Raw genomic sequence first — 57091 nt, forward strand, 5'->3', positions numbered from 1 at the left:
TTCGTCGAACACATAACTTGCAAACGACATAAAACCTGTGGGAGCAAGGCTTGCCCGCGATGCTCTATCAGGCCACCGGGATTTTTGGCAGGTCGAGGGTCACGCCACCGCTAAATCGTGCGAAGGAACCGCTAATCGATTCATGGGGCACGCCCTTGGCCACGCTGCTGACGCCATCGCGGGCAAGCCTTGCTCCCACAGGAATTTCGTCGAACACATAACTTGCAAACGACATAAAACCTGTGGGAGCAAGGCTTGCCCGCGATGCTCTATCAGGCCACCGGGATTTTCGGCAGGTCGAGGGTCACGCCACCGCTAAATCGTGCGAAGGAACCGCTAATTGACTCATGGGGGACGCCTTTGGCTACGCTGCTGACGCCGTTGAGGCGCGCCAATTGCTCGTCATTCAACTGTACATTCAACGCCCCCAGGGTGGCGTCCAGCTGCTCACGGGTGCGCGAGCCGAGAATCGGAATCAGTGCAGTGGTCGAACGTTTGGCTTGCTCGCGCAGCCAGGCAATGGCCACATGGGTTGCACTGGCCGCCACTTCCTCGGCGACAGCCAGCAGGGTGTCGAGCAGGGCGGTTTCTCGGGCGCTTTTCTCGGCGTGAACCAGCACGCCGAGTTTATTGGCGCGGTTGTCGCCCTCGGTGTGGCGGTACTTGCCCGTGAGGAAACCGCCACCCAGCGGCGACCAAAGGGTTGCCGCCAGACCCAGCGCTTCGGCCATCGGCAGTTGCTCACGCTCGGCCGTGCGCTCGGCCAGACTGTACTCGACCTGAATCGCTGCAATGGGCGCAAAACCGCGCACCTCGGCCAACAGGTCGGCACGGGCGATGCGCCACGCCGGAAAATTCGACAGTCCGGCGTAATGGATCTTGCCGGCCCGTACCAGATCGTCGAAGCCACGCAGGATTTCTTCCATCGGCGTCACGCCATCACTCATGTGCGCCCAGAACAGATCGATGTGGTCGGTTTTCAACCGTTTCAAACTCTCTTCGACGGCACGAACCATGTTCTTGCGGTTGTTGCCGGTGTGGGAGACACCGGCTGCCGGCGTCGTCCCCAAGGTGTATTTGGTGGCGATGACCAGTTGATCCCGTTCAGCGGCGATGAATTCGCTGAGCATGCTTTCCGATTGGCCGCCCTGATAGCCGTTGGCGGTGTCGATAAAGTTGCCGCCAGCCTCAAGATAACCGTCGAAAATGCCCTTGGCTTCGTCACGCTCGGCACCATGGCCCCAACCGGTGCCAAAGTTGCCGGCGCCCAACGCCAGTTCGGAAACCCGCAGGCCGGTTTTGCGGCCAAAGACTTTGTAGTGCATGGGGATGACTCCTGAAGGAAGCGGTTGGGTGGATATAAATTACCAACAACATTTATTAAATATGATGGAGATAATCTAATTCGTCAACGTCCTTTTAAGCCGCCGCCCTGTAGGAGCTGGCTTGTCAGCGAAAGCGTTCTTTCCCGCAATGAATTTGCCGATTGACCCACCGCGTTCGTTGGCAAGCCAGCTCCTGCAAAGGGAGCGGTGTAGTCATCATCGACTAGTGGCATACTGCCGCGCATGAATGTCGACTCCCCCCTCAGTGCCTGGCAACACGCCATCGAACAAAAGGGTTTCGTCCAGGACGAAGCCCAGGAGCATGCCGTCTGGGCCTTGCAAAAGTGCCATGAAGCCTTGCATGAAGGGCGTGTGCCAATTGCCGGGGTTTACCTTTGGGGCCCGGTGGGGCGGGGGAAGACCTGGTTGATGGACCAGTTCTACCAACATCTGCGGGTTCCGGCCCGGCGCCAGCACTTTCATCATTTCATGGGCTGGGTGCATCAGCGTTCGTTTCAGCTCACCGGCACCGCCGACCCGCTGAAGGCCCTGGCGCGTGAATTGAGCGAAGAAGTGCGGGTGTTGTGCTTCGACGAATTGTTCGTCAATGACATCGGTGACGCGATCATTCTCGGGCGCTTGTTCCAGGTGATGTTCGAGCAGGGTGTGGTGGTGGTCTGCACCTCCAATCTTCCTCCGGACAAGCTGTACGCCGATGGCTTCAACCGTGACCGCTTTGTGCCCGCCATCATCGCGATCAAGCAGCATATGCAGGTCATTGCGGTGGACGGCGGCGAAGATCATCGCCTGCATCCGGGGCAGGGCCTGCAGCGTTACTGGGTAGTCGAGCCCGGACGCACCAGCGCACTGGATGAAGTATTCAAGCGGTTGACCGTCGACCAAGGGGCATCCAGCGAAGCGATCAAGGTCGGCTATCGCTCGCTGGATGTGGTGCGGGTGAGCAACACCGTGCTCTGGTGTCGTTACGCCGATCTGTGCGAACAACCGTTTGCCGCGATGGATTTCATGGCTTTGTGCGACACCTTCGGCGTTATCCTGTTGAGTGACGTACCCAATTTGAGCGCGCAAAAACGTCCGGGGCGTATCGCCCGAGGCACTGAGGACGGGGCTTCGCGGGTCGAGGCCGGGGATCGGGAATTGCCGCAGTTGTCGGTGCATGACGACGGTGTGCGGCGTTTCATTGCCCTGGTGGACGAGTGCTACGACCGCAAAGTGCCGCTGTACCTCGAAGCGCAGGTGCCGATGGATTCGCTCTACACCGAGGGTTACCTGGAATTCCCGTTCCGCCGCACCCTCAGTCGCTTGCAGGAAATGCAGCTGGAACGTTTCGCGCAGGTTTGAACATCAGGAGCCATCAGCTTCTGAGGGTTTGTATTCAGGAGACATCAGCATGAATCAGCCCCTGTCACACCATTTGTTGACCATGGCTTACCAGAACGCCTGGGCCAATCACCGGCTGGCCAAGGCCTGGTGCCAGTTGAGTCCGCAGGAGCTGGCCGCTCCTCGGGTCAGCTTCTTTCCCAGTATTCGCGCGACCCTCAATCACATCCTGACCTGCGACTGGTTTTACGTGGATGCCCTGGAGCGGGAGTTGCGCGGTGACGATCCCCATCCCGATTGCTACGTGTTTTTCCGCGACGACGAGCCGTTCGTCCATGCCCCGGACCTCAAGCGCGTGCAGGCTCAGGTCGACCGGCGACTGATCGCCTACTGCGAGCAAATGCGCGATGCGGATCTGCACAAGGTCGTCACCATCGCCCGGGACACGCCGCAACATGAAAGCCGTTTGCGCATGTTGTCGCACCTGTTCGAGCACCAGATCCATCATCGCGGCCAGACCCATGCCATGCTCAGCGGCACGTCGGTGAAACCGCCGCAATTGGACGAGTTTTTCTGTTCCGGCGAGTCGCATCTGCGGGCCGAGGACTTTGCCGAGCTGGGGTGGACCGAAGCGCTGATCTGGGGACATTGAAATCTTTTGATTTTCAATGGTTGTCGCCACCGACACGCTCGCGATATCGTCGCCAGGCCTTCCAGGGCGAACTGCGCACTGGGGCTATTCAATGTGATCGAGGATGGAAATGGATTCCGCGGAAATACTTGTGTTGCAAGCCAGCTACAGCAACCCGGTGCACGCCGAGGCGATCGGCCTGGTGCTCAACAGCTACGCCGAGGACCCGATGGGGGGCGGTCATTCCTTGCCTGCCGCGGTGCTGGAGCAGCTACCGGGTGAGTTGGCCAAGCGTGCCCATGCGTTCAGCGTCCTGGCCTTTGTCGGTGGCGAGCCGGCCGGGCTGGTCAATTGCTTTGAAGGGTTTTCGACCTTTGCCTGCCGGCCATTGGTCAACGTGCACGATGTGGCGGTGGTACCAAAGTTTCGCGGGTTGGGCTTGAGCCAGCGAATGCTGCAAAAGGTCGAAGACATTGCCCGTCAGCGCGGCTGCTGCAAAATCACCCTGGAAGTACTGGAAGGCAATGCGGTGGCACAGGCGTCTTATGACAAGTTCGGCTTTGCCCCTGGCGAATTCGACCCGGCGCACGGGCGCATGATGTTCTGGATCAAGCCACTTTGATCCGGGCATAAAAAAGGGCGTCCATCAGGACGCCCAATAGTCTTCTCTGACTGAAGAGCAGCAGTCAGAGGCGTAACAATCATTTCGGTCTGTAAGACTCGGTCATTTGTGCGGTTTGATCGTCCGGTACTCGCAGTTCATGGGTCTGGCTTTGCGTGATGTTGCCCAATGCCACTTGCTGGTTGTAGCGCAAGGTTTCGTAGTAGTACCTCATGCGTTCGGCTCCGCCTTCGGCAAAGGCGCCAGCGGAGCCCAGCGTCGTGAGGACCGCGAGAATCAGCGTAGTACGTTTCATGGTGTGCCTCCCACTTACAGATGTCGGATGCCTTTCGTCCATGAGTCAATCAATCAAAATCGAACCCTCATTATCCGCCGATTCTGTTAAATGGGAATTAACTGCGCCTGGAGATTTCTGCCCGGTCCAGGCACAAGTTTCCTGCAACCACAGAAGCTGTGGGAGCAAGCGCGCTCACAGGTTTGAAGGGTGTATCAGCAGGAAAGTGTGAAAAAAATTCGAGAATGGCCAGGTTGGGTGGCGGGCCTGGGTGATGCGCAAGCAGGCTGTGCTGCTTGCGATTCAAGCGAGGGGGTCAGGCGTGGGGAGCACGTTGGATCACGGGTAAGGGCTGTTGATTCTGGATTAGCGCGCGCAGTTGCGCCAACTCCTGCCTCAACTGTTCACGCTCGTCTTTCAACTGGCGCAATTCCTCGCGGCGGATCGTGACGTAAAGGGTTTGTGCCGGCAGTGCATTGTGTACTGTGCCCATTGCTCACCTCGCAAATGGCGTGTCTCAACTGTAAATCCGCCCCGACATCGGAGCCAGAATTACTATCGGCGCCAATTTTGATTTCTTTTGCCCATGAAGGGAACTTTTTTATTTTTCAGTGTCGTTGTGTCTTCGGCACGATTCCCGACGTTATCTGTCTGGATCGGGCACAATGCCCGGAAACTTCATGCCAGCGCTCTGGACTAACCTCAATAGTCGCGTTGGGCTATAACCAATGACACACTTTTATTTGTAGTAGGGAGCATCAGCACATGCAACTCGGGATTATTGGACTGGGCCGCATGGGCGGTAATATTGCGCGGCGCCTGATGCTCAACGGGCATACCACCGTTGTGTACGACCGCAATACCGCCTTCGTCGACACCTTGACCGAAGAAGGCGCCACCGGCGTTGCCGATTTGCCAGCCCTGGTCGCTGGCCTGGCCAAACCGCGAGCGGTGTGGGTCATGCTGCCTGCAGGCGCACCGACCGAAGACACCATCGAAACCCTGAGCACCTTGCTCGAAGCCGGCGATACCATCATTGACGGCGGCAACACCCACTATAAGGACGACATCCGCCGGGCCAAGACCCTCTCGGAAAAAGGCCTGCACTATATCGACGTGGGCACTTCCGGCGGTGTCTGGGGCCTGGAGCGCGGTTACTGCATGATGATCGGCGGCGATGCCGAGACCGTCACACGCCTTGATCCGCTGTTCGCCAGCCTGGCCCCGGGCATGGGCGACATCCCGCGTACCAAAGACCGCAAGTCTGACGACGATCGTGCCGAGCACGGTTACATCCATGCCGGCCCGGCGGGCGCCGGGCATTTTGTGAAGATGATCCACAACGGCATCGAATACGGAATGATGCAGGCCTTTGCCGAAGGCTTCGACATCCTCAAGACCAAGTCCAGCTCCCGCCTGCCGGAAGACCAGCGCTTCGACTTGAACGTGGCTGACATCGCCGAAGTCTGGCGCCGTGGCAGCGTGGTCTCGTCGTGGTTGCTCGACCTGACGGCCGATGCATTGGCCAGTGATAAGGATCTCGACGGTTTTTCCGGTTCCGTAGCGGACAGCGGTGAAGGTCAATGGACCATCGAAGCCGCCATGGAACAAGCGGTACCGGTGCCTGTGCTGTCGAACTCCCTGTTCTCCCGCTATCGTTCCCGTGGTCAGGGTACCTTTGGCGACAAGATTCTCTCGGCACAGCGCTTCGGCTTTGGCGGCCACGTGGAGACACCTAAAAAATGACGCATGCGATCCGCAGAAAATCCAAGGCCGAAACCGCGCCACCGACCACGCTGTTTCTGTTCGGCGCCCATGGTGATCTGGTCAAGCGCCTGCTGATGCCGGCGCTGTATAACCTCAAGCGCGACGGTTTACTCGGGGATGGACTGCGGATCATCGGCGTTGACCACAACGCCATCAGCGATGAAGGCTTCGCGAAAAAACTCGAAGACTTCATTCGCAGCGAAGTGGCCGGCAAAGTCGGCAAGGGCGATCAATCCCTTGATCCGGATTTGTGGGCCCAGCTCGCCAAAGGCATCAGCTACGTCCAGGGTGATTTCCTGGACGACAGCACTTATCAAGCGCTGGCGGCGAAAATCGCCGACAGCGGCACCGGCAACGCGGTGTTCTACCTGGCCACCGCGCCACGTTTTTTCAGTGAAGTTGTACGCCGCCTCGGCGCTTGCGGGCTGCTCGAAGAGAGCCCCGAGGCGTTCAGAAGGGTGGTGATCGAAAAACCCTTCGGTTCCGATCTGCCCACCGCTGAGGCATTGAATGCCTGCTTGCTCAAGGTCATGTCAGAGAAGCAGATCTACCGGATCGATCATTACCTGGGCAAGGAGACCGTGCAGAACATTCTGATCAGCCGCTTCTCCAACAGCCTGTTCGAAGCGTTCTGGAACAATCATTACATCGATCATGTGCAGATCACCGCCGCCGAAACCGTCGGCGTGGAAACCCGTGGCAGTTTCTACGAAAACACCGGGGCGCTGCGGGACATGGTGCCCAATCACCTGTTCCAGTTGCTGGCGATGGTGGCCATGGAGCCGCCGGCCGCCTTCGGTGCCGATGCGGTGCGGGGCGAGAAGGCCAAGGTTGTCGGCGCGATTCGTCCGTGGTCGATTGAAGAGGCACGGGCCAACTCGGTGCGCGGCCAGTACACCGCGGGTGAAGTCGATGGCAAAACCTTGCCGGGTTATCGCCAGGAAGAGCGGGTCGCGCCTGACAGCAACACCGAAACCTATGTGGCCCTCAAGGTGATGATCGATAACTGGCGTTGGGTCGGCGTGCCGTTCTACCTGCGCACCGGCAAGCGCATGAGTGTGCGTGACACCGAAATTGTCATCTGCTTCAAACCGGCACCGTATGCGCAGTTCCGCGATACCGAGGTCGATGAACTCGCGCCAACCTACCTGCGTATCCAGATCCAGCCCAACGAAGGCATGTGGTTCGATCTGCTGGCCAAGCGGCCGGGCCAGGCCCTGAAGATGGACAACATCGAATTGGGTTTTGCCTACAAGGATTTCTTCAAAATGCAGCCGTCAACCGGCTACGAAACCCTGATCTACGATTGCCTGACCGGTGATCAGACGCTGTTCCAGCGTGCCGACAACATCGAAAACGGCTGGCGTGCGGTTCAGCCGTTCCTCGACGCCTGGCAACAGGATGCAACGGTGCAGGGCTATGCCGCGGGTGAAGACGGACCACAGGCCGCCGAAGCCTTGCTGACGCGCGACGGTCGCGTCTGGCATGGCCTCGGATGATCGATGCCCTGTAGGAGCGAGCTTGCTCGCGATGAACACGAGAACGACGCGGGCATTCAGGATGCCAGCGTCATCGTTGACGACCATCGCGAGCAAGCTCGCTCCTGCAGGTTTTACAACCAGTAGCTCACCGCATACCACCCCAGAATCCCCATCACCACCGTATACGGCAACGCCATCCACACCATGCGCCCGTAAGACAGCCGAATCAGCGGTGCAATCGCCGACGTCAACAGGAACAGGAACGCGGCCTGTCCATTGGGCGTGGCAACGCTTGGCAAATTGGTGCCCGTATTGATCGCGATGGCCAGCGTCTCGAAATGCTCACGGCTCATGTGCCCTGAGACGAATGCCTGTTTCACTTCAGTGATGTAGATCGTTGCCACGAACACGTTGTCGCTGATGGCCGAGAGCAAGCCATTGGCAATGAACAGCATGCCCGGTTGTTGATCGGCCGGCAGGGCCAGAACCCACTGAATCAAGGGTGTGAACAGTTGCTGATCGTGAATCACCGCCACCACGGCAAAAAACACCACCAGCAGGGCGGTGAACGGCATTGCGTCCTTGAACGCCGTACCGAGACGGTGCTCGTCGGTAATCCCGGTGAACGCCGTGATCAACACAATCACCATCAAACCGATCAAACCCACTTGCGCCACATGAAACGCCAGCCCGGCAATCAGGATCAGTGCGGCCACGGCCTGCACGATCAGCGCTGCGCGCTGGCGTGCGGTACGTTCGATATCGTCCTGGGCTGCGTAATTGGCCAACACCGCCCGTACGTTGTCCGGCAGCAACGTGCCGTAACCGAACCAGCGCAGTTTCTCCAGCAGGACGCAGGTCACCAGGCCGGCGCCCAATACCGGCAGCGAAACCGGCGCGATCTTCAGAAAGAATTCGGCGAAGTGCCAACCCATCTCATGGCCGATCAACAGGTTCTGCGGTTCGCCCACCAGCGTACAGACGCCACCCAGCGCCGTACCCACGGCACCGTGCATCAGCAGGCTGCGCAGGAAGGCGCGAAATTGATCGAGGTCGTCATGGTGGAGCGTGGGCAGGTATTGGTCATCGCCGAACTCACTGTCCTGTCGCGGATCTGTGCCTGAAGCCACGCGGTGGTACACCGAATAAAAGCCGACGGCCGCACTGATGATGACGGCGGTCACGGTCAAGGCATCAAGGAACGCCGACAGAAACGCCGACAAAAAACAGAACATCAACGCAAGCATGGCCTTGGAGTGCACGCCAAGCAGCAAGCGCGAGAACAGAAACAACAGCAGGTCTTTCATGAAGTAGATGCCGGCCACCATAAACATCAGCAGCAGGATCACCGGAAAGTTGTGCACCAGTTCGTCATAAAGCGCCTGGGGCGTGGTCATTTTCAGCAACAGTGCTTCGACCAGCAACAAGCCACCGGGCATTAACGGATAGCATTTGAGTGCCATGGCCAGGGTGAAGATAAACTCCAGTACCAACAGCCAACCCGCAACGACCGGACCGGCGCTCCAAAACACCAGTGCGTTGATAATTAGAAAACCAACAATACAGATTTTGTACCAGCGGGGTGAGTTGCCGAGAAAGTTATGCGCGAACGCCTGGGTCATGGAACCGGACATCGGCTACTCCTTGTAAAAAGAAGCGCGCAAGTTGCCGTAAGCGAAAGAGAAGATCAAGTGCAGTAAAGTGTCGGTGGATCAGCCCAAATAGCGTGCGACGACCGCACGGTAGTTACCGTCCAGTGAATATCCGCCTACCACGATATTTCCATCGGCCTGGACTGCCAGTGAAGTTGCCGTATCCAGACTGCGACCGAGTCGGGTACGAACCCATCCGTCTCCATTGCCAAAGCCAGGGTCGAGAAGGCCGTCGCTGTAGCGGCCCAGAATAAAATCGGCCTCGACACCACCAATGGTTGCACCGGCCGTGACTACACTGCCATCCGGTTGTGCCTGTGCAGCGGACCACTGACAACCACTGCGTCCGAGTTCAAGTAAATGTGCCTGGCCGTCGTTGCAATGCTTGTCCGGGCGGCCATTGATGTGCAGTTTCAGGGAAAGGCAGCGCATCGGATCGCGGCTGCTGCCAAAACACTGCAGGTCGCCGTTAACCAGTTGGACAATCTGGCTGACTTGGGCACTTTGCCCCTGAGCCTTGAAATTCATGAATCCGTCTACGGCAAAACGCTCGTCCAAGCTGCCGTCGGCGTGATAGCGGGCCAGCAAACCTTCCTCGGGGAAGTTGATCGATCCACCCACCAGGATTCGACCATCGCGTTGCACCCTCACGCTGTTGAGCCAGGTGTTCATCAACAAATGCCTGACGATCACAAATCCGCGGCCATTGAAGGTGCTATCCAACTGACCATCAGGGTCGAGTCGTATGAGCAGGCCGGCATGATCGGCCAGTTCGAAATGATGGTTGGCCACCAGCACGATTCGGCCGTCCTCTTGTATCCCGGCATCACAGGCTTCGGCTCCCGGCACACCGGGAGGCAGCCAGGCATCGCGAATCCCGTGGGACAGATTGCCCGGCAGTCGCACGACACGTCGGCCGTTGTCGCCAAACCCCTGGACCGGGCAGCCTTGCGGGTCGAATAGCGCCACGGCAGGAAGAGTGCGATGGGCATTTTCATAGTGCAGGCCGGTCAGCAGAATGTGCCCGTTGGGTAGCACTTGAACCTTGCCGGCCGTGGCTTCGAAGCCCGGTTCGAATTGTCCGATGACGCTGCCTTTGTAGCCGAATGTCAGATCCGCCGAACCATCGTCCAGCAAGCGAGCCAGGCCAAAGCGGCTGCCTCCCGCCGTTCCGATCTTTGCCGCGACCAGCAAACGCCCCTGGGAATCCAGGGCGACGCTGTTCGCCATGCTCGAAAGACTGCCGGCAAAGTACACCTGGGTTTTGCCGTGAGTGGCGAAGCTGCTATCGAGTTTCCCGGCGTTAGTGAACGCGGTCGGGAAAGCTAGAACGGACTGGATTGACATGCGCGCATCTCCTTGCGAGTCGTCCTGGTCCAAGGGTTGGGAGTGGCGACTTAATAAGAAGAACATTCAATCCCTGAATGCCTGGATGCACAACTGACAGAACTAACAGGCGGAGGGTCGTTGTGCGCCACAACAGTGTCTTTTCGAACCATTGGCAAGCTTGCAAAGTATTAAACGTGCGCTAGTTCAAATAACGAAGTATTGCAAGTGCGTTGGGTCAGTAAAAAAGCTGGAACTAACGACAGGGGAAGGAGGGCGCGGATTACCTCGCAGTAATCCGCAAAACTATTAATTTGGCATCGACCACGACTGCAGTTTGTAACCTTCCAGGCTCAACTCTTCACGGGCCTGTTCAAGCAGGCGTTGAAGCTGCTCGGGATCGGTGTAGGCGCTGCTCGGAATCTGCTTGCGACCTATACTGTTGTTGGTGCGGTCGATGACGGTGAGGCTGAGTTCGCCGTTACCGTCCTGTGGGGCCCAGGCCACGCACTGGAAAGGTTTAAATGCGCGGTCGGCAATCAAAAGAGCTTCGTTGATACGGAGCGGGGCGTTCATGGGATCTTCTCTCTGTATGCCCAATCAAGTGATGTGCCGACGGTTGGGCTTACCGTTCGGCTGGTTACTTGTACTGATGCCCGCTACCGGGGTTCGGGTCACACACAATGAAAAGAAATTTCAACTTTTTGTCAGATGCCCATTGCAAACACTTGTTTTGAAAGCTGAATGAAAGGAAAGACTCGTTAGGTAACTATCGATGCAGTTTCTTATAACTCTTTACACAACAACCCTATAGTCAAACGGTACAAGGCCACGTCAAATTCTTGCTAATGTTACAGCCAGGTCCGCCAAATGACTGTTTTTAATAAAATTTCCCCGGATTTGGCGCCAAGGAACCGTCATGAGCGAAGCGCCAGCCTTACGACGTCTATTAGTGGTTGATCCCGACGACGACTGCCATCGTGTGTTGCCGGGATTACGCTCCGTGGGTTGGGATGTTGACAGCTGTTCGCTGGAAAACGCCTCCGACCGAACCTGTGATGTGGGTTTGTTACGCCTGCAGCCTTTTCATCTCGAACACCCGGACGCCGTCAAGGAACTGATCAGCCGCAGCGGAACCGAATGGATCGCCGTCCTGAATCAGGAAGTCCTGCGCCTGCAAAATGTCGGGGACTTTGTCTGTGAATGGTTTTTTGACTTCCATACCTTGCCGTTCGACGTCTCCAGGGTCCAGGTCACACTGGGCAGGGCGTTTGGCATGGCGCGCCTGCGCGGGCAGGGCACGGTTCATATCGATCAGCCCGAGCACGAACTGCTGGGCGACAGCAAGCCCATACGTGAGTTGCGCAAGCTGCTCAGCAAGCTGGCACCCACTGAGTCGCCGGTGTTGATTCGCGGCGAAAGCGGGACGGGCAAGGAACTGGTTGCCCGCACGTTGCATCGGCTATCGCTGCGTCACAGTAAACCCTTTGTCGCGATCAATTGTGGCGCGATTCCCGAGCACCTGATCCAGTCCGAACTGTTCGGTCACGAGAAGGGTGCCTTTACGGGTGCCCATCAACGCAAGATCGGGCGGCTCGAAGCGGCTAACGGCGGCACGCTGTTTCTCGACGAGATCGGTGATCTGCCCCTGGAGCTGCAGGCGAACCTGCTGCGTTTCCTCCAGGAAAAGCACATCGAACGGGTGGGTGGCAGTCAACCGATTCCGGTGGATGTACGGGTGTTGGCCGCGACCCACGTCGATCTCGAGGCCGCGATCGAGAAGAAACGCTTTCGTGAAGATCTTTACTATCGCCTGAACGTGTTGCAGGTCGCAACCGCCCCCCTGCGTGAACGCAATGGCGATCTGTCGATGCTGGCCAACCACTTTTCCCATTTCTACAGCCACGAAACCGGCCGCCGTCCGCGCAGCTTCAGCGAAGACGCCTTGATTGCCATGGGCAAGCATGACTGGCCGGGTAATGTTCGTGAGCTGGCCAACCGGGTGCGTCGCGGGTTGGTACTGGCCGAAGGCCGGCAGATCGAAGCGCGAGACCTGGGGCTGATCAGCCATCAGGGCGTTGCCCCGCCTATGGGCACGCTGGAAGAGTACAAGTACCGGGCAGAGCGCCAGGCCTTGTGCGATGTGCTTAACCGCCACAGCGATAATTTGAGCATCGCCGCCAAGGTACTGGGGATATCCAGGCCGACCTTTTACCGTCTGTTGCACAAGCATCAGATCCGTTAAACACACCTGTAGGAGCGAGCTTGCTCGCGAAAAACGTCAGGACAACGCGATCATTCAAGAGGCCCGCGTTTTCGTTCACGTCCATCGCGAGCAAGCTCGCTCCTACAAGCCCCGCTGCGACCTGAATCGCAGTGGGGCTTTTTTGTGGGTGCGGGATCAGAAGTAGTACGGGAATTTCAGGCTGAAGGAAAAGTCCGGCGAGTCTTCGGTCAGGCCGATGGCCAGGTTAGGAACGATCGTCAGGTTATCGGAGGCTGCCAGGGTCATGCCGATGTTGAAGTTGGCCGAGTTGTAGTCGCTGTTGGTAATCGATTGCCAATCGCCACCGTCCGGTTTGATCTTGCTCTTGCGAGCGAACTGATCGGTGAACGAGAACGACATACTCATCTTCTCGTTCAAGGCGAATGCAATGCCGGCGCCGACCTGCCAGGAATCACCCAGTTTCACGTCGCCTTTTACTTTGGAATTGATCTGGGGGCTGATGTCGCTGAAAGAGTCCTCCATGTTGTAGGTGTAGGAAAGGCTGCCGAACAGTACCGCCGGGTCGAAGGTCTTGACCAGCGAGATACCCGGGGTGATGGCCCAGACACCATTGCCGGTAGGCAAGTCCTCGGGGACCGAGAGGTTGTCGTTGCTCGGATCGTTGACCAGCTTGATGCCGTAAGGGTCCTTGCCGGTCGGCGCCTTGATGCGCAGCGTAGCGACCGCGTCGGGCAGGTTGACCGACTCATCCAGAAATTTGTAGGCAACCCCGACGTTCACATCGCCGATGGTCGGGTCGCGGGTAACGGTTGCGTCCGATGTCACCGGTCCTGCGCCGCCGGCGCCACCGGAGGAATATGTTGATTCGCGATACACTACGGGGACGTTGATGTCGAACTGCCACCGTTGTGCTACGTTGTAACGAGCGGTCAGGTCCAGTGTCCAGTTGTCGGCCTTGATGCGGTCGAGGTTGATGTCGCCGAGAAAAATCGAGTCCAGTGCCAGGAAGCCGTTGAGCGTCAGTGCGCGGGTATCGTAGTGGGTATAGGTCAGGCCGGTTTCGACACTGAATTTGCCACCGCCGAAGAACCCGCTGGCTTCGTCGTACAGGTTCGAAACGCTTTGTGCCGGTTCCGAGTCATCCTTGAGCGACTGCCCGTAGGAACTGCCTGTCGTCCCGGGCGCACCGGTGGCCACCGTCTGGCCACCCTTGGGCGTTTCGGCAGGGGATTTGGTCAGGCGTTTGGGAGCAGGTGTCGTCGGTGCTTCTTCGACTTGGCGAACGCGCTGCTCGAGGACCATCAGCGCGTTCTGTTGTGCTTCGTAACGTTGTTTCAACTCCATGAGTTCTTGTTTTAGTGCTTCAACCTGGGGATCCGGTGCTGCGTATAGCAATGTTGCCGGGGCCAGGCTACTCAAACAGACAATAGCTCTGAACGTTAACGATCGATGCATGGGTTAGCCGTCCCTTCTGACTACAGATGATGAGACTGAGCGTAGATCAGAATCCGATAGTGCGAAGACCTTTGAGTTGGTCCAGGTTGCCGTTCAGTGACCCGCCTGTTGACACGTTGTCACGCAGCACGACATTGAGGGAGGTGAGGTTGCGGACCTGGTTGCTGGCGCCGAGCAACGTCGTGTTCTGCATCAGCCCGCCCTGGCCCAGCCGTTGAATGGTGCTGCCCTGGTTGTTGTTGGCCACGATGTTGAGTTGCACGCCATTACCGGTCGAGGTAACACTCAGCGTACCTGCGTCATTGGAACGGGCCAGTGTCGAGTTCGCGGCCAATGCCTGGCCCTGCGGTTGCGTTGCGGGCGCCTGGTTGGCCTTGGTGACGTTGATGTCGACGTTGTTGTAGGCCGTATTGTTGTCGCCAGCAGCCCGCACGACTTGGGTGACGCCTTCGGTAGTGTTGAGACCGTTGCCACCAGTGACGGTACCGGTGCCGGTGCTGGTGTTTTGCGAACTCGCCGAGCCATTACCTTTTTCGTCGATCATCGACACATAGAACTGTGGCTTGCTGGTCGATTGTTGAACTTGCAACGAGGAAGTTGCCCCGATGATGTCACCCTTGGCATTTTGCCAAGCGCTGGTCATGACCACGCCGAAACTGATGATCCGTCCCGGCATGACATAGCGGCCTCGCAGGGTCGCCAATTCCTGATCCTTCAGTTCGATGGGTTTGAACATTTCTGCCTGGGCCGACAGGCTGGCGGTCAGGCAAACCACGGCCAGCCAGATTGAAGTCTTCATTGAAGTCTCCCGGAGCGTCATGCTCCCATTGTTATTAGAAGAAGTCGCTTTGGATGAATCCATAATCCAACAACTGTGCGTCTGGCACCGGGGTGAAATTGTTGATGCGGTTCTTGGCGGTCAGGGGCATGGGAGGGTCGAGCAACGCATTGGTTTTGTCGTAGCCCTTGCCGATGACGGCAAAGATGATGCCGTTCCAGCCTTTGATGAAGTCGTCGACTTTGTAGCGTTTATGACCGAGTACCGGATCTCCGACGTAGACCCAGTCGTTGTGGACTCTTTGCATGACCACAAAATGTTTGTAGCCACGGATATCCATGAGGACGACTACCGGAATCTTGATGTCCTTCAATGTTTCTGTCGCTACCCGGTAGCCACGGGCCCGCATGCCGATACTTTCCACGTAGCGCTTCATGTCGAGCATGGAGAAGCCCTGGACGCGGACAAGATTTTGATCTGAATGTGCCAGCATGCCTTCGATAATCTGTTCTTCATTCACGTCCAGCCAATAGGCCTGGCGCAAGATGGTCGCCAGGGCAGCTGCGCCGCAACTGAAGTCGGTTTTCTGTTGTACCAGGTCGGCAAATTTACGCTCGCGTACGCTCTGGATCGGTTTGTACACCACCGCGCCACCCGGCAGGATGGAAAGCGGCAGTTGTGCAGCCTCGATCACGCTGGCCACGCAGAGCAAAAGTGCCAAGGCGATAATGCGCATGTGGGACGCCTTCTGGTTGTGTTGAAAAAAGGCCCCCGTACGGGGGCCTCAACAGACAGCATTTAGAACGATTGGTTGGCGATGGACAGCGAGTTGCTTTGTTGGTTGCCCACACCGGCCGCTACGTTGACGCCCAGGTTGCCACTGCCGCCATTCACCGATCCACTCAGGGTAGCAGTGTTGGTCACAGGGTTGGCCCAGCCAGTTGGAGTCAGCACTTGGTAGGAAACAGTGTTGCTCAGATCAAACGAGCTGCTTTCGCTGAAGCTCTTCGCTTTGTCGTACGCAGATTCGGACGATTTGCTGCCCGATTTGTCGAACGAGGAAGAGGCCGATTTCTCGACCGATTTATCGAACGATTTTTCGAACGAGGAATCGCGGGACTTATCGTACGAAGAGCTGTTCGATCTGTCGTACGAGGAGTCGCGCGATTTGTCGAACGAGGATTGGTGCGATTTGTCGAACGATTTGTCGATCGATGCGTCAAGCGATGCGTTGAGCGATACGTTAAGCGACTTGTCGGAACTGCTGCTGCGGGTGTGATTGCCGTACGTATTGGATTGCGAGGCTGCCGCAGAAGCGTCCAAAGATGCGTTCAGGGAAGCATTCACAGAAGCACTCGAAGATCCGCTTGCACTGCTGCTGTTGGAGCCGCTTGCAGTCATGCTGTTCGAACCACTCGCAGCGCTGTCGTTGGAACCACTGGCATGGCTGCTTTTTGAACCGCTGACATCAACGCTAACAGACTTGCTGGAGTTAGAGTTCTTCGAACCGGCAGCAGCCCAACTCGAAGAATTGCTTTGACTGCCGCTCGCTTCGAAAGACTTATCGAAGGAAGCGCTGCCGCTCTTCGTGGTGGTGAGCGTGATCGTATCGAGGCGGAAGGTCCGATCGGCTTCGTTGGTTACGACCAGGCCAGGACCAGTTTGATTGGCAGAGGCGGAGGCTGTTGCGTTGCCGAGTGGGGCATTGGAGTTGGCAATTGCCATGGTGTTTTTCTGTTGGTTAAGGTCGCCACCAGCAATGTTGATACCCATGTTGCCGCTGCCGCCATTACCCGATCCGCTCATCACAGCAGAGGCTGTGCTGCCGTAGTTGTAGACCTTGTTATTGTTGCTGTATTGCGTGACTTTGGCAGTAGCACTGGCATCACCGAACACGAAGCTGTTATCGCGACCGGAGTTGTCGGATGCAGCGTTTGCGATGGCGGCCGCGTTGTCTTGTTGGTTGCCGTCGCCTGCAGCCACGTTGACGCCGACGTTGCCGCTGGTGCCGGTGGCAGAGTCGGTCATCTCAGCGCTGTTCTGAGTCCCTTCGTTGTAGATGCGATTGTTGGTGCTGCTTTGCTTGTCGGTAGCATTGGCAGTCGCATAAACAGGGATCTTGGTTGGAGGTGGGGTGTGGTGGTTGTTATGATGGCCGTGGTGGTGCTCATCATTCTGTCCAGCGTGTACAGCTACAGCCATGACCGCAGCAATTGCGAAAACCAGAGGCTTGAGTGCCATCGAAGGTTTCATGGTGATTCTCCGTACTTTATTTTAGGTTAAGTGTTGTTATTACCTGTTTGGGTCAATCCACGACCCGTACGCTCAGGGTGTTGGCCATTCGGTTTCCCACCCCGGCGCTCTGATTCAACTGAATCACCCCACGGCTACCGGTGAAAGCCTGGTCACTGGTAGAGACCTGGCGATAGCCTGGTGCAGAGTCAGTTGGATCGGAGTTGATGAGCAGCGCCACGTTCTGTTGCATGAGGACGCTGTCGTCGAGACTTTGCGGCTGAGCACTGATGCTGATACTCAGTGCGTTGGCTTGCTGAGTGCTGGCGCCCGAGCTCTGGTTCACGCCCAGAGCGCCGCTGCCATGGCTGAAGGAGTCGCCCTGGATGCTGGACCGCGCATCGATCCTGGGGTCGACAATCGTACGCAGCCGTTGGCGAATCTGGGTGCTCGCGCTGGCGTCACGGCCCACGGCGATGGCCCGGGCGTTGGCTTGTTGTTGCAGATCGCCCGCCGCCTGGTTGACGGTGAGGTTGCCCTGGTATTGAGCGCCCGAACCGCTGATTTCGGCGTTATCGATGACGGGGGATTGGGCAAAGGTCGATGCACTGCAAAACATGGCGATCATCAGCAGCGTACGATTCATCTTAACGGTCTCCCGTTATGATTTTCAGAGCACCCAGGCCTTGCTGGACGCTCGAATTGACCATGTTGGCAATACCATTGCCTGAATTTCCCGAACGTCCGGCAGGCAAATTGGAAAGTTGGGACTGGTTGCTGATATTACCGCCCAGGTTGTTGGTGTTTTGAGTGACCAGGCGGGAGATGCCTGCACCACTGGCGACGCCGGCAAAGTCGCCATCGCTCAACTCGTTCGTTTGTTTGAGGATGGTTTGGGACGGGTTGGCATTGACGGTCGTGGGGTTCGGGTCGGGAATCACCGGCGGACGCGTTGCCATGCGCGGTTGGACATCACGCTTGATGATAATGATGCCGTTGTCTGCCTGTACGGGCAGGCAAACACTTGAGCCCAGCGCGCATCCGATCAGCAGGAGGGTATAAAAGTTTTTATTGAGTTTCCCCACGGCGGCAATTCCTTCTGTATTGAAACGCTGGCCCTTATCAGCGATACGAGGAATAGAGCAGAAGGTGTGCCGGTTTTGGTTTTTCTCTTGAAATCAGTTGGTTGGCTTCAATAGTCGAAGTGTTTAAAAAAATTTGTAAAGCCACTGAGACAGAACCGCTCTAAATCGCGGTCCCTGCTGGCGGCATTGCTCGCTAAGGGCCCTGAAGGCGGGTTGTATCACCGACTTAACATTTTCTTGCCAGAGTGCCTAAAGTGCTTTAACTCGCGGGTTTGCCCCGGGGAGAGTGTTTCAGGAATGGACATTATCCGCAGGGTGGCTAGCCCGGTCAGGCCTTGAGCAAGCGCGCCACCGCCTCGATTGCCGCGTCCTCGCGCTGTTTCCAATCACCTTGCAGGACCTGGTAGGGCTGGCGGTGCAGGTCGAGCCATTGACGGCTGGCCTGGAAAAACGCCTGGCGTTCTGCCAGTCGCGGTTGGCAGCGCTGCCCGTCGTCATGCCAGTCCACTGTTTCAGGGCTCAGCAGCAAATGCAGGTCGTATTGCCGTGCCAGCAATGCTTGCTCGATCCAGGCCGGACAATCGCCAAACAATGTCTGGCTCCACAGCATGTTGCTCAGCAAGTGGGTATCGAGGATCAGCAGCCGTGGGCGTCGCGCACGAGCCTCATCCTCCCATCGGAGCTGGCCCCGGGCGATGTCCGGGATATCGGCCAGACAGGTGTCTCGCTGGTTTTGCTCGATGAACCAGCGCACGTACTCGTCGACCACCGTTCCACCGAAATGCGCTTGCAACTGTGCCGATAACCAGCTCTTGCCGCTGGATTCAGGGCCTGTAAGCACCAACACCTTCATGTGCGCAGCGCCGGGGCCGCGCGCCATTCACGCCAACCCTGCACGGCCAGTAGCAGGAATAATCCGTACAGGACGGCGGTCAGGTACAACGCCTTGTAGACGAACAACCCGACGAAGATCACATCCACGACGATCCACAACGGCCAGCACTGAACCCGTTTTTGCGCCATCCACAGCTGCGCCACAAGGCTGAACCCCGTGAGTGCCGCATCGAGCCAGGGTTGGGCCGCGTCGGTCCAGTGTGCCATGGCGGCACCCAGCATCAGGCTGCCGATGGCACCTATGACCAGGCCGAACACCACCGTCTGGCCATCAAGCCGGCTGACCTCGCGCCCCTGTCGCGCATCGCCCGCACGGGTCCATTGCCACCAGCCGTAAACCTGCAAGGCGGCATAGATCACTTGCAGCAACATGTCCGAATACAGCTTCACTTCGAAAAATACCCAGCTATATATAAGCACCATGATCAAGCCGATCGGCCAGCACCAAGGGTTCTGTTTGACCGTCAACCAGACGGCGATGACGCCGAGGGAGGCGGCAAACAGTTCAAGCCCGGACATGAAGGTTCCTTGGGGGAAGTCGAAGAGGGGGCGGATTGTAACCTCTGCAGGAGCGAGCTAGCTCGCTTCTACAGAGGATCAAGCTGATCCTCGCGGAAAAACCTGACTGCACACTGATATTTCACGGAATTTTCCACGGCCTGCGGGTATCTTGTGCGCGCGGGTTTTCAACTACGCTGAATGCTTTGAAAAATACTGACGAGGCCTGCGCTGACGCATTGCCTTTTGGGGGATTGATGGATCTTTGGACTGCCTTTCAGGCGTTGATTCTTGGGGTTGTAGAGGGGCTGACAGAGTTTTTGCCCATTTCCAGTACCGGGCACCAGATTATTGTGGCCGACCTGCTCAATTTCGGTGGCGAGCGCGCCATGGCGTTCAACATCATTATCCAGCTCGGGGCGATCCTGGCGGTGGTGTGGGAGTTTCGCCGCAAGATTTTCGACGTGGTCGTCGGGTTGCCGACGCAGCCAAGTGCGCGACGCTTCACTGCCAACCTGCTGATTGCCTTCCTGCCGGCGGTGGTCCTGGGGGTGATTTTTGCCGACCTGATCCACGAATACCTGTTCAATCCGATCACGGTGGCCAGCGCTCTGGTCGTGGGCGGTTTCATCATGTTGTGGGCCGAGCAGCGCCAACATCAAGTGCATGCCGAAACGGTTGATGAAATCACCTGGAAAGACGCCTTGAAAGTCGGCTTCGCCCAGTGCCTGGCGATGATTCCGGGCACCTCCCGTTCCGGTGCAACGATCATCGGCGGCTTGTTGTTCGGCCTGTCGCGCAAGACCGCTACCGAGTTCTCGTTCTTCCTGGCCATGCCGACCATGGTGGGAGCGGCGGTTTACTCGGGTTACAAGTACCGTCACCTGTTCGTGGCGTCTGACTTCCCGGTCTTCGCAATCGGCTTCGTCACGGCGTTCATTTTCGCGATGATTGCCGTCAAGGGCTTGCTCAAGTTCATCGCCAGCCATAGCTACGCAGTGTTCGCCTGGTACCGCATTGCGTTCGGCCTGCTGATCCTGGCGACCTGGTTGTTCGGCTGGATTGACTGGACCGCGGTCAAGCCATGAGTGATTCCGGCGCGCGCAACAACCCCGGACGCAACGCCGGGGGAGAGATCCGCAATCTTCGGCTGAAATGGCTGGTGTTCGCGATCCTGTGCGCGCTGCCGCTGTTCGGTTCGATGTCGATGTGGCTGCGTGGGGTTTCCCTGATTCCCCTGGCGGCCTACGGCATCGTTAGCGTGGCGGCGTTTCTGTTGTATTGGAGCGACAAGCGCAAGGCGCGTGCCGATCACTGGCGTACTCCGGAAAACGTGCTGCATGCGCTGGAGTTCGCCGGCGGTTGGCCGGGCGCTTTGTTGGCGCAGCAAGTGTTCCGGCACAAGACGCGCAAAGTTTCGTTTCAACTGGTGTTCTGGCTGATCGTGCTGCTGCACCAGGTGTTCTGGATCGACCAGTTGTTTCTTGGTGCAAACCTGTTGGCCTTGTTCTGATGATCTTTTTGTAGGAACAGCCGGTCGACGCTCGAATGCTCGCGAAAAACTACAGGGCGCCGCTGGAAATCTGGTTTTACGCGTTATCGTTCACGTCCATCGCGAGCAAAGCTCGCTCCTACAACAGCAATCCGACCTGCGTACGTTTGGGCAACTTGCGGACCACCAGTTGATGGGAGCGTCGCAGCAAGCCTTGCAACTCTTCGGCACCGAGGGGGTAGGGCGTTGTCATGATGATCCACTGGGCCCGCGCCAGATAAGGCGCCGGGTGAATGCCCGGACGGTCGCAGTGACCGAGAAACAGGTCCTTGTCGACCTTGAACGCCAGAGAGTCGCCACGCAGGTTCTGCAAGGCGAACATCTTGTTCCCGGCCACTGAAAATACCCGCACGCCACCCCACTTGTAATCTTCCCGAGCGCCGGGCAACGCCAGGCAAAAGGCCGCGACCTGTGCTTCGCTCATGCGTGCAACCTTCATATCAAACGGTCCCCACAGGCATTGAATGTTTCGATCAGATGGTCGAGCCAGGCACGTACCGCGGGCATCACACCGCGTCGATGAGGGTAGACCGCCTGCAGCCAGCCGCCAGGCATCGACCATTCGGGCAGCAGTTGCACCAGTGAGCCGTTAGCCAGTTCCTGTTCGCAATACATCATCGGCAACGTGGTGAAACCCTGGCCGGCGAGGGTGCAAGTCTTGCGGACAATGAAATCGTCAATGCCCAATCGAGCTTCAAGGGCCAGATCGTAGTGTTTGCCCTGGCGATCGACCAGGCGAATGTGCACCATGCGGTCCGGTTCGAGCGCGCCAAGTGTCGGCAGATTTTTCAGGTCATCCGGATGATTGATTTCATGACCGTGCAGGAAAGCGGGGCTGGCCACCAGGAGCATCTGCGCCTGGCGCAGGCGGCGGGTGACCAGCAACGGGTCTTCATCCCCCGGCTCGCGCACGCGCAAGGCAACGTCAACGCCCTCGGTCACCAGGTCGACGCGGCGATTGACCAGCATGACCTCCAGCTGCACTTGCGGAAACTTCTCCAGAAAGCTGCTGATCACCCCGGGCAGCATCTCGTGAGCCAGTCCGACAGGGGATGAAACCCGCAGTCTTCCACGGGGCTCGCTGGACATGCTGGCCACGGCTTCATCGGCCATTTCTGCCTCCAGCAACATGGCCTGGCAGTGCCTCAGGTAACGTTCGCCCACGGCCGTCAGCTTGAGTTGGCGGGTGGTACGCTGGAGCAGTCGCGCGCCGAGGCGCTCCTCCAGTTCCGCTATGCGACGGGACAGTCGTGACTTGGGAATCCCCAGCGTACGCCCGGCGGCCGCGAAGCCACCGGCCTCCACGACTTTGACAAAGTAATAGAGGTCGTTGAGGTCTTGCATGGCGGCTTCTCGATTGTTCTATCAGTGGGACAAACTATCGCATTGTTGCAGTCTAATCAGCTATTGGTTTCATCTGTAGGATTGTTTCCATCAGATCGCCCTGGCGGCGATCCTCACCTGGAGATCCCACATGAAACTGCTGCACATCGATTCGAGCATTCTTGGTGACAACTCGGCTTCCCGTCTGCTGAGCAGCGAAGTTGTGAAAGCCTGGCAAACCGCCGAGCCAAGCGCCGTGGTGACCTACCGCGACCTGGCTGCCGATGCCATCAGCCACTTCTCCTCGACTACCCTGGTTGCAGCGGGCACTACGGCTGAACTGCGCAACGCTGCCCAGCAGCACGAAGCTGAACTGAGCGCTTCGACCCTGGCCGAATTCCTTGCAGCCGATGCCGTGGTCATTGCCGCGCCAATGTACAACTTCACCATCCCGACTCAATTGAAGGCCTGGATCGACCGCATCGCTGTTGCCGGTCAGACCTTCCGCTACACCGAAGCCGGCCCTGAAGGCCTGTGCGGTGGCAAGAAAGTCGTGATCGTTTCGACCTCCGGTGGCATGCATGCTGGCCAGGCAACCGGCGTCGCCCACGAAGAGTACTTGAAGGTGCTGTTCGGCTTCATCGGCATCACCGACATCGAGTTCGTCCGCGCTCACGGCCTGGCTTATGGTGACGAAGTGCGTACCAAAGCGATGACCGATGCCCAGGCGCAAATCAGCGAGCAATTGTTCGCCGCCGCGTAAGGCTTGCGTAAAGACGTCAAACGACGCAGGCAATCCCCAAAAAACTCTGTATTCTGATCACGCAAGGGTCAGGTACGGAGTTTTTTGTTTCTGGCCGTTTCATATCGTTCGTAAAGTTATGGCCCGGGTTATGCAGTCAAGGGTGAACGTCTCCGGTCCGGTAACAAGGTGGGGCATCCCATGATGCGTCTTTGTGCAACCTTACTGATTTGCCTGTTCGGCAGCCTGAATTCAGTGCACGCCGCCCCTGCGCCGCATCCTCACTGGAGCGTCGGCTACCACGAGATGACTTTTCTCGATCCTCTCGATCTGCAACCGATGCGTGCCATCGCGTTTTATCCTTCCAGCGAAAAAGAGCACTCCAGCAAGCTTGAGGGCTATACGGTCGAGGCCGGCGAAGACACTAAAGTCGCCATGGGCCGCTTCCCCATGCTGATGCTGTCCCACGGCAACACCGGAACCCCGCTGGCCCTGCATGACCTGGCCACGTCGCTGGCGCGCAAGGGTTTCGTGGTGGTGGCGGTGATTCATCCGGGTGATAACTCCAGGGACCACAGCCGACTCGGCACGCTGAGCAATCTGTACGGCCGGCCGATCCAGATCTCCGAAGCCATTACCGCGACGCTGGGCGACCGCATGCTGGCGCCGTTCGTCAATGCCGATCAGGTCGGGGTCATCGGTTATTCGGCGGGTGGAGAGACGGCGTTGATACTGTCCGGGGCGACGCCGGACCTGGACCGCCTGCGCCGTTACTGTCAGGAACGCCCGGACGATCGGGATGCCTGCAACACCCAGGGCGAACTGATCGTCGACCGCGATGATTTGCAACCGGTGGCCGATCCGCGCGTCCATGCGTTGTTGTTGATGGCGCCGCTCAGCCTTAAATTCGGCCGTCATACCCTGGCCGACGTGCATGTACCGGTGCTGCTGTACAGCGGTGACGGCGACAAACTGGTGGCCTTCGACAAGAACGCCGCAGCACTGGCGCGCAAGCTGCCTGTCGCGCCGGACTTCAAATTACTGGCCGGTGCCGGCCATTTCGTGTTCATGGCACCGTGCAACGACGAACAGATCGTCATCACGCCGGCACTGTGCACCGACGCCGATGGTGTCGATCGTGAAGACATTCATCGCAACCTGATTTCCGAAGCCGGGCGCTTCTTCGCCCATACCCTGGGCAAGGCGACCCGGGCCGGTATGCAGACCGCGGATCAATAGTTCACTCGGAACCATTGTAGGAGCGAGCCTGCTCGCGAAAGGGGCGTCAAATTCAGCATCATTGGTGCCTGATACACCGTCTTCGCGAGCAGGCTCGCTCCCACATGGATCGCGATCAGCCTAGGCCATCGCCCGGTGCTTGAGCAGTAAGGTCAAACCGAGCCCGGTTACCGACAACAACGCCGCGCAGAAGAAAATCCACGAATACCCCAGGTTCAGCGCCACCGCGCCCATCAACGGCCCGGCAATCGCCAGCGCCAGATCGAAAAACACCGCGTAAGCACTCAACCCTGCGCCACGGCTGGAATTGGGCACCTGCTTGATCGCCTCGACGCCCAGCGCCGGGTACACCAGTGACAGACCAAACCCGGTCAGGCCGGCACCGATCAAGGCGTAGCCGGTCGAAGGCGCGAGCCACAATAACGTCAGGCCGACGGTTTCGATGGTCATGCAGGCAATGGCCGAGGTAAATCCACCGAAGCGGCTGATGCTGGAAATGAACAGCAACCGCGCCAGAATGAAACACACCCCGAACACCGTCAGGCAATAAGCCGCACCGCTCCAGCCACGGTTGACGTAATACAGGGTGATGAAGGTGGTCAGGGTGCCGTAGCCGATGGAAGCCAGGCTCAGGCTCGCACCAAAAGGCGCAATGCGCCCGAACACAGCCCAAAAGGGCAGGCGCTCACCGCGCACCACCGGCACCGAGGGTTTGTTGCGGATCAGCAACAGCGCCAACGCCGCCAGCACCGACAGCGCGATCCCGAGGCTGGTGAAGCCAAGTCGATCGACCATCACCACCCCCAGCGGCGCACCGATGGCAATCGCCCCGTAGGAAGCAATGCCGTTCCACGAAATCGAACGCGCCGTGTGTTCTGCACCTACTTGGCCCATGCACCAACTGATGGTGCCGACCCCGATCAAACCTTGGGCGATCCCGAGCAGCAGGCGACCGGCGATCAGGATGAGCAGGCTCACCAATGGAACGCTTTGCAACAAGGTCGACAGCAGCGTCAGCACGCCGCTCAGCACAATTCCGGACAAACCGTAAACGATGGCGCGCTTGGTGCCGATGCTGTCTGACATGCGCCCGGCCATGGGCCGGCTGAGCAGGGTAGCGAGGTACTGCGAGCCAATCGTCAGCCCCGCGATGACTGCACTGAACCCCAACTGCTCATGGACATACCCCGGCAACACCGCAATGGGCAGGCCGATGCAAAGGAAGGCGATAAAGGTATAGAAGACGATGGAGACGATCTGCAGAGTGATCGCCATGGAGCTTTGCGGTGGCTGTTGCTGCACAGACATGTGGACTCGTTCGCGGGCGGCGGTGGGAGACCTGCATGATGGCTTGGCGGTGGGATAAAAGGAAGCAGGCTAACTATATTCGTTGCTTTTGAGGACATCTTCGCGAGCAGGCTCGCTCCTACAGGTTACGCATTCAAATTGTAGGAGCGAGCTTGCTCGCGAAAAACGTTTGGATAACGCGTTCATTCAGGTTGCACGCGTTTTCGTTGACGTCCATCGCGAGCAAGCTCGCTCCTACAAATGCGGCGAGTTGCCCTTAGAACACCACACCCTGGCTACGCAGGTAATCGTCATAGGTGCCGCTGAAGTCGGTCACGCCGTTAGGGCTCAACTCGATGATGCGGGTGGCCAGGGACGATACGAACTCACGGTCGTGGCTGACGAAGATCAGCGTGCCCGGGTAGTTCTCCAGCGCCAGGTTCAGCGCCTCGATGGATTCCATGTCCAGGTGGTTGGTCGGTTCGTCCATCACCAGTACGTTCGGTTTTTGCAGGATAAGCTTGCCGAACAGCATGCGCCCTTGCTCACCACCGGAGATGACCTTGACCGACTTGAGGATCTCGTCGTTGGAGAACAGCATGCGGCCCAGGGTGCCACGAATGATCTGCTCGCCCTGGGTCCACTGGCCCATCCAGTCAAACAGGCTGACGTCGTCTTCGAAGTCATGGGCATGGTCCTGGGCGTAGTAGCCCAGCTCCGCGCTTTCGGTCCACTTCACGGAGCCGGCGTCCGGGGTCAGTTCGCCCATCAGCGTACGCAGCAAGGTGGTCTTGCCGATACCGTTCGGGCCGATGATCGCCACGCGCTCGCCGGCTTCGACGGTAAAGCTGAAGTTCTTGAACAGGGTCTTGCCGTCGAAGCCCTTGGACATCTGCTCGATGGTCACGGCCTGGCGGTGCAGCTTCTTGGTCTGTTCGAAACGGATGAACGGGCTTACGCGGCTCGACGGCTTGACTTCGGCCAGCTGGATCTTGTCGATCTGCTTGGCGCGGGAGGTGGCCTGCTTGGCTTTCGAGGCGTTGGCCGAGAAGCGGCTGACGAACGTTTGCAGTTCGGCAATCTGGGCTTTCTTCTTGGCGTTGTCCGACAGCAGTTGCTCGCGGGACTGGGTCGCCGCGGTCATGTACTCGTCATAGTTGCCCGGGAACAGGCGCAGCTCACCGTAGTCCAGGTCGGCCATGTGGGTGCAGACGCTGTTGAGGAAGTGACGGTCGTGGGAAATGATGATCATGGTGCTGTTACGCACGGTGAGAATCGATTCCAGCCAGCGAATGGTGTTGATGTCCAGGTGGTTGGTCGGTTCGTCGAGCAACAGCACTTCCGGATCGGAGAACAGTGCCTGGGCCAGCAATACCCGCAGTTTCCAGCCCGGAGCCACTTCGGACATCGGGCCGAAATGCTGTTCCAGAGGAATGCCCAGGCCCAGCAGCAGCTCACCGGCACGGGATTCGGCGGTGTAGCCGTCCATCTCGGCGAACTCGGTTTCCAGCTCGGCCACGGCCATGCCATCTTCTTCGCTCATTTCCGGCAGCGAATAGATGCGGTCGCGCTCGGCCTTGACCTTCCACAGCTCTTCGTGACCCATGATCACGGTGTCGATCACGGTGAATTCTTCGTAGGCGAACTGGTCCTGACGCAATTTACCCAGGCGTACGTTCGGCTCGAGCATGACCTGGCCACCGGAGGGCTCGAGGTCACCGCCGAGAATTTTCATGAACGTCGACTTACCGCAACCGTTGGCGCCGATCAAGCCATAACGGTTGCCACCGTTGAACTTGACCGAAACGTTTTCGAAAAGCGGCTTGGCGCCGAACTGCATCGTGATGTTAGCTGTAGAAATCAAAGGTTTTTCCTGCGAAGCATTCAGAGTAGCTAGGGTGCGGCAGTACCGAATCAGTACCCGTTTCCACGATTCGGATCACGGGATATGCATCCCGGTCAGAAGCGGAAGTTCCATCTGGCAATAAGTGGACAGCTGCATGTGGAGCGCTTGGCCCGAGTCGAAGTGCGCTGAGGCCGGGGTCATTCCCGTCATCAACCAAGGGGGGCGCGTAAAGTTTGGCGGCGATTGTACTGGTCTGGCTCTTTAAACGATAGGGCAATGAGGCCGCGGTGATGCATTGGTCGTTACGGCGAACACATTTTCACCGTTTCAGGTTAACTATTGGTTACAAACTATGGCTAAAATGCCATCTTTCTCTGATGCCGGGATACGGCATCGGCTCAAGGATGGCCGCCCGGACCACTGTTTCGTTTGCAGACGCTGCACAAGACCCGCAGACCATGGGTGGGCAGGGGGCGCAGGTTGTTTACTTCTGACGTGTGACGATTTCCGTGAAAATCATCATTGCCACTCTCTACGTTGTATCCATCGCGTATGTACACCTGCGTGGTCACGTGCGCCACAAGCTGCGCCGCCAGCTAAGCGATCATTCGACCTTTCTGGCGCCGATCAATTGCTTCCTTTATCTGTTTTCGAAGATCCCCAACAAGCCTTTTCTCGATCCGGCGGATTTTCCCGACTTGAGGCCGTTGCAAAGCCATTGGGAAGAAATCCGCGCCGAAGGCCAGAATCTATTGCGGGCCGGTGAGATCAAGCGCTCGAATCAGTACGACGATGTCGGCTTCAACTCGTTTTTCAAGACCGGCTGGAAGCGCTTCTACCTCAAGTGGTACGGCGACAGCCACCCATCGGCGATGAAGCTCTGCCCGCGCACCACCGAACTGGTACAGGGCATCGGCTCGATCAAGGCGGCGATGTTCGCCGAGTTGCCACCGGGTTCCAGGCTGGTGCGTCACCGTGACCCGTATGCCGGTTCCTACCGCTATCACCTGGGCCTGGAAACGCCCAACGATGCGGGCTGCTACATCAACGTCGATGGCCAGAACTACCACTGGCGTGACGGTGAAGCGGTGATGTTCGACGAGACCTACATTCATTACGCCGAGAACACCACGGAGCAAAACCGCATCATTTTGTTCTGCGATGTCGAGCGCCCAATGAAATATCGCTGGGCGGCAGCGTTCAATGGCTGGTTCAGCCGCACCGTGATGTCGGCCGCGGGCGCGCCGAACGAGGCGGGTGACAAGACCGGCAGCATCAATCGCCTGTTCAGCAGGATCTACAGGATTCGCCTGCGCGGCAAAGAGCTGAAAAAGCGCAATCGCAAGCTCTATTACCTGGAAAAGTGGGCGATTTTTGGTGGTTTGCTGGCGATTTTCGTCCTGATCTGAGAAGTGTTTCAGGGCCGCTGATGCCATCGCGGGCAAGTCGAATCGTCGCACCGCCGCTCCCACAGGGTTTGTGTAGTTCCTGTTGGAGCGGGCTTGCCCGCGATGGGGGCGCAACGTTCAGCACATCACTTGCTGACTTTCTTCCTTGGCGCAGGTTTGCTTGCCGCTTTGGGCTTGGATACTGGCTTACCTGCTCCCTTGCCCCCCAGACTGCGCTTGAGCAACTCGGTCAAATCAATCACATCCGCCGTCTTACGGGCCTCTTCTTCCGTACCCGTTTCAACATCCTCGATCTTGCCTTCATGGGCCTTCTTGTCGACCAGCGCCATGATCTTGTCTTCGAACTCATCCCGATAATCATCCGGCGACCACTCGGCGCTCATGTCCTGCACCAGGCGCTTGGCCATGTCCAGTTCGCCTTTGGCCAGTTCGGCCTTGGTCACGTCCGGTCCCAGCGCCAGCTCATCAAGGCTGCGTACCTCCGCCGGCCAGCGCAGTTTCACCAGCACCAGGGCCGATTCCATGGGCATCAAGGCGGCGAGATACTGACGGGTATGCAGCACCACGCGGGCCAGGGCGACTTTGTTGGTTTTTGAGAGGGTTTCACGCAAGAGCGCATAAACCTTGCCGCCGCGTTTATCCGGCGCGAGGTAATAAGGCGTGTCGATGTTCTGCAACGGAATCTGATCACTGTCGACAAAGGAAAAGATATCGATGGTCTGGGTCGACAGCGGATGCGCCGAGCGGATTTCCTCTTCGCTGAGCACGACGTACCGGCCTTTTTCGTAGGCGACACCCTTGACGATGTGCTCCTTGGTAACTTCCTTGCCGGTGACCTTGTTAACGCGCTTGTAGCCCACCGGCTCCATGCTGCGGCTATCGAGCCAGTCGAAGTCGACCCCTTGCGAGGACGTCGCCGAGACCAGTGCGACGGGGATATGCACCAACCCGAAACTGATTGCACCTTTCCAGATTGCCCGCGCCATGGTCGTGTTCTCGAAAGTGATGTTCAGGTGACCTGCGGCTGCGCGCAAAAGTTTCAGCGGCCTGCAGCCCTTCCGGGGCAGGGGATCAACTTCGTGTTACATCTCGCCCTGGAGGTTTTGGTTAACAAATCCGAGCCCTGGGCGTAGCGTGTTATCGAAGACCTTGAACACGCCCACGTCGAGAGGCACCCCATGAACCGATGCATACCCGGCCTCATTCTGTTGGCCTTGAGCGGCGTTTTGGGCCAGTGGGTCCAGGCGCAGGACATTTCGGCGCAATCACCCTTGCAGGTCGCCCAGAGCTTGCCGAACAGCGGCAACAACAATCCGTACAACAGCCCGATCCGCCGTGCCAACCCCAACAGCATGCAGGGCACGCAACCTGCCGCCCCGGCCATACGTGGCCCGAACACTGTGCCGGTGCCGCGGCCGCCGACCCTGGATAACGGCGGCATTGGCAATCGCTATCCCCAGAGTCAATCAGTGCCCGCCAATCCACCCAAGTTTCTCCCTAACCCACCTGTTCGAGATCCAGACACCAGTAATTGAGTGACAGGCAACCGTCCGGTCACACATTCCCATGACAATAGGAACCGTGCATGTTGCGACCAGCTCTCCTGAAGCCCCTCCTGGCCACTGTCTGCGCCAGCACCTGTCTGATCGCCACACTGTCTGCCCTGGCGGGTCCTTCCCGGGACTTGGACAGCGAACAGGGCACCCTGGAGGTCACGCCGATTGCCCGGGGACTGGAACATCCCTGGGCGCTGGCGTTTCTTCCTGACCGCAAGGGCATGCTGGTGACTGAGCGGCCCGGCAACCTGCGAGTCGTGACCGCCGACGGCAAACTGTCTGCGCCCATCAACGGCGTACCAAAGGTCTGGGCCAAAGGGCAGGGTGGTTTGCTGGATGTGGCGTTGTCACCGGATTTCAAGCAGGACCGCACGCTCTATCTGTCGTACGCCGAAGGTGGCGGTCAGGGTGATAAGGCCGGCACTGCCGTCGGCCGTGGACAGTTGTCCGAGGACCTGACGAACCTGAAGAATTTCACGGTGATTTTCCGCCAGGAACCCAAGTTGTCGGTCGGCAACCACTTTGGTTCGCGACTGGTGTTCGACCGCGAGGGATATCTGTTCATTACTTTGGGCGAAAACAACGATCGCCCGACTGCCCAGGACCTCGACAAGCTTCAAGGCAAGATCGTGCGGATCTATCCGGATGGCAAGGTGCCGGACGACAACCCCTTTGTCGGCCGTGCCGGCGTACGTCCCGAGATCTGGGCCTACGGCGTTCGCAATCCGCAAGGCGCAGCGCTCAACCCCTGGACCGGCATCCTTTGGGAAAACGAGCACGGTCCCCGCGGCGGTGACGAGGTCAACATCATTGAGCGCGGGAAGAATTACGGCTGGCCGCTGGCCACCCATGGCATCGACTATTCCGGGCAGCCGATTCCGGAAGCCCACGGCAAAACCGCCGAGGGCACCGTCGGGCCACGCCATGTCTGGGAAAAATCCCCCGGCTTGAGTGGCATGGCGTTCTACGACGGCGATCGCTTCAAGGCCTGGCAGCACAACGCATTCATCGGCGCGCTGGTGACCCAGGAATTGATCCGCCTGCAATTCGACGGCGACAAGGTCGTTCACGAAGAGCGCTTGCTGGGTGAACTGGGCAAGCGCATTCGCGATGTACGGCAAGGGCCGGATGGGTATTTGTACGTGTTGACCGATGAAGAAGATGGGGGGCTTTTTAAAGTAGGCCTGAAATAAAACAAACCTGTGGCGAGGGGATTCATCCCCGTTGGGCCGCGAAGCGGCCCCAAGCACTCTTTCAGGCAAATCGTGCAAAACAGGTCTTGCGACGGCTGCGCCGCCGAACGGGGATGAATCCCCTCGCCACAGGTCAGGGTCGACGGTAGAGAATCACCGCCGCCCGCAACTTGTCCCGCCCGAAGCTGCACATCTTCTCGAACTCCCCATGGCTGACCGGCAGATGCTGGCAGTCCATGGCCTGGCGATGCTGACTGTGGTCCACATCGGGATCGTGCAGGTAGACAAAGTCGGCGTCGCAGTCGGTGACGATCACCCAGTGCGGCGACTTGGAGCGGGTCAGGCGATAGCTGCTGATCAGCACCAACGGCTGCCCACCATGCTCCAGCAGTTGCGGCAGATTCAGTGGCCCGCCAATCTCACGCTCGACGTCACTGGCAAGCAGCTGCGCGGTGAACTCCTCGTGCACCAGGCGCATTACGTCTTTTTTATGCTCGTCCCGTACCCCGTCGAGGAACAACGGCCCGAGCATGCTCAGTTGCAGGCGCACCCGAAACCCGCGGCGCCAGGCAGCCAGTGCCAGACCCTGGGGGCTGCAACCCCCGTGGCCGGAGGTCATGAATACGGTGGTTGCCTCGCGCCAGATCTGCAGTTCTTCGCGACGCTCCAGCAACCGGTCCCGTTGCAGCGCGCCCATGGCCATGAGCAGGCACGCCGGGCCGCAGGTGAATTCGGTGGTCTGTGGGTAGTAAGGCACTTGAATGTTGCGCGAGTCGCGGTGCTGGAGGATGCGCTTTTCCAGGCGCAGGGCATCGGCATGGTCCTGGTAATAGTCGTGAATCAGGGCGAAGCGTCGGTAACCGTTGCGCTCATACAGGGCGATCGCCGCCGGATTATCGATACGCACTTCAAGCCGCAAATAGGCACAATCATGTTCCAGGGCACTGGCTTCGACACGATCGAGCAACTGCTTGCCCAAGCCATTGCCGCGAGCCTGGGCCGCGATGGCAATCGAATACAGGCGCGCCAGTGATGTACCCCGATGGAACAGCACCAGGGCATAACCCAACAAATCCTCACCGCGCTGGGCCACCAGCAGTTGGCCGTGGGCGCGGCTGATCATCCATTGAAAGTTGCGGCTGTTGAGTCGATCGGTGGTGAAGCATTGCTCTTCGAGTTGCAATAGCGCGGGTAAATCTTCCATTACCGCCAAACGAAAAAGCGTATTCATATGACCGCCGTAAAAGTTGCGTAACGAAACGGGACTTTCGAAAAAGTTCGTGCTTAATAGGAAAGGTCTTGTTCTCCAACGGATCAATCACTATGTCAGCGGTACAAGGTCATTGGCGCGAAGTATCCGAGCAAATTTTGCCGACAGCAACTTATTTAAATGACACTAATACAACTTCGAGCCAGTTGATTATCATCGTCGAACGCAAGGAGGACTGGGCTTCCTACTTTCCCAGCGAGGACATCGTCACGGCCCAGGAATACCTGGAACAAACCCGCGACAATGAGCAGGGCAAGCGTGTGCAGGTCATCAACCTGTGCCGTAGCTACAAGTACCTGGGGCATGGTTATTACTGCTCCCTGTTGGCTGAAGCCCGTGGACACAAGGTCATTCCGTCGGTACGAACCATCAGTGAATTGACCCGCAAATCCCTATACGGACTGGCACTGGAAGATTTGGACAAAACCCTGGAAAAAGCCCTCAGTCACCATGTTTATAGCGACACTGAAGGTTTTACCCTGACGTTGTATTTCGGCAAGACCAATATCGAGCCGTTGCAGGATTTGGCTCGGCAGTTATTTGAAGTGTTTGCCTGTCCGATATTGCTGGTTGAGTTTCGCCGAACTAATGGTTGGCACATCGAAGGTATCAAGTCCGGTGCGCTACACAAGTTGCGCGAAGATCAGGAAGATCAGTTTGCCCACTCCTTTGACAGTTTCAGTCGCAAGATCTGGCGCATGCCACGTTCACGACGCTTGGCTCGATACGACCTGGCCATCCTGCACGATCCCCAGGAGGCCTTGCCGCCGTCGAATGCCAAGGCACTGGATAACTTCGTCAGGGTCGGCAGGACGCTGGGCATCGATGTCGAGCTGATTGAGCGCAAGGACTATTCACGAATTGCCGAATACGACGGTTTGTTGATACGCGAGACCACCAGCGTCGACAACCATACGTACCGCTTCGCCAAGAAAGCCGAGAGTGAAGGGTTGGTGGTGATGGACGATCCGACGTCGATTCTGCGCTGCACCAACAAGGTGTACCTGACCGACCTGCTCAAGAGCCATCAACTGGGCATGCCCGCCACCGAAATCCTCTACAAGGAACGACCGGAAGACTTCGAGCGGGTTGGCGAGCGCCTGGGGTTTCCGTTGGTGTTGAAAATCCCCGACGGCTGTTTCTCCCGAGGGGTGATCAAGGTTGAAAGCCAGCAGGCCCTGCTCGAAGCGACCGCCGAATTGTTCGAACATTCGGTGCTGCTGCTGGCGCAAGAGTTCTTCTATACCGAGTACGACTGGCGCATCGGTGTACTCAACCGCAAACCGATCTTTGCCTGCCAATACTTCATGTCCAAGGGCCATTGGCAAATCTACAACCACAAGGCCAAGGGCCAGGACATCAACGGCGAATGCCGCACCCTGGCAGTTCACGAAGCGCCGCCTGCGGTGGTGGAGCTGGCGGTCAAAACGGCCAACCTGATCGGCGATGGCCTCTACGGAGTCGACCTGAAGCAATCCGGCGACAAAGTGGTGGTGATCGAGGTCAACGACAACCCGAACATGGACGCCGGCATCGAAGACGCGTACCTGCAGGACGATCTGTATTCACTGGTGCTGGAAGAGTTCGTTCGCCGCCTGGAACTCAAACGTCGCGGCCAGGCCTGGTGAGCCGACGATGATCAAGAGTTTCGAATTGGTTCACGGCGCATTGCATGGCGTTGAACGGCTGGACGCCGATGTCATGCTGTTCAGCAACCCCGATGCCGCCGAGCGCGAGCTTCTGCACAGTCACTTCAAGCTCGATGAGCATGCCCTGGCCTCGGCGCTTGACCCGGACGAGGTCTCACGCATCGAGTTCCACCCCGACAACCTGTTCCTGATCTGGAAGCGCCCGGAAAATTATTCGGGTGCCGGCAGCCTGTCTTTCGAGGTGTCGTCCTGCGGGCTGTTGTTTTGCCCGGACCGCTTGCTGGTGATTGCCACCGACGACGCACCGCTCAGCGGGCTCGGCAGGGGTAAGGCACTCAATACGCCGCAGGATGTGTTACTCGATCTGTTGTTCAACAACATCCACCATTATTTGGGCCACCTTAAAGTCATCAAACTGGTTGCTCGGGAGTTGCAACAGAAGTTCAACGCCTCGATGCAGAACCAGCACCTGATCCAGATGTTCAACCTCAGCGAAAGCCTGATCTATTACATCAACGCTATCCACAGCAACGGCGCGGTCCTGACCCGATTGCGCAATCATGCGCAAAAGGAACACTTCGACGCTCACGCCATTGGCCTGATCGACGACCTGATCATTGAAAACAACCAGTGCTACAAACAGGCAGAAATCTACTCGACGGTGTTTTCCGGGCTCATCGACGCGCGGGGCAACCTGATGAACAACAGCATGAACAACCTGCTGCGCAAACTGACGCTGATCAACGTTGTGTTTCTGCCATTGAACCTGATTGCGAGTATTGGCGGCATGTCCGAGTTCAGCATGATGACGGCGGGTACGCCGTGGTGGGTGTCTTACCCGTTGTTCCTGACGGCGATGATGGTGGGGGCGGGGGTGATGGTGCTTGGGCTCAAGCGCTTGGCGAAGTGATTTTGGCACCTGTCAGACCGCCATCGCGAGCAGGCTCGCTCCCACAGGTTCTGTGAACGCCGAAGATCCAATGTAGGAGTGAGCCTGCTCGCGATGGCAATACCAACAGCGCTGAAAATTCAGGATCAGGCTTCTTGTGAGGCTTCGTTATTCAGACACTGCTCTATCGACCTTGCTCGACGCCGACCAGATCCGGTAGCGCACCTCTACGTCCTTAGGCACGTAAAGCACAATCGGCAGTTTGCTGTTGTAGCGCAGCATGAAACCGTCACCGATGACCGGCACGAAATCCTGTTTGCGCTTGCCGTCCGGGCAGGCCATCAGCGTGCTTGCCGGACCCATGACTTTTTCCAGGCGGTAAAACGGATAACCCCAGCCTTCGAGGTTCTTTTCTTCAAGCGTGCCGCCCAGACGTTGCCGGTTGCAGTCGACGGTCAGGGTTTTGCCGGCGAGGATTTCCACCTTGAAGTCGTCTTCCCGGGTTTGCGGGGTGAGGTTGATGACCTGGCGGGTAAATCCGCTTTCAGGTTGGGGGTAGGGTGCGACTTTTTCGAGATTTGCGGCCTGTACGACGCTCGACAGCCCGGCGACGATCAGCCCGACGGTCGTGTTAAAGGCTATGGAATTCATGTTGCCTCCTTGCATATGTACTAATGTGGGGGTTGGGATTTTTACCGCCGTTGACGACGAATGCAAACAGGCAATTGTGTGCAAATTGCACGGCGCCCCATGATCTTTTTCGCAAATTGCATGACCGGTTTATCCTGGCTTTTAGCTAACTTCCTGAATTACCGATGAGCTGCCGAGCGTAATTCAAGGCATGTTTTATGCTGTAGCTGTTCTTAAGCTGGCCGGGATTGCAAACGAGTCAGTGTCGATGATTGTTTAGCAGCATTACAAAGGAGAGGGTCGCAATGTTTCTTTCTGCCTTGGAACTTCGCAACATCATTGAAAGCAGCTTCCTGCCCAAACGCTGTCAGTGCACGCTGTCTCCGGATTTGTCGATGACCGTAAAAGTGTATGCAGACGGGGAAACCGATCAGCTGGATCTATTGAAAACGGGTATCAATGCACAACGCCTCAATGGCTGTCGGGAAATCAACGAACTGATCGCAGTACTGCGTACCGATCTTCAGCATCACTACGTGGAACCCGGGCACTCCCAGACGGTGCGCAAAGCACTTTAAGCCGCGGTTTCGAGTTCCACTGAAGTGCGCCGGGTCTGGAAAAAAGCCAGGCCCAGCGCCAGTTCGACCCCAACAGCCAGCAAAATGCCCGGACCGGCATGGCCGTTTAGCCATTCGCCGAAGCCCAGTATGGCCAGCCCCCAGCAGCCGATCATGAAGCTGTTGCTCAGCGCACTGCGGGTGGCGGATGGCGCCTCGTTGCGCACAAGAAAAAACACTACCCCCAACACTGCAAACAGCACCGCCGTACGTCGTGCGATCAACCCCACTGCCAGCGAATACTCGATATCCCAGGTGGCCAGCATCCAGTCGGGGACAAGACCCCAGACCAGCGCCAGGAACAGACATAGCGCGGCGGTGAACATCGACAACAGGCGAAACGATAACTGCATGGCGAATCCTTGCGGCAGTGAGGGAAGGCGCTAAAGCATAGCGTCAGATCCCTCACGCGAATACCGCAAGGTGTTATTTCAGACTTTTCAGTCAGTTCTGATAACTGCAGGCGTCAGAAAGTTTTCTATAGGCGAGTTCGGCGGGTTTGCCTGACTGATCGTCGATGTACTTCATTTTTGCGGTGATCACTTCGCAGTCCATGGTGGCAGGTTCTGTCAGCGAAATGACCTTGCCGATGTGCAGCGGCATACCGTAGTGGTAGGAGGGCACGTTTTGAGAGGAAGCGGTGTCGTTGGCCTGGGCCATACCGGCAAACGGGGCACAGACAAGGGCAACGGAAACGAGCAGGGCGCGCGAGTTCATGGGGTGATCTCCAATGCAGGCGAAAATGAGTTCGAGGTATCGTCGAACCTGCCGCACTGGGCGTCAGAGGACTCTGAGGGCGTGCGGTCCAGTAAGTGTTGGACTGTACGATTAAGCATTGGTTAACCCGCCTGAACGCCACCTGTCGCTTTGCCACTACCGCTCGACGGTTTCCCTGTAGGAGCGAGCTCTGCTCGCGATGGACGTGAACGATAACGCGTAAAACCAGTTCCCCCGTGGCGCCCTCGAGCCTTTCGCGAGCAAGCTCGCTCCTACGTTGAAAATTCAGACTAAAGTCGTCTGCAACGAAATAAAGCCTTCTGCCATCATTGCCCTTCACCCCCGCGTGTTCACTTCTCCCGTCCAGTCACTGGTGCGGGTGAAGGCTATTTTTGGCTGCGTGCGCCTTGGCGTTAACGCAGCGCTGTTGGAGTTTTTCATGCGTTCCCCCTTTACCTTGATCACCGCGCGCCAGTCATTGGGCTTCGGCGCATTAGTCCTGTGTGCCGGTTTTACCGGACCGACCCGGGCGAGCGGTTTTATCGATGACACTCAGGCGAACATCGAATCGCGCACCGTGTATTTCAATCGCGATTTTCGTGACGGGCATTCCTCGACCGAACAGGGCGCTTCCAAGCGCGACGAGTCGGCCCAGGGCTTCATCCTCAACCTGCAATCGGGCTATACCGAAGGCACGGCGGGTTTCGGTGTCGACGCGCTGGGCATGCTCGGGTTCAAGCTCGACTCCAGCCCTGACAGCAGCAACAGCGGTCTGCTGCCGTCCAGCGGAAGTAACCCGCGTGGATCGGCAGATCAGTACGCCAAGCTGGGTCTGACGGGCAAAGTCCGGGTTTCGCAAAGCGTGTTGAAGTACGGCGCGCTGTTGCCGGATGTACCGTTGCTCAAATACAACGACGGGCGTCTGCTGCCAACGATGTTCAACGGTGCGATGCTCACTTCCAAGGAGGTCAAGGACCTGTCCTTCATGGCCGCGCGCCTGGACAAATACACCGCCCGGGACTCCACCGATTCCCAGGACATCCGCGTGCACTGCAAGAACAAGCGTTATGCCTGCAACATCACCGCCGACCACTTCGATATGTACGGTTTTGACTACAGGATCAATGAGCGCCTGACCGCGCAATATCACTACGCTGAACTCGAAGACATCTATCGCCAGCATTTCATCGGGTTGCTGGCCAATCAGCCGCTGGGCGGCGGTGTGCTCAAGGCCGACTTGCGCGTGCTCAAGAGTGCCGACAGCGGCGCTGCCCGTGCCGGCTCCATCGACAACCGCGCCCTGAGCGGGATGCTCGCCTACGCCATCAGCGGCCATACGTTCAGTGCCGGTTGGCAGCGCATGAACGGCGACAACTCGATGCCGTACCTGGATGGCACCAACCCGTACCTGGTCAACTATGTGCAGGTCAACGACTTCGCCGCCGCGCAGGAGCGCTCATGGCAACTGCGCTATGACTATGATTTCAAGGCCATCGGCCTCAACGGGCTGACGTTCCTGACCCGCTATGTCAACGGCAACCACATCAAGGTGCCGGGCAGCGATCAGGAAGGCAAGGAGTGGGAGCGCGACAGCGAACTCAAATACGTGGTGCAGAGCGGGACCTTCAAGGACGTCAGCCTGCGACTGCGTAATGCGACGTATCGCACCAACTACGAGCAGTTTGCCCGGGATGTGGATGAGACCCGGTTGATCGTCAGCTACAACTTTTCAGTCCTGTAGCGCCTGACAGAATGCCATCGCAGGCAAGCCTGCTCCCACAGGATTTTGGGTGAACGCAAAATTTGCGAACGACCTGAAACCTGTGGGAGCGGGCTTGCCCGCGATGAGGGCCTCGAAATCAGCAAAGATCCAACTGGTGCCGATACGGCAAATCCGGCCCGGTCTTGCCGCATGTCAACGCCGCCGCCTGAACCGCAAACCGCACCATCGTATCGATCTGCTCGCGGCTCAGCTGACACAAGCCCTCAACCGAATCCAGCTGCTGCTCGGTCAACCAGGTAATCAATGCCGCTTGAAAAGTATCTCCAGCCCCCACGGTATCGGCGATCTGCACCGAACAGGCCGGCACCGACCACGAACCAAAAGCGCGACTGAATACCGTCGCACCTTCACCCCCACGGGTCAGGCACACCAACTGGCAGCGATGCTGCAACCAACCGTCGATGATCTGCGCAGGGTCCTGCCCGGGATACAGCAGGCTCAAATCCTCATCGCTGACCTTGATCAGGTCGGCATGTTCGACCAGGGTGGTAATCCGCGAACGCCACAGATCGATATCGGGTTCAGGATTGAGCCGCACGTTCGGGTCGAGGCTGATCAGGCGCCTGCCGCTTTCTCGCTGTACCAACGCCAGCAAGGTGTCGGCAATTGGTTGCACGACCAACGAGAACGAGCCGATGTGCAGACCGCGAACCTCAGGTCCGAGCGTCGGTAGATGTTCCAGCCTCAACTGGCGGTCGGCGCAGCCTTCACCCCGGAAGCTGTACTGCGGTGAACCATTGGCACCGACCGCAACCATCGCCAGGGTGGTCGGCGCGGCGAAATCCAGCAGATAGTCCGTGCACACGCCCTCATCTTGCAGCACTTGCAACAGGCGCCGCCCCAGGTAGTCGGTGGACAACCCGGCAAACAGCGCCGCGTCCACGCCCAAACGGCGCAAACCCACCGCCACATTGAACGGCGAGCCGCCGGCAATGGCCTTGAAATTCACTTTGGAAGCCAGACCGCTGGCATCGTTTTCGCTGAAGAAATCGAACAGTGCTTCGCCACACACCAGATACATAGTTGTTCACTCTTTAAAGGGTTGCGACATGCTGTTGATAGCGTTCATAGGCCTGTTGCGTGGCCGCCACGTTTTCTGCATTCGGCAGGGTCTCGCTGGTCAGGTCGAGTTGCACGCAACGCTCGCACAGATCTGCCAGGCTGTCCTCATGCCCGTTCGACCGGGACGTGCACCACGCCGCCTGAATCGCCGCACCAAGGGCGGCGGCTTCGCTGTGTTCGGTGCAAATCACGGGTGTGTTCAGGGTGTCGGCGATGATTTGCCGCCACACCTGGCTTTTCGAGCCGCCGCCGATCAGCCGGATGCTGCGGCTTTGTAAGCCATTGTGGCGCAACAGGTCCAGTCCGTGACGCAAACCGAAGGTCGTGCCTTCGACCACTGCGCGGCACAGGTTGGCCCGGGTCAGGTTGGTCATGGTCAGGCCCAGAAGGCTGCCGGTAGCGTGGGGCAGGGCGGGGACCCGTTCACCGTTGAGGAAGGGCAGCATGCACACCCCTTCGGCGCCGATGGGGGCCTGGGCCACCAGTTCGTTGAAACGCTCGATGTCCAGTTCGAACAGTTCACGAATGACGCCGGTGGCATTGGTCAGGTTCATCGTGCAGATCAATGGCAGCCAGCCGCCACTGGAAGAACAGAAGGTCGCGACCGCCGCATCGGTACTGACTTTCGGCGAGTCGGCATAGGCATACACCGTACCGGATGAGCCGAGGCTCATGGTGATCGCGCCGGGCTGGATGTTGCCGGTGCCGATGGCGCCCATCATGTTGTCGCCACCGCCACTGGAAACCAATGCCTTCGGGTTGATGCCCAGTTGTTCGGCGATCGCCGGCAGCACGGTGCCGACCGCAGCGTGGGCGTCGATCAGTTCCGGCAATGCCGCTTGCAGGCGCCCGGTGGGGTCGATGTCGCGCAGCAGCTGCACATCCCATTGCCGGCTGCGCACATTGAAGTAGCCGGTGCCGGATGCATCGCCGTACTCGCTGCAACTTCGGCCGGTGAGCCAGAAGTTGAGATAGTCGTGGGGTAGCAGGATGTGGGCGATGCGGGAAAAGATGTCGGGGTGCTGTTCTTTGGTCCACAGCAGTTTGGACAGGGTGTAACCCGGCGCGATGACCACGCCGAGGCGTTCCAGCGAACCTTTTTCACCGCCCAGATGTTCGAGCAGCCGGTCATTTTCCGAGGTGGTTTCAGTGTCGCACCAGAGCTTGGCCGGGCGCAGGACCTGGCCCTGGTCGTCGAGCAGCACCAGGCCATGTTGCTGGCCTGAGACGCCAATGCCGAGGATGTCCTGGCCATCGACGTTGGCCGCCGACAAGGCGCGGCGGGTGGCGAGGGTGAACGCGTCCAGCCATTGCGCGGTGTCTTGCTCGCGACGGCCATTGGCGCCGCTGATCAGCGTGTGTGCGGCGGCGCCCTGGCCGAGGACCTGACCGCTCAGTGCGTCGAGGACAAGGGCTTTGGTGCCTTGGGTGCCGCAGTCGATGCCGAGGAATAGTTGTTGGGTTGCCATGGCAAATCCTTGGTGTGTCAGATACTTATCAGTGCGGCCATCGCGGGCAAGCCTTGCTCCCACAGGTTTCAAGTCGTTCGCTGGTTTGGCGCTAATCCTGTGGGAGCAAGGCTTGCCCGCGATGACGGTGGTGGATTCACCACGATCTCAGATCAGAACGCGTTGCAAAGTGCGCGTCACTCCGACTTCTCGCAAACTGTTGCAACACCACTCGAACGCCGCGACAAACTCCGCCGAATGCGGTATCGCCGTGCCAAAAATCTCCTCGACGGCCAGCAAACGCTGGGTGATCAACGCATCATCCGCCACCAAGGCCTGACAGAACGCCGCCCGCGGATCCGGGATCGAGTAGGTCTCGCCATTCTCGTCCACGCCCTTCAGATACAACGCCCACGCCGCCACGACCAGTGCCGCACGTTTGGTCTCCCGGCCATCGGCGATCAGGCGGTTGATGGTCGGTACGGTGAATTTCGGAAACTTCGACGAACCGTCCGAACACACCCGCTCCAGTTGATCGGCGATCGCCCGGTTGGAAAAACGTGCCACCAGCGTGTTCTTGTACTCGGTCAGATCGATCCCCGGCACTGCTGACAACTGCGGGGTCACGTCCAGGTCCATGTAGTCGCGCATGAAGCGCACAAACAGCGGATCGTCCATGGTCTCGTGGACAAAACGATAGCCCTTCAAAAAGCCCAGGTAGGTCAGGGCCAGATGGCTGCCGTTGAGCAGTTTGATTTTCATCTCTTCGTAAGGCGTGACGTCGTCGGTGAACTGCACGCCGACCTTTTCCCAGTCCGGGCGGCCGTTGACGAATTTGTCTTCCAGCACCCATTGCACAAAGGGTTCGCAGACCACCGGCCAGGCATCGTCCACCCCGTGTTTGTCGGCCAGTTGCAGGCGATGTTCGGTACTGGTCATGGGTGTAATGCGGTCGACCATGGCATTGGGGAAGCTCACGTTGCGCTCGATCCAGTCGCGCAATTGGACATCTCGCAGCGCGGCGAAGGCCAGCAACGCCTTGCGGGTCACCGCGCCGTTGTGCGGCAGGTTATCGCAGGACATCAAGGTGAACGCCGGCGTACCCGCTGCCCGGCGCTTGGCCAGTGCGGCGCAGAGGAAACCGAACACGGTATTCGGCGTGTCCGGGTTGGCCAGGTCGTGTTGGATCTGCGGCAGATGGGCCATGAACTCGCCGTTGCTGTCGTCGATGCAGTAGCCGCCTTCGGTGATGGTCAGCGAGACGATGCGGATCTGCGGATCGGCGAGTTTGTCGATCAGCGCTTGAGCGCCGTCCTCGGCCAGCAGCATGTCGCGGATCGCTCCGATCACCCGGACTTCGGTGCCATCGGTATCACCCAGTTCGAACAAGGTGAACAGGCAGTCCTGTTCCTTGAGATCGTCCCGGGCGCGACGGTCTTCGGTGCGCAGGCCGACGCCGCAAATGGCCCAATCGAGGCCTTCGCCCAGGTTCATCAACGCATCGGTGTAGTACGCCTGATGGGCGCGGTGGAAACCGCCGACGCCGATATGGGCGATGCCCTGGCGGGTGTCGCTCAGGGTGTAGGCGGGCAGGACCACCTCGGGGGCGAGGCGGTTGAGGTTTTGTTTATTCAGTTTCATCACAAACACTCGAAAGTCAGGCGGCAGCGCGCAACGGGCGGGTCAGCGCCACGCCATCGGCATCGAATAAATGGCAGTGCCCGGCATCCAGGTGCAGGCTCAGGGTTTCGCCGAAACGGCTGGCCAGGTCACCGCGAACCCGCATGGTCAGGGCTTCGCCGCTAGCGGTTCGTACATGGCAGAACGTGTCGCTGCCCAGGCGTTCGCTGACATCGGCAGTCACTTGCAAGGTGCAATCGCCCGGCTTGGCCAGTTCCAGATGTTCCGGGCGAATACCCAGGGTGACGGCGCCGCCGACGCTCAGATTGGCGCCGCTCAACGGCAGGCTGATACGGGTACCGGCGTCCAGTTGCACTTCACAGCCCTGGCCGTCGACCCGGGTGACGTTTCCTTTGAGAAAGCCCATTTTCGGCGTGCCGAGAAAACCCGCGACAAACAGGTTGGCCGGTTGGTGATAAAGGTCCAGGGGCGAGCCGACTTGCTCGATTTTGCCGCCATGGAGTACCACGACCTTGTCGGCCATGGTCATGGCTTCGACCTGGTCGTGGGTCACGTAGATCATTGTGGCTTGCAGTTCCTTGTGCAGCCGCAACAGTTCCAGCCGCATCTGTACCCGCAAGGCGGCGTCGAGGTTGGACAGCGGCTCGTCGAACAGGAAGATTTTCGGGTTGCGCACGATGGCCCGGCCGATCGCCACACGCTGACGCTGGCCACCGGACAGTTGCTTGGGTTTGCGCTCGAGCATCGGCCCCAGTTCCAGGATGCGCGCCGCTTCGCCGACTTTTTTCTCGACTTCGGCTTTGGGCACGCCCGCCAGGTCGAGGGCGAACGACATGTTCTTGCGCACGCTCATGTGCGGATACAGGGCGTAGGTCTGGAACACCATCGCCAGGTCACGCTTGGCCGGGCTGACTTCGGTGATGTCGCGACCATCGAGTTCAATGGTGCCGCCGCTGACTTCTTCAAGGCCGGCGATCAGGCGCAGCAGGGTGGACTTGCCGCAGCCCGAGGGGCCGACGAACACCACGAACTCCTTGTCGTTCACTTCCAGGTCGATGCCCTTGATGATGGAAAAACCTTCGAAGCCTTTTTGCAGATTCTTGATTTTCAGGTTGGCCATGGTGATGGGCCTCCAATAGTTCTTATTCAGTTGAACCGGGCATGCTTTTCTGTAGGAGCGAGCCTGCTCGCGATGGACTCACCGGCAACGCGTTTTTTCGGGCAGCCAGCGTCATCGTTGACGACCATCGCGAGCAGGCTCGCTCCTACAAGGGTTCGGTTATTCATTTCACGGCGCCAAACGACAGGCCGCGCACCAGTTGTTTCTGGCTGATCCAGCCGAAGATCAGGATCGGTGCGCACGCCAGGGTCGAGACAGCTGACAACTTGGCCCAGAACAAGCCTTCGGGGCTGGAGTACGAGGCAATCAATGCGGTCAGGGGCGCGGCTTTGGACGAGGTCAGGTTTAGCGACCAGAACGCTTCGTTCCAGCACAGGATCAGCGACAACAGCACGGTGGATGCCAAGCCGCCCTTGGCAATCGGCAGCAGTACCCGGAGCATTTCCTGCGCCAGGGTGGCGCCGTCCAGCCGGGCGGCTTCGAGGATGTCCTTGGGAATGTCCTTGAAGTAGGTGTAAACCATCCAGACCACGATCGGCAGGTTGATCAGGGTGTAGATCACGATCAGCGCGATGCGCGTGTCGAGCAGGCCGAAGCTCTTGGCCAGCAAGTAGATCGGCATCAGCACGCCCACCGGCGGCAGCATCTTGGTGGAGAGCATCCACAGCAACGTGCCTTTGGTGCGTTGGGTTTCGTAGAACGCCATGGAGTAGGCCGCCGGCACCGCGATCAGCAGGCACAGGGCCGTGGCGCTGAACGAAATCACCACCGAGTTCCAGGCGAAACTTGCGTAATCGCTGCGCTCGTTGATGTGCAGGTAGTTCTCCAGCGTCGGGGTGAAGATGAACTGCGGCGGCGTGGCGAAGGCATCGATTTCGGTTTTGAAACTGGTCAACACCATCCAGAAAATCGGGAAGAAAATCAGGATCGCTATGGCCCAGGCCAGGGTGCCCAGCAGCAGGCTTTGCAGACGACGGGATTGTTGTAGGGTCATGGCGCGTGCCTCAGGCTTTGTCGGTCAGGTTTTTGCCGATCATCCGCACCAGGACGATGGCCGCGACGTTGGCAATCACCACCGCGATCAAACCGCCCGCGGAGGCCATGCCGACGTCGAACTGCACCAGCGCCTGGTTGTAGATCAAGTAGGCGAGGTTGGTCGAGGCGTAGCCGGGGCCGCCGTTGGTGGTGGTGAAGATTTCAGCGAACACCGAGAGCAGGAAGATGGTTTCGATCATCACCACCACCGCGATGGGGCGCGCCAGGTGCGGCAACGTCAGGTGCCAGAAAATCGAGACCGGTCCGGCACCGTCCAGGCGCGCCGCTTCCTTCTGTTCCTGGTCGAGGGACTGCATGGCGGTCATCAGAATCAGGATCGCGAAAGGCAGCCACTGCCACGAGACAATGATGATGATCGACAGCAGCGGGTAGTGCGCCAGCCAATCCACCGGTTGCGCGCCGAACAGTTTCCAGACGTAGGCGAGAATCCCCGACACAGGATGGAAAATCAGGTTCTTCCAGATCAGCGCGCCGACGGTGGGCATGATGAAGAAGGGTGAGATCAGCATCACCCGCACGATGCCGCGACCGAGGAACTCACTGGCTTCCAGCAACGCGCTGATCAACACCCCCAGCACCACGCTGATCAGCAGCACGCTGCCCACCAGCAGCAGGGTGTTGGTGGCGCCGGGCATAAACCCGGAGTCGGTCAGAAAATAGGTAAAGTTCTCAAGCCCGACGAATTCGTTTTCGCCGGGATAGAGCAGGTTGTAGCGGATCATCGAAAAATACAGCGTCATGCCCAGCGGCACGATCATCCACAGCAGCAACAAGGCCACCGAAGGGCTGACCAGAAACCAGCCAGGGTTGGTCAACCGGCTTTTACGCAGCGGTTGGGGGATTTCCATGTGAACGTTGACAGTTGAAGTATTCATGGCGTTAAGAACCCATTAGCAACAAACGATGAAGATCCCCTGTAGGAGCAAAGCTTGCTCGCGATGGCCGCGCGGCGGTTTCTCGGATGAACCGCGTTATCGTTCATCGCGAGCAAGCATTGCTCCTACAAGTGGTGAGTGGGGCTATTTTGGATAACCTGCACGCTTCATCTCGCGTTCGGTGGTTTGCTGGGCCGCCACCAGCGCCTGGTCAACCGAGGTCTGGCCGATCAGCGCCGCAGAGAAGGACTTGCCAACCTGTGTACCAACGCCCTGGAACTCGGGAATGGTCACCAGTTGAATACCGATGTATGGCACCGGTCTGGCCCCCGGCTTGCTTGGGTCCGCTGCCTTGAGCGACTCCAGCGTCACTTTGGCGAACGGCGCGGCATCCATGTAGGCCTCGCTGTAGGTCGAGGCCCGGGTGCCGGGCGGTACGTTGGCGATGCCATCGGTCTTGGCGACCAGCTCGCCGTATTCCTTCGACGTGGCCCAGGCACTGAAGGTCTTCGCCGCATCCTTGGCCTTGGAACTGGTGGGGATTGCCAGGGCCCAGGAGTACAGCCAGGCCGAGCCTTTGTCGGTTGTTTCATGGGGCGCGTAGGTGAAGCCGACGTGGTCGCTGACCTTGCTCTGGGTTTTGTCGGTGACGAACGAGCCGGCCACGCTGGCATCGACCCAGATCGCACATTTGCCGCTGTTGAACAGCGCCAGGTTTTCATTGAATCCGTTGCTCGAAGCCCCCGGCGGACCCGATTTCTTCATGGTGTCGACATAGAAATTCAGCGCGCTTTTCCACTCGGGGCCGTTGAATTCGGGCTGCCATTTCTCATCGAACCAGCGCGCGCCATAGGCGTTGGCGACCGTGGTGATCAACGCCATGTTCTCGCCCCAGCCGGCCTTGCCGCGCAGGCAGATGCCGTACTGTTCCTTATCCTTGTGGGTGAGCTTGCTGGCGAATTCGCCGATCTGCGCCCAGGTCGGGCGCTCGGGCATGGTCAGGCCGGCGTCCTTGAACAGGTCGGCGCGGTAATAGGTGATGGAGCTTTCGGCGTAGAACGGCAGGGCATACAGCGAACCCTTGACCGACAGGCCTTCTCGCACCGAGGGGAACACATCGTCGAGTTCATAACCGGCCGGCAAATCCTTCATGGGCTCCAACCAACCCTTGGCACCCCAGAGTGCCGCTTCGTACATGCCGATGGTCAGCACATCGAACTGTCCACCCTGGGTCGCGATGTCGGTGGTCAGGCGCTGACGCAAGACGTTTTCTTCGAGCACCACCCAATTGAGCTTGATCTCCGGATGCTCGGACTCGAAGGTTTTCGAGAGCTTTTGCATGCGGATCATGTCGCTGTTGTTGACGGTGGCGATGGTCAGGGTCTGGGCGCCGAGACTGACGCTGCTGAGGGTCATGCAGGTGAGGGCTAGCAGAGCTTTTGCAGTAGGTTGCATCGAGCACTCCTTTTCTGCACCCGGTGGGGTACAGAAGGACAGTTATTGTTTTTTTGTCTTCCGGATGTAGGAAGAATCTGTGCTGATTACAACGTTCAATTGAGGGCGAAACAAATCATCCGTCGCACTTGGATTGATACTATTTTGCACTGGGGTTTTGGGCGAGAAACACAGGGAAGGGGTTTTCAGCGATGGGGCGTTATCGGATCCGTACAGGTTTTTCGGCAACGCAGTTGATCTGTAGGAGCAAAGCTTGCTCGCGATGGCGATCTTGAGGGCGCCATCGCGAGCAAGCTTTGCTCCCACAAAAAAGCGATTGAGATGTTTATCCGTGGTTCTGCTCGGTTAGACGCTGCACCACCAACCGCCGGTAATGCGTCGGGGTCATGCCCTTGAGCTGCTGAAAGCGCCGGTTGAAATTGGAAATGTTGTTGAAACCGGACTCGAAACACACGTCGGTCACCGGCTTGTCGCCATCGGCCAGTAACTCGCAGGACTTGCTGATGCGCAGGCGATTGACGAACTCGATGAAATTACGCCCCGTGGCCTGTTTGAACACCCGGCTGAAGTAGGTCGGCTTCATGCCCAGATGCTCGGCGACTTCCTCCAGTGTCAGGTCCCGGGCGTAGTGGGCGAAGATGTAATCCACCGCCCGGTTGGTGCGGTCGATGTTGTTTTCGTCCGCCAGTTGCGGCGTCGTCGCGCCGGACAGCAACTGGTAATCGTCGCAGGTCGCGAGCAATTCCAGCAGGATGAAAAAATGCCCGAGGCGAGTCATGCCGGTCGTATCAGCGACACACTGCATCAGCTCCATGGCCTTGCGGATCGAATGTTTACAGCGAAACTCGATGCCGTACTGCGCACGTTCCAGCAGCGGTGCCAGGGTCTTGAGTTCGGCGAACACCTGATAGCCGCTGTCGAACAGTTCATCGGTGAAGTTGACCAGCATGTCGCGCTTGGGCACCACTTCATCCTCGGCCACCTGGCTGATCCAGTTGTGGGGCAGGTTGGGGCCGGTGAGGAACAGGGTTTCGGGGTAGAAATTGCCGATGTAGTCGCCAATGAACACCTTGCCGGAGCTGGCGACGATCAGGTGCAGTTCGTATTCCTTGTGGAAATGCCAGCGCACCAGCGGGCAGGGGAAACCATGCTGGCGATAGATGATGGACAACCCGTTGTGATCGTCCATCAGCTCGTAGGAAGGGTCGGTGACTCTGGTAGTACGGGTCATGTCAGGGCGCTTTTGTTGTAATCGCTGCTTGATCATGCCATAGGCCGCATCCCTGTAGGAGCGAGCCCTGCTCGCGATGGACGTCAACGATAACGCGTGCTGTCTGAATGAGCGCGTTGCCCAGACGTTTTTCGCGAGCAGGGCTCGCTCCTACAAACGATTCTTCGCTTCGATCCACTGCGACATGTACTGCGTGCTCTTGTGATGGTGGTGGCGCAGCATGTTGCCGGTGAAGTTGTCCCGTCTGATGGCGGGCAGGTTTTGCAGGCATTGCTCGATCCGGGCGACCAATGCCGGACCATGAACAGTGTGTTGGTAACGCTTGGCCAGCAGTTCAAAGCCTTGCGCTTGTGCTCGCAGCCAACGGGTTTTGTCCTGATGGAGCTGCACGGCGCTGTCAGCGAACTCACTGGCCGTGCGGGTAATCGCGCCGGGCCATGCCTCCTCAGCGTACATGCCTTCTGCGCCAATCGGCGTGGTGACATTGGGCGTGCCACAGAGCATCGCATCGGCGATCTTGCCTTTGACACCCGCACCAAAACGCAACGGCGCCAGGCATATCCGCGCCGCCGACATGACCTGCAAGGCATCTTCGGCCCAGTTCATCACATGAAAGCCTTGCGCCGGGTTATGCAGGGCGGTTGCCTTGGGCGGTGTGTAAGCGCCGTAGATGTGCAATTGAGCACCCGGCAGTTGCTGGCGAATCAGTGGCCAGACGGTGGTTTTCAACCAGAGCACTGCATCCCAGTTGGGCGCATGACGAAAGTTGCCGATGTGCAGAAAGTGCGCCCGCTCTTCGAACGATCGGGGTGGATGGGTCGGTAAATCGACCATTAACGGACACCAGTGCAGCAGCTCGCGTGGCACCTTGAACTGCTCGACCAACAACTCGATTTCCACCTCGGAGATCATCAGGTTCAAATCGCAGCGATAAATCGCCGCGATCTCCCGCTGGGCCACATCGGTATCGGCCATGAACTCGAACTCTTCGCGAAGCGCCGGTGCAAACAGGTCGCTGAAGTCATTGGCATCGTCACTGGCTTTTAAACGCTGCTTGAGCCGCTGGTGCCGAGCATCGCGCAGGCTTTGCAGGTCGACGGTCTCAAGTATGCGCAGCGCATCGGGGCAGTGTTTTTCCACGCGCCAGCCGAACTGTTCTTCCATCATGAAGCGATCGAACAACACCACATCCGGTGCCAGTTCGCCGATGAAGGTGTCGAAGCTGCTGTCGTTCAACTCGATCGGCACTTCGTCAATGCCCAGCGCTCCGAGGTCTGCGCGATGCTCACCGCTACGGGCCGGACTGCTGAAGGTGATGTCCCAGCCTTGCCCCAGAAAGCTCTCGAGGATTTGCATCATGTGCCCGCCAGCCGCCGAAGAGCGGGGCTCGGGCCAGACGTAACCAATGATCAGGACTTTGGTTGCGCGGGGAGGATTCATCAGGGGGCTTTTCCTTGAGTCGGGCAGGGCAGAACGGGCAGGGAGGCAATTAAATCACAGGCGCTGTGGAAGGCGGGGTGGTTTGATCGGTATTGTGCGATGAAGTGAGTCGAAGAGGTTGACGCTCCCTGGCAGGGAGCGTCGGATCTGGCCTGAATCAGGCGTTGATTTCAGGTTTTTTTTTCGAATTCACTTCTTTTGGTCCATCGATGACCTTTTCGATCCAGGCCTTATCCATCGGATCCATCCATCGAACAACCGGGGGGGTGGCTTTCCAGTCGGTGGCAATAATCTTTCTCCCCTCCGCGCTCCATTTAGCCATTTGGTCTTTGAGTTTTTGCATATATTGGGAGGCCGGACAACTGATATCTGCCCATGCATCGACGACCCATGCGTTGATATATTCAGGCTCACTAAAATCGATAGTTGAATGATGTGTTCCCATCGGTATCCCGATGACTGTAAAAGCGTGTGCCCCCGGCATATTCCAAAGGCTTGCATGAGCTCCATTACGGATAGCGACTTCAGCGCTGACATAGGCCAACTGGTCACAGTTACCCGCGCCGGTCTTCAATATTGTTTGGGCATAGTTGGGGGCGCCAACCCTGGAGTATTCCCACAAAACAACGGGTTTAGTGAGTTCTGCTCTTTGCACATCGAGGGAGTCATACGGCAGTTGTTGATTGAAGGAGCCTAGTCCTGTGGCCTGTATTTGGGTGTCTACTTGGGTTTTTGCAGCGCTCGCGTAAAAACTGTTTTTACTGTGCTCCGAAAGCTTATCGAATCCCGGCTGCTTAGTGGCTATGTTGATATTTATTGGCATGATGAAAACTTCAATATCTCGAATGTCATTTTTGTTCCAGACATCAATAAGAAATTCGCGCTTGGCCACGTCTGAAAATATCTCGACTTTCTTTGTCAGCTCTTCAATCTGTTCAGTTGTGAAGCCTTTTTTGTCTATGAGTGTGCTGTATAAATTGTCCAGCGTTGGTAATGCCATGAAAGGCCGGCTGGGCGAACCCTTTCCTGCGACTAGAAAAGGGTCTTTAAGCCGGTGGTAACCTTTGATTAAATCGGCGGCTAGAGCGTCGTCAGAAAAATCGATTTTTATGAATTGGATATTGTCGGTTTTCTTCTTGTTATAGACGCAATAGTAAAAAAGGCCAGTGTCCACTTCTGCGACCAAGTATTCGTATTTGCCCCAGACGTAGCCTGGAATACCAACCTTAAATGCTCTTACGTCGCGCATGTCATCAACGCCGTTAACAATGGCGTTGATTCTTACAGTACAGGTGTTTTTTTCAATTTCAGTATCTACTTGTTTGGTCAGGAATCCGAAATTTTGGTCTTTGATAATACTGCCTGTTGTCTCGGATTTGAACTCCAGGGGCTCTATTGAAGGTGCAGCATTAGCTTTTCCTTTAATGCCATCGAAATGGAATATACGTCGCTCATGTATGACCCGAGCATTTACACCCTTTGACGGCCAAAGACGCTTGTGTTCAAGCGCTTGTGCGCGTTTTTGATCGTGCGTTGCGGTGTCGCCTATGTATTTTGAGAGACATGTCACGCCTCTCTTGGACTTACCCCCCACGTTGCATACCGCATCGAACCCTTCAAGTTCTCCGGAATATGCGGGTGAAGTCAGGTCTGTTAGAGTTTGCGGTTGTTCAGGATTGAATCGATAAACGTTATCGCCAACGACAACGTCGACGTCTCCGGACAAGCGTTGGATCGTGTGAGGCTCGGTATCGAAAAGTCGCGACGGCGTAAGTGCGATAGACCCGTCGCTGAACGTCGTAGGCTCCAACGCGATAGAGCTGGCGGGCCTGAAATTATCGAGAGGCGGGCCACACGGCCGATTGCGGGCTGCGTCAAACGCATACCATTTCCCGTCCTTGAACAGTGCCGTGACCGGACTGGTCAGTCCTGCTGTCCCCGTGCTGACAACACCTTCTGCAATATCGGCGCGTTTAAGTAATTGCGCATGGTCAATGGCTTTGGTGGTGCCATAAAGATTCTTGATCTGATCGATGCCAACGCCAGCGGCTCGGTAAGCTGTGGTTCCCAACTTGCATACAACGTTCTTCCCGAACCTGAACACATCACCCACGCCATCCAGCGGGTTGGCGGATGAGACGAGGCTGCTGGACATGATCCAGGTCATTCTCAGTGCCTTGGGAACGAATTTGCCTGCCGTTTTTGCCACCTTGACAGCCTGGCCTGCTGCCACACCGCCGGGTATGACGAAGCCCGCTGCGTCCAATACGCAGTCGAACACTGCTGAGCCGACGTTGCCCTGGCTGATGTTGTCGATACAGGATTTGAACGGTACGAGGCTGGCGAAGAAGTCTAATACCTTGATCCTGAATGCTTTTTCATTCTCCGAATTCGTTGAGCCTCGGGCCAGGCTTTCCAGTTTGTCTCGCCCCACCACGAAGTGCTCATCAACGACGACCTTGGCCAGATAGTTAACCCGTGAGCCTGGGGAAAAGGCGTCAGGCACTCTGTCGAAGTTGTATCCGGCAGGGTAGAACGTGACGTGCTGGGTGATGGGTTTTATTTCTTCGATGATGACGTCAGACGTGACGTCGTTGCGTGGCACCAAACCTTTTTCATAGGCATCCCAATCGATGGGTTGTGGTGTGGCGCATTGCTTTTCTACACCACCCTTCGGATCGGTGATGCCGGAAAAAGTTTTAATCTCGCCGTTCAGCTTCAGGTCGACTGGAAGTTTTGTGTTCTTTCGAATCTCCACCGAGCCAGGAAATACTTCGTAGTAAGTGATCTTTCCCCTGTATTCCGATCGAATCAAAATGCCGTGACGGCCTTTGTGCGCTTCTTTCTCTTCTGGCGTCTGGAGATATCTGTTTTTATCGATCGCACTGCGCACCGAATAAAACTTCTGGTTGCCATATTCAAGGCTTTGTCGATCCTCAAGTGGTAATTGCGATATCAAATACTTGAATACCGACTCTGAACCGCTGCGCAAGTTGTCGAAGTAAGTTGTGAAGGTTGCCTTGAAAAGTGATTCGACGGGTTTTAGTTGCTTGAAGTTCTTTTCAAGTGTGCGGATAGGGATTTGGTCGTTGTAAGAACTCCAGATTCCAGGCTCCAACTGGCCGGTAATATAGAGGTCCAGCAGTGAGTACATCGTAGCCTGTACGCCGTACGGGATATTTTTACGACGAAGGCACAGGTCCTCGTACGGCAAGCCTTTACCGAAAACCCGTTCCAGCTCGGCAAGGGCAAGTCCCTCTCTGGTCGGCATGTCCGCCGTCAAAGAATCCCGAGCCCCGGCCATCTCTGTCCTGACGCCGTTGAATTTCTCTCGGGCGATATCCAACTGTGCCGCTGTGTAGGTATCGGTGGCATTCGCCACGAGGACCCCATTGGCTATTGCCCAGTCGATCAGTGGATCGACCGAGGCCGATTGCGCGGCTATTTCCTGGCCCGCGGTAATGGGGTCCGTACTGCCATAGTTCATGACCTGTTCGAAAGTCATCTGCCTGGTGGCTCCAGGATCGATTTGTTCGATGCGGGCGACCGCTATTCTGAAGCTTGTCCATGTGTGGCTACCGCAGACCAGATTGTCGGGCATATCGCGAACCAGAAACTCTGGCGCGAAGGCGGACAGCAAGTGGTAGGCGGCGACAGGCGCGGTAGTGGCCGAGACTTTTCCACCGGCCACGAGGTGAGCCTGGAGTCGGCTGACGACTGCCGAAGGCTTGGCTCCCCAGTTGGCCGACTGCGTGAGGTTGTAACCGACCACATGGTTGCGAGGCTGTCCGGGCGTGGGATCAAGGTCGAGCAACATGGCCGCCATGACCCACTCGGTCGCACTGCCAGGGGTAGTGACAGCATTGAGTTTCGACTCAAGTGACTTGCCCAATTGAATGGCTTTATCACTGTTGAGGGCGAGATCCAGTCCTTGCACAGGGCTGGTTACTGTCTTGTGCTGCAAGAGTGTATTGAGCAGGCCGCCGGCTACCAGTGTTTCGAAGCTCTGAACGGTTTCCCGGATCGTTCGTATATGAGTGGCTGTCAGAGGCCGCCCGTAACCCAAGGCACCCTTGTAGTCAGCCCTTTCAGCGCTCTCGGGCAAAACAAAGGATATAACCTTGATTAAGTTACGTATTTCTCCCACGGTTTTCGGTACGTTCCAGCCCATGGCGCTGATGAACCGTTGCGCAGTGACCATGCGCCGGGCTTCTTGCGGATGTTTGATGGCAAACAGCGAATCCTTGTGGGCGGCTAAGGTTCCGCCGTTGAGATTTACCGATGCGCTATCGGGTTTGTCGTTGATGAGGTCGGTCAGTGCCGTTATCAGTGCGTGATGGGTGTAGAGGTCACCCAGGCGTTGTCTTTGTTTTTCAGCCTGAGCTTCGGATCTTGATTGCAGTGGTCTGAGTGGGTCGTCGGGTTGGATTTGGGTAAATGCCTGGTCAGTAGCCAATTGCTGGGCACGCTGGCGTGCTTGAGGCTGGCCTGGCGCTGAGGGTTCACCATGGAACCCGCTGATCAGCGCAAGAGGAATTGACGAACTGGTCGGATAAGCCACGCCAATGTAGGTTGGATCGACGATGTGAGCCATTCTGAGTAGCGGGCCGGCGACATTGGCCCAGCCGCTATTGTCATTCAGGGTGAACGTCGTTTCGACGCCCTTGACCTTGCCGGTCAGCGTGTTGTCCGCTGTACGGATTTTCACTGTGGCAAGGTCAAGGTTTGCCTGCCGGGCCCAATCAATAAAGAACGGGTTTTTGAAGGCGTTGACAAAGTTCAGCCAGCACTGGCCAAAGGTTGAATGCATGGGGACTATGACAGTCGCCGCACTGTAACTGACCTTGCCTTCGGCATACTTGGTCAATGCGCCGGCATAACGTTCAACCAACTGCTTGTCACCATCGCCCCGCGAAGCATCGGTCCAGATCGCGGCGCGCCTGTGGCGCAATAAACGGATCACTTGCCTGGCGGTATCGGTCGCCGATTCCTCAGGGCCGTCGTCAATCACCTCGTCAGTCGCGCTGGCAACACTTTCCAGCTCATCCATCGTGTTGAGGTAATGGGTGAGGGCCGCCACTTTCTCCGATTCGCTTTCTTCGATATCGGGCGTCGGTTCAACGCCTTGCGACAGGGTACCCAGTGACACAACGCTTGCGTCAACCGCTGCGGTATCTCGCTTGCGAATACGATGAGCATCCGACACAGGCTCAGTAAAGGTGTGCCCGGCATGCTTCGCTGCTTGCGTCTCGTGGATCAACTCAAGGTAGGTTTTTGCCGGATCTTGTGGACTGGGTTGTTGCAGCGCTTGCGCAACGTCCTCGATGAGTTGTTCGTCGTCGAGCAAGTCATGTTCCGTGGACTGATACATGAGCTTGAGAATCGTCTGGGAAAGGGCAGGCTCACCCGCCGCCACGGGTTTTCCCAGGATTTGCTCTATATCGTTCTCCAGCCGCTCATGGTGCAGTGCCGGGCTTTCGGCTTCCGGGGGGAGGGCAGTGCCGGGTGCTGTCGGATCCTGAAGGGTGTGGCGATAATCGTTATACAGTGCCGCGGCAGCGAAGACGGCCGTGACACTTGCCCGGGGATTATCCTTTATCAGTTGCCAGGCTGTAGAGGCAGCCACCGGCGTGTAGGGGGCGAGCGCCGTGGTTATTCGCAGTAGTACGCTTTTTAATTGTTGTGCAATCGGTTCCCACCATGAAACCGGCGTTACCTGTAGAGGTCCGACAGGCTCAAATTGCGCCAATGCTTCGAGGCCCTCTGACGTTTCCTCCAGCTGCTGCAACAGCTCTTCAAGTTCATTAGCCGAAGCCGACGGAAATGTCAGTGCATTGTCGATCCTGCTCAAGACGTCGCCGAACGCCTGCGCTATGTGTTCAAAGTCAAGACTGTCCATTGTCGAAGAGGTCGGTTGCGAGTCTTGCAGAGGTATCGGACTGGCGCCGGCATCTTCGCTTTTGCCAGCTGCTGAAGTGGGTGGAAGGGATTCAAAGAAATCGTTGACCTCCTTTTCCGTCGCCTCTGCTTTGGTCCGCAAATCTGCAACGGAAAGAGGAGGGACTTCAGGCGCTTCCGGCGGTATGACAACAGCCGCCGACGTCGGAACAGCGGGTAGATGCGGGCGAACTTTTTCCGCGACACCAAGCACTCCGACCGTGTCCAGCGCATTGGCGACATAGAGTACTTTCCCCCAGAGTCCTCCGGCGTACCGAGGGCCTGTGGTAATGACTTCGTCGAAAAAACTCGACTTGTTTTCAATCTCTTGCAGTGCCAGCAGCAGCGGTGACTTGGCGGGTGACCTATCGGTCTGTTGCTCGGCTACGGGTTCCGATTCGCCGCCGAAGACAAAATAACTACCTGCTTTGGTTAACCCAATGCTCACCGCACTTTTGAGTTCTTCCCCAGCGTCCTTAAGGGACATAGCGCCCAGTTTGGTGAGCGTTGTGTTTATCGGCGTCGCGATCTTCGAC

At 57.9% G+C, this 57091-nt stretch carries 51 protein-coding genes (1 of these 51 cut by a window edge); 17 read left to right on the plus strand and 34 right to left on the minus strand.

The window, feature by feature from the left end:
• Window positions 1–67: 67 nt before the first annotated feature.
• Complete coding sequence (locus tag GPL81_RS22715; protein ID WP_160108523.1) at window positions 68–235, minus strand: hypothetical protein; 168 nt, start codon at window positions 233–235, stop codon at window positions 68–70.
• A gap of 37 nt (window positions 236–272) precedes the next feature.
• On the minus strand, window positions 273–1325 hold the full coding sequence (locus tag GPL81_RS22720) for an aldo/keto reductase (RefSeq protein ID WP_160108524.1): 1053 nt from the start codon (window positions 1323–1325) through the stop codon (window positions 273–275).
• A 243-nt stretch (window positions 1326–1568) separates the two neighbouring features.
• On the opposite strand from GPL81_RS22720, the gene zapE reads away from it, so the two are divergent.
• From zapE to GPL81_RS22735, 3 genes are all read left to right on the plus strand, one after another.
• Window positions 1569–2687, plus strand: a complete 1119-nt coding sequence (zapE, locus tag GPL81_RS22725) for a cell division protein ZapE (protein WP_160108525.1) — start codon at window positions 1569–1571, stop codon at window positions 2685–2687.
• Window positions 2688–2736: 49 nt separating this feature from the next.
• Window positions 2737–3318 carry a DinB family protein gene (locus GPL81_RS22730; protein WP_160108526.1) on the plus strand — a complete coding sequence of 194 codons (582 nt, stop codon included), beginning with the start codon at window positions 2737–2739 and terminating at the stop codon, window positions 3316–3318.
• Window positions 3319–3427: 109 nt separating this feature from the next.
• A complete protein-coding gene (locus GPL81_RS22735; protein ID WP_160108599.1) occupies window positions 3428–3919 on the plus strand; it encodes a GNAT family N-acetyltransferase in 492 nt (163 codons plus the stop codon).
• 79 nt (window positions 3920–3998) lie between these two features.
• Here GPL81_RS22735 and GPL81_RS22740 read toward each other — a convergent pair whose 3' ends face one another.
• Together GPL81_RS22740 and GPL81_RS31140 are read right to left on the minus strand one after the other, a co-directional pair.
• Window positions 3999–4214, minus strand: a complete 216-nt coding sequence (locus GPL81_RS22740; protein ID WP_096511212.1) for a hypothetical protein — start codon at window positions 4212–4214, stop codon at window positions 3999–4001.
• A 295-nt stretch (window positions 4215–4509) separates the two neighbouring features.
• The gene (locus tag GPL81_RS31140) at window positions 4510–4686 is read right to left on the minus strand and encodes a DUF6026 family protein (protein WP_178122622.1); all 177 of its coding nucleotides are present in this window, start codon (window positions 4684–4686) and stop codon (window positions 4510–4512) included.
• Between the two features lie 272 nt (window positions 4687–4958).
• On the opposite strand from GPL81_RS31140, the gene gnd reads away from it, so the two are divergent.
• Together gnd and zwf are read left to right on the plus strand one after the other, a co-directional pair.
• Window positions 4959–5939, plus strand: a complete 981-nt coding sequence (gnd, locus tag GPL81_RS22745; RefSeq protein WP_121101648.1) for a phosphogluconate dehydrogenase (NAD(+)-dependent, decarboxylating) — start codon at window positions 4959–4961, stop codon at window positions 5937–5939.
• The gene (gene zwf, locus GPL81_RS22750) at window positions 5936–7459 is read left to right on the plus strand and encodes a glucose-6-phosphate dehydrogenase (protein ID WP_096511216.1); all 1524 of its coding nucleotides are present in this window, start codon (window positions 5936–5938) and stop codon (window positions 7457–7459) included. The genes gnd and zwf overlap by 4 nt, the downstream gene beginning before the upstream one ends.
• Window positions 7460–7572: 113 nt before the next feature.
• On the opposite strand, the gene nhaB is transcribed toward zwf, so the two are convergent.
• From nhaB to GPL81_RS22765, 3 genes are all read right to left on the minus strand, one after another.
• Window positions 7573–9075, minus strand: coding sequence for a sodium/proton antiporter NhaB (gene nhaB / locus GPL81_RS22755; RefSeq protein WP_160108527.1), 1503 nt, complete (start codon window positions 9073–9075; stop codon window positions 7573–7575).
• A gap of 78 nt (window positions 9076–9153) precedes the next feature.
• Window positions 9154–10440: an NHL repeat-containing protein gene (locus GPL81_RS22760; protein ID WP_160108528.1), complete on the minus strand. Its 1287-nt coding sequence runs from the start codon at window positions 10438–10440 to the stop codon at window positions 9154–9156.
• A gap of 288 nt (window positions 10441–10728) precedes the next feature.
• Window positions 10729–10995, minus strand: coding sequence for a hypothetical protein (locus GPL81_RS22765; RefSeq protein WP_096511222.1), 267 nt, complete (start codon window positions 10993–10995; stop codon window positions 10729–10731).
• Window positions 10996–11338: 343 nt separating this feature from the next.
• Here GPL81_RS22765 and GPL81_RS22770 point away from each other — a divergent pair, with 343 nt between their 5' ends.
• Window positions 11339–12664, plus strand: a complete 1326-nt coding sequence (locus GPL81_RS22770; protein WP_096511224.1) for a sigma-54 dependent transcriptional regulator — start codon at window positions 11339–11341, stop codon at window positions 12662–12664.
• 156 nt (window positions 12665–12820) lie between these two features.
• Here the strand turns inward: GPL81_RS22770 and GPL81_RS22775 are convergent, their stop codons facing one another.
• The 8 genes from GPL81_RS22775 to pnuC all read right to left on the minus strand — a co-directional run bounded on the left by GPL81_RS22775 (window position 12821) and on the right by pnuC (window position 19609).
• Window positions 12821–14101 carry a coiled-coil domain-containing protein gene (locus GPL81_RS22775; protein ID WP_160108529.1) on the minus strand — a complete coding sequence of 427 codons (1281 nt, stop codon included), beginning with the start codon at window positions 14099–14101 and terminating at the stop codon, window positions 12821–12823.
• A gap of 46 nt (window positions 14102–14147) precedes the next feature.
• Window positions 14148–14900, minus strand: coding sequence for a hypothetical protein (locus GPL81_RS22780; RefSeq protein ID WP_160108530.1), 753 nt, complete (start codon window positions 14898–14900; stop codon window positions 14148–14150).
• A 34-nt stretch (window positions 14901–14934) separates the two neighbouring features.
• Entirely contained in the window at window positions 14935–15615 is a 681-nt protein-coding gene (locus tag GPL81_RS22785; RefSeq protein ID WP_160108531.1) for a C39 family peptidase, read from the minus strand.
• Window positions 15616–15677: 62 nt separating this feature from the next.
• A complete protein-coding gene (locus GPL81_RS22790) occupies window positions 15678–17132 on the minus strand; it encodes a heme utilization protein (protein WP_096511231.1) in 1455 nt (484 codons plus the stop codon).
• A 52-nt stretch (window positions 17133–17184) separates the two neighbouring features.
• Window positions 17185–17757, minus strand: a complete 573-nt coding sequence (locus tag GPL81_RS22795) for an adhesin (RefSeq protein WP_096511233.1) — start codon at window positions 17755–17757, stop codon at window positions 17185–17187.
• A gap of 1 nt (window position 17758) precedes the next feature.
• Complete coding sequence (locus GPL81_RS22800; RefSeq protein WP_096511235.1) at window positions 17759–18196, minus strand: hypothetical protein; 438 nt, start codon at window positions 18194–18196, stop codon at window positions 17759–17761.
• Between the two features lie 328 nt (window positions 18197–18524).
• Window positions 18525–19049, minus strand: coding sequence for an AAA family ATPase (locus tag GPL81_RS22805; protein WP_160108600.1), 525 nt, complete (start codon window positions 19047–19049; stop codon window positions 18525–18527).
• Window positions 19046–19609, minus strand: a complete 564-nt coding sequence (gene pnuC / locus GPL81_RS22810; RefSeq protein ID WP_160108532.1) for a nicotinamide riboside transporter PnuC — start codon at window positions 19607–19609, stop codon at window positions 19046–19048. The genes GPL81_RS22805 and pnuC overlap by 4 nt, the downstream gene beginning before the upstream one ends.
• A gap of 236 nt (window positions 19610–19845) precedes the next feature.
• On the opposite strand from pnuC, the gene GPL81_RS22815 reads away from it, so the two are divergent.
• Both GPL81_RS22815 and GPL81_RS22820 read left to right on the plus strand, forming a co-directional pair.
• A complete protein-coding gene (locus tag GPL81_RS22815; protein ID WP_160108533.1) occupies window positions 19846–20676 on the plus strand; it encodes an undecaprenyl-diphosphate phosphatase in 831 nt (276 codons plus the stop codon).
• Window positions 20673–21101, plus strand: a complete 429-nt coding sequence (locus tag GPL81_RS22820) for a DUF1294 domain-containing protein (protein WP_160108534.1) — start codon at window positions 20673–20675, stop codon at window positions 21099–21101. Before GPL81_RS22815 ends, GPL81_RS22820 begins: the two co-directional genes overlap by 4 nt.
• A 118-nt stretch (window positions 21102–21219) precedes the next feature.
• On the opposite strand, the gene GPL81_RS22825 is transcribed toward GPL81_RS22820, so the two are convergent.
• Complete coding sequence (locus GPL81_RS22825) at window positions 21220–21579, minus strand: MmcQ/YjbR family DNA-binding protein (protein WP_160108535.1); 360 nt, start codon at window positions 21577–21579, stop codon at window positions 21220–21222.
• Entirely contained in the window at window positions 21576–22484 is a 909-nt protein-coding gene (locus GPL81_RS22830; protein WP_160108536.1) for a LysR substrate-binding domain-containing protein, read from the minus strand. Before GPL81_RS22830 ends, GPL81_RS22825 begins: the two co-directional genes overlap by 4 nt.
• A gap of 130 nt (window positions 22485–22614) precedes the next feature.
• On the opposite strand from GPL81_RS22830, the gene GPL81_RS22835 reads away from it, so the two are divergent.
• A complete protein-coding gene (locus GPL81_RS22835; RefSeq protein ID WP_160108537.1) occupies window positions 22615–23226 on the plus strand; it encodes an FMN-dependent NADH-azoreductase in 612 nt (203 codons plus the stop codon).
• 180 nt (window positions 23227–23406) lie between these two features.
• Entirely contained in the window at window positions 23407–24444 is a 1038-nt protein-coding gene (locus GPL81_RS22840) for an alpha/beta hydrolase family protein (protein WP_121101629.1), read from the plus strand.
• Between the two features lie 120 nt (window positions 24445–24564).
• Here GPL81_RS22840 and GPL81_RS22845 read toward each other — a convergent pair whose 3' ends face one another.
• On the minus strand, window positions 24565–25752 hold the full coding sequence (locus GPL81_RS22845) for an MFS transporter (protein WP_160108538.1): 1188 nt from the start codon (window positions 25750–25752) through the stop codon (window positions 24565–24567).
• Between the two features lie 256 nt (window positions 25753–26008).
• Window positions 26009–27595, minus strand: coding sequence for an ABC-F family ATPase (locus tag GPL81_RS22850; RefSeq protein WP_033044478.1), 1587 nt, complete (start codon window positions 27593–27595; stop codon window positions 26009–26011).
• A 491-nt stretch (window positions 27596–28086) separates the two neighbouring features.
• Here GPL81_RS22850 and lpxO point away from each other — a divergent pair, with 491 nt between their 5' ends.
• Window positions 28087–28986 (plus strand): lipid A hydroxylase LpxO, encoded by a 900-nt coding sequence (gene lpxO / locus GPL81_RS22855; RefSeq protein WP_160108539.1) that lies wholly within the window; start codon window positions 28087–28089, stop codon window positions 28984–28986.
• Window positions 28987–29111: 125 nt separating this feature from the next.
• Here lpxO and ku read toward each other — a convergent pair whose 3' ends face one another.
• Entirely contained in the window at window positions 29112–29972 is an 861-nt protein-coding gene (gene ku, locus GPL81_RS22860) for a non-homologous end joining protein Ku (protein ID WP_160108540.1), read from the minus strand.
• A 192-nt stretch (window positions 29973–30164) separates the two neighbouring features.
• On the opposite strand from ku, the gene GPL81_RS22865 reads away from it, so the two are divergent.
• Window positions 30165–30521 (plus strand): hypothetical protein, encoded by a 357-nt coding sequence (locus tag GPL81_RS22865; protein ID WP_160108541.1) that lies wholly within the window; start codon window positions 30165–30167, stop codon window positions 30519–30521.
• 50 nt (window positions 30522–30571) lie between these two features.
• Window positions 30572–31735 (plus strand): PQQ-dependent sugar dehydrogenase, encoded by a 1164-nt coding sequence (locus tag GPL81_RS22870; protein ID WP_160108542.1) that lies wholly within the window; start codon window positions 30572–30574, stop codon window positions 31733–31735.
• A 133-nt stretch (window positions 31736–31868) separates the two neighbouring features.
• On the opposite strand, the gene GPL81_RS22875 is transcribed toward GPL81_RS22870, so the two are convergent.
• Entirely contained in the window at window positions 31869–32966 is a 1098-nt protein-coding gene (locus GPL81_RS22875; RefSeq protein WP_160108543.1) for a GNAT family N-acetyltransferase/peptidase C39 family protein, read from the minus strand.
• Between the two features lie 92 nt (window positions 32967–33058).
• Between GPL81_RS22875 and GPL81_RS22880 the strand changes: the two genes are divergently transcribed.
• Together GPL81_RS22880 and GPL81_RS22885 are read left to right on the plus strand one after the other, a co-directional pair.
• Window positions 33059–34633, plus strand: coding sequence for a RimK family protein (locus GPL81_RS22880; protein ID WP_160108544.1), 1575 nt, complete (start codon window positions 33059–33061; stop codon window positions 34631–34633).
• Between the two features lie 7 nt (window positions 34634–34640).
• On the plus strand, window positions 34641–35564 hold the full coding sequence (locus tag GPL81_RS22885; RefSeq protein WP_160108545.1) for a magnesium transporter CorA family protein: 924 nt from the start codon (window positions 34641–34643) through the stop codon (window positions 35562–35564).
• A gap of 147 nt (window positions 35565–35711) precedes the next feature.
• On the opposite strand, the gene eco is transcribed toward GPL81_RS22885, so the two are convergent.
• The gene (eco, locus tag GPL81_RS22890; RefSeq protein ID WP_160108546.1) at window positions 35712–36194 is read right to left on the minus strand and encodes a serine protease inhibitor ecotin; all 483 of its coding nucleotides are present in this window, start codon (window positions 36192–36194) and stop codon (window positions 35712–35714) included.
• A gap of 284 nt (window positions 36195–36478) precedes the next feature.
• On the opposite strand from eco, the gene GPL81_RS22895 reads away from it, so the two are divergent.
• The gene (locus GPL81_RS22895; RefSeq protein ID WP_160108547.1) at window positions 36479–36751 is read left to right on the plus strand and encodes a DUF1652 domain-containing protein; all 273 of its coding nucleotides are present in this window, start codon (window positions 36479–36481) and stop codon (window positions 36749–36751) included.
• Here GPL81_RS22895 and GPL81_RS22900 read toward each other — a convergent pair.
• Together GPL81_RS22900 and GPL81_RS22905 are read right to left on the minus strand one after the other, a co-directional pair.
• On the minus strand, window positions 36748–37143 hold the full coding sequence (locus tag GPL81_RS22900; protein ID WP_160108548.1) for a hypothetical protein: 396 nt from the start codon (window positions 37141–37143) through the stop codon (window positions 36748–36750). The genes GPL81_RS22895 and GPL81_RS22900 overlap by 4 nt on opposite strands.
• A 91-nt stretch (window positions 37144–37234) precedes the next feature.
• The gene (locus tag GPL81_RS22905; RefSeq protein WP_160108549.1) at window positions 37235–37507 is read right to left on the minus strand and encodes a DUF2790 domain-containing protein; all 273 of its coding nucleotides are present in this window, start codon (window positions 37505–37507) and stop codon (window positions 37235–37237) included.
• Between the two features lie 439 nt (window positions 37508–37946).
• Here GPL81_RS22905 and GPL81_RS22910 point away from each other — a divergent pair, with 439 nt between their 5' ends.
• A complete protein-coding gene (locus GPL81_RS22910) occupies window positions 37947–39248 on the plus strand; it encodes an OprD family porin (protein ID WP_160108550.1) in 1302 nt (433 codons plus the stop codon).
• A gap of 118 nt (window positions 39249–39366) precedes the next feature.
• Here GPL81_RS22910 and GPL81_RS22915 read toward each other — a convergent pair whose 3' ends face one another.
• The 10 genes from GPL81_RS22915 to GPL81_RS22960 all read right to left on the minus strand — a co-directional run.
• Entirely contained in the window at window positions 39367–40311 is a 945-nt protein-coding gene (locus GPL81_RS22915; protein WP_160108551.1) for a carbohydrate kinase family protein, read from the minus strand.
• A gap of 13 nt (window positions 40312–40324) precedes the next feature.
• The gene (gene xylB / locus GPL81_RS22920; RefSeq protein WP_160108552.1) at window positions 40325–41821 is read right to left on the minus strand and encodes a xylulokinase; all 1497 of its coding nucleotides are present in this window, start codon (window positions 41819–41821) and stop codon (window positions 40325–40327) included.
• A gap of 147 nt (window positions 41822–41968) precedes the next feature.
• Window positions 41969–43441 carry a mannitol dehydrogenase family protein gene (locus GPL81_RS22925; RefSeq protein ID WP_160108553.1) on the minus strand — a complete coding sequence of 491 codons (1473 nt, stop codon included), beginning with the start codon at window positions 43439–43441 and terminating at the stop codon, window positions 41969–41971.
• Between the two features lie 16 nt (window positions 43442–43457).
• Complete coding sequence (locus GPL81_RS22930; RefSeq protein ID WP_160108554.1) at window positions 43458–44561, minus strand: ABC transporter ATP-binding protein; 1104 nt, start codon at window positions 44559–44561, stop codon at window positions 43458–43460.
• Between the two features lie 163 nt (window positions 44562–44724).
• Entirely contained in the window at window positions 44725–45555 is an 831-nt protein-coding gene (locus GPL81_RS22935; protein WP_121101600.1) for a carbohydrate ABC transporter permease, read from the minus strand.
• A 10-nt stretch (window positions 45556–45565) separates the two neighbouring features.
• A complete protein-coding gene (locus GPL81_RS22940; protein ID WP_246218967.1) occupies window positions 45566–46465 on the minus strand; it encodes a carbohydrate ABC transporter permease in 900 nt (299 codons plus the stop codon).
• Window positions 46466–46636: 171 nt separating this feature from the next.
• Complete coding sequence (locus GPL81_RS22945; RefSeq protein ID WP_160108556.1) at window positions 46637–47947, minus strand: ABC transporter substrate-binding protein; 1311 nt, start codon at window positions 47945–47947, stop codon at window positions 46637–46639.
• Window positions 47948–48272: 325 nt separating this feature from the next.
• Window positions 48273–49178: an AraC family transcriptional regulator gene (locus GPL81_RS22950; protein ID WP_160108557.1), complete on the minus strand. Its 906-nt coding sequence runs from the start codon at window positions 49176–49178 to the stop codon at window positions 48273–48275.
• Window positions 49179–49328: 150 nt separating this feature from the next.
• On the minus strand, window positions 49329–50618 hold the full coding sequence (locus GPL81_RS22955) for a glycosyltransferase (protein WP_160108558.1): 1290 nt from the start codon (window positions 50616–50618) through the stop codon (window positions 49329–49331).
• Between the two features lie 157 nt (window positions 50619–50775).
• Window positions 50776–57091: the 3' portion of a hypothetical protein gene (locus GPL81_RS22960; protein WP_160108559.1), read on the minus strand. Its footprint extends 797 nt past the window's final position; only the last 6316 of its 7113 coding nucleotides appear in the window; its start codon lies off the right edge, out of view; its stop codon occupies window positions 50776–50778.

The sequence above is a fragment of the Pseudomonas izuensis genome (genome assembly GCF_009861505.1).
In the GTDB taxonomy this organism is placed as follows: domain Bacteria; phylum Pseudomonadota; class Gammaproteobacteria; order Pseudomonadales; family Pseudomonadaceae; genus Aquipseudomonas; species Aquipseudomonas izuensis.

Excerpts from the sequence above, each read along its gene's own strand:
- zapE (WP_160108525.1), top strand. The coding sequence starts at position 1,569 with ATGAATGTCGACTCCCCCCTCAGTGCCTGGCAACACGCCATCGAACAA.
- GPL81_RS22815 (WP_160108533.1), top strand. The coding sequence starts at position 19,846 with ATGGATCTTTGGACTGCCTTTCAGGCGTTGATTCTTGGGGTTGTAGAG.
- GPL81_RS22905 (WP_160108549.1), bottom strand. The coding sequence starts at position 37,507 with ATGAACTCGCGCGCCCTGCTCGTTTCCGTTGCCCTTGTCTGTGCCCCG.
- zwf (WP_096511216.1), top strand. The coding sequence starts at position 5,936 with ATGACGCATGCGATCCGCAGAAAATCCAAGGCCGAAACCGCGCCACCG.
- GPL81_RS22875 (WP_160108543.1), bottom strand. The coding sequence starts at position 32,966 with ATGAATACGCTTTTTCGTTTGGCGGTAATGGAAGATTTACCCGCGCTA.
- GPL81_RS22955 (WP_160108558.1), bottom strand. The coding sequence starts at position 50,618 with ATGAATCCTCCCCGCGCAACCAAAGTCCTGATCATTGGTTACGTCTGG.
- GPL81_RS22885 (WP_160108545.1), top strand. The coding sequence starts at position 34,641 with ATGATCAAGAGTTTCGAATTGGTTCACGGCGCATTGCATGGCGTTGAA.
- GPL81_RS22770 (WP_096511224.1), top strand. The coding sequence starts at position 11,339 with ATGAGCGAAGCGCCAGCCTTACGACGTCTATTAGTGGTTGATCCCGAC.
- GPL81_RS22925 (WP_160108553.1), bottom strand. The coding sequence starts at position 43,441 with ATGAAACTGAATAAACAAAACCTCAACCGCCTCGCCCCCGAGGTGGTC.
- GPL81_RS22840 (WP_121101629.1), top strand. The coding sequence starts at position 23,407 with ATGATGCGTCTTTGTGCAACCTTACTGATTTGCCTGTTCGGCAGCCTG.
- GPL81_RS22790 (WP_096511231.1), bottom strand. The coding sequence starts at position 17,132 with ATGAAACCTTCGATGGCACTCAAGCCTCTGGTTTTCGCAATTGCTGCG.
- GPL81_RS22785 (WP_160108531.1), bottom strand. The coding sequence starts at position 15,615 with ATGCGCATTATCGCCTTGGCACTTTTGCTCTGCGTGGCCAGCGTGATC.
- nhaB (WP_160108527.1), bottom strand. The coding sequence starts at position 9,075 with ATGTCCGGTTCCATGACCCAGGCGTTCGCGCATAACTTTCTCGGCAAC.
- GPL81_RS22795 (WP_096511233.1), bottom strand. The coding sequence starts at position 17,757 with ATGAATCGTACGCTGCTGATGATCGCCATGTTTTGCAGTGCATCGACC.
- GPL81_RS22820 (WP_160108534.1), top strand. The coding sequence starts at position 20,673 with ATGAGTGATTCCGGCGCGCGCAACAACCCCGGACGCAACGCCGGGGGA.
- pnuC (WP_160108532.1), bottom strand. The coding sequence starts at position 19,609 with ATGTCCGGGCTTGAACTGTTTGCCGCCTCCCTCGGCGTCATCGCCGTC.
- GPL81_RS22715 (WP_160108523.1), bottom strand. The coding sequence starts at position 235 with ATGTCGTTTGCAAGTTATGTGTTCGACGAAATTCCTGTGGGAGCAAGG.
- xylB (WP_160108552.1), bottom strand. The coding sequence starts at position 41,821 with ATGGCAACCCAACAACTATTCCTCGGCATCGACTGCGGCACCCAAGGC.
- GPL81_RS31140 (WP_178122622.1), bottom strand. The coding sequence starts at position 4,686 with ATGGGCACAGTACACAATGCACTGCCGGCACAAACCCTTTACGTCACG.
- gnd (WP_121101648.1), top strand. The coding sequence starts at position 4,959 with ATGCAACTCGGGATTATTGGACTGGGCCGCATGGGCGGTAATATTGCG.
- GPL81_RS22950 (WP_160108557.1), bottom strand. The coding sequence starts at position 49,178 with ATGACCCGTACTACCAGAGTCACCGACCCTTCCTACGAGCTGATGGAC.
- GPL81_RS22775 (WP_160108529.1), bottom strand. The coding sequence starts at position 14,101 with ATGCATCGATCGTTAACGTTCAGAGCTATTGTCTGTTTGAGTAGCCTG.
- ku (WP_160108540.1), bottom strand. The coding sequence starts at position 29,972 with ATGGCGCGGGCAATCTGGAAAGGTGCAATCAGTTTCGGGTTGGTGCAT.
- GPL81_RS22830 (WP_160108536.1), bottom strand. The coding sequence starts at position 22,484 with ATGCAAGACCTCAACGACCTCTATTACTTTGTCAAAGTCGTGGAGGCC.
- GPL81_RS22910 (WP_160108550.1), top strand. The coding sequence starts at position 37,947 with ATGCGTTCCCCCTTTACCTTGATCACCGCGCGCCAGTCATTGGGCTTC.
- GPL81_RS22895 (WP_160108547.1), top strand. The coding sequence starts at position 36,479 with ATGTTTCTTTCTGCCTTGGAACTTCGCAACATCATTGAAAGCAGCTTC.
- GPL81_RS22880 (WP_160108544.1), top strand. The coding sequence starts at position 33,059 with ATGTCAGCGGTACAAGGTCATTGGCGCGAAGTATCCGAGCAAATTTTG.
- GPL81_RS22805 (WP_160108600.1), bottom strand. The coding sequence starts at position 19,049 with ATGAAGGTGTTGGTGCTTACAGGCCCTGAATCCAGCGGCAAGAGCTGG.
- GPL81_RS22740 (WP_096511212.1), bottom strand. The coding sequence starts at position 4,214 with ATGAAACGTACTACGCTGATTCTCGCGGTCCTCACGACGCTGGGCTCC.
- GPL81_RS22930 (WP_160108554.1), bottom strand. The coding sequence starts at position 44,561 with ATGGCCAACCTGAAAATCAAGAATCTGCAAAAAGGCTTCGAAGGTTTT.
- GPL81_RS22735 (WP_160108599.1), top strand. The coding sequence starts at position 3,428 with ATGGATTCCGCGGAAATACTTGTGTTGCAAGCCAGCTACAGCAACCCG.
- GPL81_RS22900 (WP_160108548.1), bottom strand. The coding sequence starts at position 37,143 with ATGCAGTTATCGTTTCGCCTGTTGTCGATGTTCACCGCCGCGCTATGT.
- GPL81_RS22915 (WP_160108551.1), bottom strand. The coding sequence starts at position 40,311 with ATGTATCTGGTGTGTGGCGAAGCACTGTTCGATTTCTTCAGCGAAAAC.
- GPL81_RS22720 (WP_160108524.1), bottom strand. The coding sequence starts at position 1,325 with ATGCACTACAAAGTCTTTGGCCGCAAAACCGGCCTGCGGGTTTCCGAA.
- GPL81_RS22845 (WP_160108538.1), bottom strand. The coding sequence starts at position 25,752 with ATGTCTGTGCAGCAACAGCCACCGCAAAGCTCCATGGCGATCACTCTG.
- GPL81_RS22935 (WP_121101600.1), bottom strand. The coding sequence starts at position 45,555 with ATGACCCTACAACAATCCCGTCGTCTGCAAAGCCTGCTGCTGGGCACC.
- GPL81_RS22760 (WP_160108528.1), bottom strand. The coding sequence starts at position 10,440 with ATGTCAATCCAGTCCGTTCTAGCTTTCCCGACCGCGTTCACTAACGCC.
- GPL81_RS22765 (WP_096511222.1), bottom strand. The coding sequence starts at position 10,995 with ATGAACGCCCCGCTCCGTATCAACGAAGCTCTTTTGATTGCCGACCGC.
- GPL81_RS22730 (WP_160108526.1), top strand. The coding sequence starts at position 2,737 with ATGAATCAGCCCCTGTCACACCATTTGTTGACCATGGCTTACCAGAAC.
- GPL81_RS22945 (WP_160108556.1), bottom strand. The coding sequence starts at position 47,947 with ATGCAACCTACTGCAAAAGCTCTGCTAGCCCTCACCTGCATGACCCTC.
- GPL81_RS22825 (WP_160108535.1), bottom strand. The coding sequence starts at position 21,579 with ATGAAGGTTGCACGCATGAGCGAAGCACAGGTCGCGGCCTTTTGCCTG.
- GPL81_RS22940 (WP_246218967.1), bottom strand. The coding sequence starts at position 46,465 with ATGGAAATCCCCCAACCGCTGCGTAAAAGCCGGTTGACCAACCCTGGC.
- GPL81_RS22865 (WP_160108541.1), top strand. The coding sequence starts at position 30,165 with ATGAACCGATGCATACCCGGCCTCATTCTGTTGGCCTTGAGCGGCGTT.
- GPL81_RS22780 (WP_160108530.1), bottom strand. The coding sequence starts at position 14,900 with ATGAAGACTTCAATCTGGCTGGCCGTGGTTTGCCTGACCGCCAGCCTG.
- GPL81_RS22835 (WP_160108537.1), top strand. The coding sequence starts at position 22,615 with ATGAAACTGCTGCACATCGATTCGAGCATTCTTGGTGACAACTCGGCT.
- eco (WP_160108546.1), bottom strand. The coding sequence starts at position 36,194 with ATGAATTCCATAGCCTTTAACACGACCGTCGGGCTGATCGTCGCCGGG.
- GPL81_RS22870 (WP_160108542.1), top strand. The coding sequence starts at position 30,572 with ATGTTGCGACCAGCTCTCCTGAAGCCCCTCCTGGCCACTGTCTGCGCC.